Source organism: Mycolicibacter heraklionensis, assembly GCF_001021505.1.
Classification (GTDB): domain Bacteria; phylum Actinomycetota; class Actinomycetes; order Mycobacteriales; family Mycobacteriaceae; genus Mycobacterium; species Mycobacterium heraklionense.
This window is the reverse complement of the sequence record NZ_LDPO01000014.1, coordinates 1-55,453: the sequence shown is the minus strand read 5'-3', so window position 1 is coordinate 55,453 and position 55,453 is coordinate 1. Positions and strand designations below refer to the sequence as shown.

Annotated in this window: 58 protein-coding genes and 2 pseudogenes (1 of these 60 cut by a window edge); 26 read left to right on the top strand and 34 right to left on the bottom strand. The window is 67.8% G+C overall.

Annotated features, from left to right (window positions below):
- The 3 genes from ABW16_RS16160 to ABW16_RS16150 all read left to right on the top strand — a co-directional run.
- A protein-coding gene (locus ABW16_RS16160) for an isocitrate lyase/PEP mutase family protein (protein WP_047320213.1) crosses the window boundary here: on the top strand, nt 1–730 show its 3' portion. 32 nt of this gene lie to the left of the window's left edge; the window shows 730 of its 762 coding nt (coding positions 33–762); the start codon falls outside the window, past its left edge; its stop codon occupies nt 728–730.
- Between the two features lie 55 nt (nt 731–785).
- On the top strand, nt 786–1,640 hold the full coding sequence (locus tag ABW16_RS16155) for an SDR family oxidoreductase (RefSeq protein ID WP_047320212.1): 855 nt from the start codon (nt 786–788) through the stop codon (nt 1,638–1,640).
- 99 nt (nt 1,641–1,739) lie between these two features.
- Nucleotides 1,740–2,144, top strand: a complete 405-nt coding sequence (locus ABW16_RS16150; protein WP_047320211.1) for a hypothetical protein — start codon at nt 1,740–1,742, stop codon at nt 2,142–2,144.
- A 6-nt stretch (nt 2,145–2,150) separates the two neighbouring features.
- Here ABW16_RS16150 and ABW16_RS16145 read toward each other — a convergent pair whose 3' ends face one another.
- The 3 genes from ABW16_RS16145 to purT are packed head-to-tail and all read right to left on the bottom strand — an operon-like array spanning nt 2,151 to nt 5,078.
- Entirely contained in the window at nt 2,151–3,380 is a 1,230-nt protein-coding gene (locus tag ABW16_RS16145; RefSeq protein WP_047320210.1) for an O-succinylhomoserine sulfhydrylase, read from the bottom strand.
- Nucleotides 3,377–3,781: a rhodanese-like domain-containing protein gene (locus ABW16_RS16140; RefSeq protein WP_047320209.1), complete on the bottom strand. Its 405-nt coding sequence runs from the start codon at nt 3,779–3,781 to the stop codon at nt 3,377–3,379. Before ABW16_RS16140 ends, ABW16_RS16145 begins: the two co-directional genes overlap by 4 nt.
- A 43-nt stretch (nt 3,782–3,824) precedes the next feature.
- On the bottom strand, nt 3,825–5,078 hold the full coding sequence (purT, locus tag ABW16_RS16135) for a formate-dependent phosphoribosylglycinamide formyltransferase (protein ID WP_047320208.1): 1,254 nt from the start codon (nt 5,076–5,078) through the stop codon (nt 3,825–3,827).
- A 79-nt stretch (nt 5,079–5,157) separates the two neighbouring features.
- Here purT and ABW16_RS16130 point away from each other — a divergent pair, with 79 nt between their 5' ends.
- Together ABW16_RS16130 and ABW16_RS16125 are read left to right on the top strand one after the other, a co-directional pair.
- Nucleotides 5,158–6,756 (top strand): Na+/H+ antiporter, encoded by a 1,599-nt coding sequence (locus ABW16_RS16130; RefSeq protein ID WP_047320207.1) that lies wholly within the window; start codon nt 5,158–5,160, stop codon nt 6,754–6,756.
- 36 nt (nt 6,757–6,792) lie between these two features.
- The gene (locus ABW16_RS16125; protein WP_047320206.1) at nt 6,793–7,152 is read left to right on the top strand and encodes a DoxX family protein; all 360 of its coding nucleotides are present in this window, start codon (nt 6,793–6,795) and stop codon (nt 7,150–7,152) included.
- Here ABW16_RS16125 and ABW16_RS16120 read toward each other — a convergent pair.
- A complete protein-coding gene (locus ABW16_RS16120; RefSeq protein WP_047320205.1) occupies nt 7,149–7,805 on the bottom strand; it encodes a PaaI family thioesterase in 657 nt (218 codons plus the stop codon). The genes ABW16_RS16125 and ABW16_RS16120 overlap by 4 nt on opposite strands.
- Entirely contained in the window at nt 7,802–9,103 is a 1,302-nt protein-coding gene (locus ABW16_RS16115) for an adenylosuccinate synthase (RefSeq protein ID WP_047320204.1), read from the bottom strand. The genes ABW16_RS16120 and ABW16_RS16115 overlap by 4 nt, the downstream gene beginning before the upstream one ends.
- 112 nt (nt 9,104–9,215) lie before the next feature.
- Between ABW16_RS16115 and ABW16_RS16110 the strand changes: the two genes are divergently transcribed.
- From ABW16_RS16110 to ABW16_RS16100, 3 genes are read left to right on the top strand one after another with little or no spacing between them, the layout of a single operon-like run.
- Complete coding sequence (locus tag ABW16_RS16110) at nt 9,216–9,884, top strand: hypothetical protein (RefSeq protein WP_047320277.1); 669 nt, start codon at nt 9,216–9,218, stop codon at nt 9,882–9,884.
- Nucleotides 9,885–9,894: 10 nt separating this feature from the next.
- The gene (locus ABW16_RS16105; protein WP_047320203.1) at nt 9,895–10,680 is read left to right on the top strand and encodes a site-2 protease family protein; all 786 of its coding nucleotides are present in this window, start codon (nt 9,895–9,897) and stop codon (nt 10,678–10,680) included.
- Nucleotides 10,681–10,725: 45 nt separating this feature from the next.
- Nucleotides 10,726–11,613: a cation diffusion facilitator family transporter gene (locus ABW16_RS16100; protein WP_047320202.1), complete on the top strand. Its 888-nt coding sequence runs from the start codon at nt 10,726–10,728 to the stop codon at nt 11,611–11,613.
- Nucleotides 11,614–11,634: 21 nt separating this feature from the next.
- Here ABW16_RS16100 and ABW16_RS16095 read toward each other — a convergent pair whose 3' ends face one another.
- Complete coding sequence (locus tag ABW16_RS16095) at nt 11,635–12,051, bottom strand: DUF3151 domain-containing protein (protein ID WP_200900675.1); 417 nt, start codon at nt 12,049–12,051, stop codon at nt 11,635–11,637.
- 118 nt (nt 12,052–12,169) lie between these two features.
- Between ABW16_RS16095 and ABW16_RS16090 the strand changes: the two genes are divergently transcribed.
- Entirely contained in the window at nt 12,170–13,006 is an 837-nt protein-coding gene (locus tag ABW16_RS16090; RefSeq protein ID WP_047320200.1) for an Rv0361 family membrane protein, read from the top strand.
- Between the two features lie 478 nt (nt 13,007–13,484).
- On the opposite strand, the pseudogene ABW16_RS16085 reads toward ABW16_RS16090, so the two are convergent.
- Both ABW16_RS16085 and fbaA read right to left on the bottom strand, forming a co-directional pair.
- Nucleotides 13,485–14,511, bottom strand: a pseudogene (locus tag ABW16_RS16085) (IS110 family RNA-guided transposase).
- 97 nt (nt 14,512–14,608) lie between these two features.
- Nucleotides 14,609–15,640: a class II fructose-bisphosphate aldolase gene (gene fbaA / locus ABW16_RS16080; protein ID WP_047320199.1), complete on the bottom strand. Its 1,032-nt coding sequence runs from the start codon at nt 15,638–15,640 to the stop codon at nt 14,609–14,611.
- Between the two features lie 86 nt (nt 15,641–15,726).
- Between fbaA and ABW16_RS16075 the strand changes: the two genes are divergently transcribed.
- Entirely contained in the window at nt 15,727–16,413 is a 687-nt protein-coding gene (locus tag ABW16_RS16075; protein WP_047320198.1) for a DedA family protein, read from the top strand.
- A gap of 20 nt (nt 16,414–16,433) precedes the next feature.
- On the opposite strand, the gene ABW16_RS16070 is transcribed toward ABW16_RS16075, so the two are convergent.
- The 10 genes from ABW16_RS16070 to clpB all read right to left on the bottom strand — a co-directional run bounded on the left by ABW16_RS16070 (nt 16,434) and on the right by clpB (nt 27,925).
- Nucleotides 16,434–17,552 carry a glycoside hydrolase family 76 protein gene (locus ABW16_RS16070; RefSeq protein WP_047320197.1) on the bottom strand — a complete coding sequence of 373 codons (1,119 nt, stop codon included), beginning with the start codon at nt 17,550–17,552 and terminating at the stop codon, nt 16,434–16,436.
- 106 nt (nt 17,553–17,658) lie between these two features.
- Complete coding sequence (locus ABW16_RS16065; RefSeq protein ID WP_047320196.1) at nt 17,659–18,489, bottom strand: hypothetical protein; 831 nt, start codon at nt 18,487–18,489, stop codon at nt 17,659–17,661.
- 181 nt (nt 18,490–18,670) lie between these two features.
- On the bottom strand, nt 18,671–19,384 hold the full coding sequence (locus ABW16_RS16060) for a TrmH family RNA methyltransferase (RefSeq protein WP_082134159.1): 714 nt from the start codon (nt 19,382–19,384) through the stop codon (nt 18,671–18,673).
- Nucleotides 19,381–20,274: a hypothetical protein gene (locus ABW16_RS16055; protein ID WP_047320195.1), complete on the bottom strand. Its 894-nt coding sequence runs from the start codon at nt 20,272–20,274 to the stop codon at nt 19,381–19,383. The genes ABW16_RS16060 and ABW16_RS16055 overlap by 4 nt, the downstream gene beginning before the upstream one ends.
- A gap of 17 nt (nt 20,275–20,291) precedes the next feature.
- Nucleotides 20,292–20,840, bottom strand: coding sequence for an orotate phosphoribosyltransferase (gene pyrE, locus ABW16_RS16050; RefSeq protein WP_047320194.1), 549 nt, complete (start codon nt 20,838–20,840; stop codon nt 20,292–20,294).
- Nucleotides 20,827–21,603 (bottom strand): SDR family NAD(P)-dependent oxidoreductase, encoded by a 777-nt coding sequence (locus ABW16_RS16045; protein ID WP_047320193.1) that lies wholly within the window; start codon nt 21,601–21,603, stop codon nt 20,827–20,829. Before ABW16_RS16045 ends, pyrE begins: the two co-directional genes overlap by 14 nt.
- 45 nt (nt 21,604–21,648) lie before the next feature.
- The gene (ttfA, locus tag ABW16_RS16040) at nt 21,649–22,533 is read right to left on the bottom strand and encodes a trehalose monomycolate transport factor TtfA (protein WP_047320192.1); all 885 of its coding nucleotides are present in this window, start codon (nt 22,531–22,533) and stop codon (nt 21,649–21,651) included.
- Nucleotides 22,534–22,619: 86 nt separating this feature from the next.
- Nucleotides 22,620–23,837, bottom strand: coding sequence for a PecA family PE domain-processing aspartic protease (locus tag ABW16_RS16035; RefSeq protein ID WP_047320191.1), 1,218 nt, complete (start codon nt 23,835–23,837; stop codon nt 22,620–22,622).
- Between the two features lie 142 nt (nt 23,838–23,979).
- Complete coding sequence (locus ABW16_RS16030; protein ID WP_047320190.1) at nt 23,980–25,221, bottom strand: PecA family PE domain-processing aspartic protease; 1,242 nt, start codon at nt 25,219–25,221, stop codon at nt 23,980–23,982.
- A gap of 157 nt (nt 25,222–25,378) precedes the next feature.
- Nucleotides 25,379–27,925, bottom strand: a complete 2,547-nt coding sequence (clpB, locus tag ABW16_RS16025) for an ATP-dependent chaperone ClpB (RefSeq protein WP_047320189.1) — start codon at nt 27,923–27,925, stop codon at nt 25,379–25,381.
- 294 nt (nt 27,926–28,219) lie between these two features.
- Here clpB and ABW16_RS16020 point away from each other — a divergent pair, with 294 nt between their 5' ends.
- Nucleotides 28,220–28,840, top strand: coding sequence for a TetR/AcrR family transcriptional regulator (locus tag ABW16_RS16020; protein WP_047320188.1), 621 nt, complete (start codon nt 28,220–28,222; stop codon nt 28,838–28,840).
- Here the strand turns inward: ABW16_RS16020 and ABW16_RS16015 are convergent.
- Entirely contained in the window at nt 28,829–29,305 is a 477-nt protein-coding gene (locus tag ABW16_RS16015; RefSeq protein WP_233424791.1) for a hypothetical protein, read from the bottom strand. The genes ABW16_RS16020 and ABW16_RS16015 overlap by 12 nt on opposite strands.
- 109 nt (nt 29,306–29,414) lie before the next feature.
- Here ABW16_RS16015 and ABW16_RS16010 point away from each other — a divergent pair, with 109 nt between their 5' ends.
- Genes ABW16_RS16010 through ABW16_RS16000 form a run of 3 tightly spaced genes read left to right on the top strand, consistent with a single transcriptional unit; the run spans nt 29,415 to nt 32,192 of the window.
- Nucleotides 29,415–30,083: a GAP family protein gene (locus ABW16_RS16010; RefSeq protein WP_047320187.1), complete on the top strand. Its 669-nt coding sequence runs from the start codon at nt 29,415–29,417 to the stop codon at nt 30,081–30,083.
- Between the two features lie 36 nt (nt 30,084–30,119).
- Nucleotides 30,120–31,286 (top strand): FAD-binding oxidoreductase, encoded by a 1,167-nt coding sequence (locus ABW16_RS16005; protein ID WP_047320186.1) that lies wholly within the window; start codon nt 30,120–30,122, stop codon nt 31,284–31,286.
- 3 nt (nt 31,287–31,289) lie between these two features.
- Nucleotides 31,290–32,192, top strand: a complete 903-nt coding sequence (locus ABW16_RS16000) for an aldose 1-epimerase (protein WP_047320185.1) — start codon at nt 31,290–31,292, stop codon at nt 32,190–32,192.
- A 67-nt stretch (nt 32,193–32,259) separates the two neighbouring features.
- Here ABW16_RS16000 and ABW16_RS15995 read toward each other — a convergent pair whose 3' ends face one another.
- Genes ABW16_RS15995 through dnaK form a run of 4 tightly spaced genes read right to left on the bottom strand, consistent with a single transcriptional unit; the run spans nt 32,260 to nt 36,310 of the window.
- The gene (locus ABW16_RS15995) at nt 32,260–32,631 is read right to left on the bottom strand and encodes a heat shock protein transcriptional repressor HspR (protein WP_046284505.1); all 372 of its coding nucleotides are present in this window, start codon (nt 32,629–32,631) and stop codon (nt 32,260–32,262) included.
- Entirely contained in the window at nt 32,628–33,824 is a 1,197-nt protein-coding gene (gene dnaJ, locus ABW16_RS15990) for a molecular chaperone DnaJ (protein ID WP_047320184.1), read from the bottom strand. Before dnaJ ends, ABW16_RS15995 begins: the two co-directional genes overlap by 4 nt.
- A gap of 21 nt (nt 33,825–33,845) precedes the next feature.
- The gene (gene grpE / locus ABW16_RS15985) at nt 33,846–34,463 is read right to left on the bottom strand and encodes a nucleotide exchange factor GrpE (RefSeq protein WP_200900674.1); all 618 of its coding nucleotides are present in this window, start codon (nt 34,461–34,463) and stop codon (nt 33,846–33,848) included.
- Nucleotides 34,460–36,310, bottom strand: a complete 1,851-nt coding sequence (dnaK, locus tag ABW16_RS15980) for a molecular chaperone DnaK (RefSeq protein ID WP_047320183.1) — start codon at nt 36,308–36,310, stop codon at nt 34,460–34,462. Before dnaK ends, grpE begins: the two co-directional genes overlap by 4 nt.
- A 271-nt stretch (nt 36,311–36,581) precedes the next feature.
- On the opposite strand from dnaK, the gene ABW16_RS15975 reads away from it, so the two are divergent.
- Together ABW16_RS15975 and ABW16_RS15970 are read left to right on the top strand one after the other, a co-directional pair.
- Nucleotides 36,582–37,874 (top strand): cytochrome P450, encoded by a 1,293-nt coding sequence (locus tag ABW16_RS15975; RefSeq protein ID WP_233424790.1) that lies wholly within the window; start codon nt 36,582–36,584, stop codon nt 37,872–37,874.
- A gap of 16 nt (nt 37,875–37,890) precedes the next feature.
- Nucleotides 37,891–38,493: a TetR/AcrR family transcriptional regulator gene (locus ABW16_RS15970; RefSeq protein ID WP_047320181.1), complete on the top strand. Its 603-nt coding sequence runs from the start codon at nt 37,891–37,893 to the stop codon at nt 38,491–38,493.
- A 46-nt stretch (nt 38,494–38,539) separates the two neighbouring features.
- Here ABW16_RS15970 and ABW16_RS15965 read toward each other — a convergent pair whose 3' ends face one another.
- The 3 genes from ABW16_RS15965 to ABW16_RS15955 are packed head-to-tail and all read right to left on the bottom strand — an operon-like array spanning nt 38,540 to nt 40,715.
- Nucleotides 38,540–39,712: an FAD-dependent oxidoreductase gene (locus ABW16_RS15965; protein WP_047320180.1), complete on the bottom strand. Its 1,173-nt coding sequence runs from the start codon at nt 39,710–39,712 to the stop codon at nt 38,540–38,542.
- Nucleotides 39,709–40,137: an MmcQ/YjbR family DNA-binding protein gene (locus ABW16_RS15960; RefSeq protein ID WP_047320179.1), complete on the bottom strand. Its 429-nt coding sequence runs from the start codon at nt 40,135–40,137 to the stop codon at nt 39,709–39,711. Before ABW16_RS15960 ends, ABW16_RS15965 begins: the two co-directional genes overlap by 4 nt.
- 14 nt (nt 40,138–40,151) lie before the next feature.
- Entirely contained in the window at nt 40,152–40,715 is a 564-nt protein-coding gene (locus ABW16_RS15955) for a TetR/AcrR family transcriptional regulator (protein ID WP_047320178.1), read from the bottom strand.
- A 92-nt stretch (nt 40,716–40,807) separates the two neighbouring features.
- On the opposite strand from ABW16_RS15955, the gene ABW16_RS15950 reads away from it, so the two are divergent.
- On the top strand, nt 40,808–41,251 hold the full coding sequence (locus tag ABW16_RS15950) for a DoxX family protein (RefSeq protein ID WP_047320177.1): 444 nt from the start codon (nt 40,808–40,810) through the stop codon (nt 41,249–41,251).
- Nucleotides 41,252–41,261: 10 nt separating this feature from the next.
- On the opposite strand, the gene ABW16_RS15945 is transcribed toward ABW16_RS15950, so the two are convergent.
- Complete coding sequence (locus ABW16_RS15945) at nt 41,262–41,645, bottom strand: type II toxin-antitoxin system VapC family toxin (protein WP_047320176.1); 384 nt, start codon at nt 41,643–41,645, stop codon at nt 41,262–41,264.
- The gene (locus ABW16_RS15940; protein ID WP_047320175.1) at nt 41,642–41,872 is read right to left on the bottom strand and encodes a type II toxin-antitoxin system Phd/YefM family antitoxin; all 231 of its coding nucleotides are present in this window, start codon (nt 41,870–41,872) and stop codon (nt 41,642–41,644) included. Before ABW16_RS15940 ends, ABW16_RS15945 begins: the two co-directional genes overlap by 4 nt.
- Nucleotides 41,873–42,092: 220 nt before the next feature.
- Here ABW16_RS15940 and ABW16_RS15935 point away from each other — a divergent pair, with 220 nt between their 5' ends.
- From ABW16_RS15935 to ABW16_RS15925, 3 genes are all read left to right on the top strand, one after another.
- Nucleotides 42,093–43,574, top strand: coding sequence for an amino acid permease (locus ABW16_RS15935; RefSeq protein WP_047320174.1), 1,482 nt, complete (start codon nt 42,093–42,095; stop codon nt 43,572–43,574).
- Nucleotides 43,575–43,588: 14 nt separating this feature from the next.
- Nucleotides 43,589–43,771, top strand: coding sequence for a hypothetical protein (locus ABW16_RS15930; RefSeq protein ID WP_047320173.1), 183 nt, complete (start codon nt 43,589–43,591; stop codon nt 43,769–43,771).
- 130 nt (nt 43,772–43,901) lie between these two features.
- The gene (locus ABW16_RS15925; RefSeq protein WP_047320172.1) at nt 43,902–44,462 is read left to right on the top strand and encodes a hypothetical protein; all 561 of its coding nucleotides are present in this window, start codon (nt 43,902–43,904) and stop codon (nt 44,460–44,462) included.
- A gap of 235 nt (nt 44,463–44,697) precedes the next feature.
- On the opposite strand, the gene ABW16_RS15920 is transcribed toward ABW16_RS15925, so the two are convergent.
- Nucleotides 44,698–45,153, bottom strand: coding sequence for a hypothetical protein (locus tag ABW16_RS15920; RefSeq protein ID WP_047320171.1), 456 nt, complete (start codon nt 45,151–45,153; stop codon nt 44,698–44,700).
- A 20-nt stretch (nt 45,154–45,173) separates the two neighbouring features.
- Here ABW16_RS15920 and ABW16_RS15915 point away from each other — a divergent pair, with 20 nt between their 5' ends.
- The 4 genes from ABW16_RS15915 (at nt 45,174) to ABW16_RS15900 (ending at nt 50,592) form a co-directional block, all read left to right on the top strand.
- Nucleotides 45,174–45,545 carry a DUF3054 domain-containing protein gene (locus tag ABW16_RS15915; RefSeq protein ID WP_047320170.1) on the top strand — a complete coding sequence of 124 codons (372 nt, stop codon included), beginning with the start codon at nt 45,174–45,176 and terminating at the stop codon, nt 45,543–45,545.
- Nucleotides 45,546–45,605: 60 nt separating this feature from the next.
- Complete coding sequence (locus tag ABW16_RS15910; RefSeq protein WP_052956943.1) at nt 45,606–46,157, top strand: hypothetical protein; 552 nt, start codon at nt 45,606–45,608, stop codon at nt 46,155–46,157.
- A gap of 234 nt (nt 46,158–46,391) precedes the next feature.
- A complete protein-coding gene (locus ABW16_RS15905) occupies nt 46,392–49,223 on the top strand; it encodes a (Fe-S)-binding protein (protein ID WP_047320272.1) in 2,832 nt (943 codons plus the stop codon).
- A 64-nt stretch (nt 49,224–49,287) separates the two neighbouring features.
- On the top strand, nt 49,288–50,592 hold the full coding sequence (locus ABW16_RS15900) for a pyridoxal phosphate-dependent aminotransferase (protein ID WP_047320169.1): 1,305 nt from the start codon (nt 49,288–49,290) through the stop codon (nt 50,590–50,592).
- Nucleotides 50,593–50,634: 42 nt separating this feature from the next.
- Here ABW16_RS15900 and ABW16_RS15895 read toward each other — a convergent pair whose 3' ends face one another.
- Both ABW16_RS15895 and ABW16_RS15890 read right to left on the bottom strand, forming a co-directional pair.
- Nucleotides 50,635–51,084, bottom strand: a complete 450-nt coding sequence (locus tag ABW16_RS15895) for a DUF1707 domain-containing protein (RefSeq protein ID WP_047320168.1) — start codon at nt 51,082–51,084, stop codon at nt 50,635–50,637.
- A 9-nt stretch (nt 51,085–51,093) separates the two neighbouring features.
- On the bottom strand, nt 51,094–52,539 hold the full coding sequence (locus ABW16_RS15890) for a carotenoid oxygenase family protein (protein WP_047320167.1): 1,446 nt from the start codon (nt 52,537–52,539) through the stop codon (nt 51,094–51,096).
- 56 nt (nt 52,540–52,595) lie between these two features.
- Here ABW16_RS15890 and ABW16_RS15885 point away from each other — a divergent pair, with 56 nt between their 5' ends.
- Entirely contained in the window at nt 52,596–53,231 is a 636-nt protein-coding gene (locus ABW16_RS15885) for a TetR/AcrR family transcriptional regulator (protein WP_200900673.1), read from the top strand.
- Between the two features lie 7 nt (nt 53,232–53,238).
- Here the strand turns inward: ABW16_RS15885 and rfbA are convergent, their stop codons facing one another.
- Genes rfbA through ABW16_RS15870 form a run of 3 tightly spaced genes read right to left on the bottom strand, consistent with a single transcriptional unit; the run spans nt 53,239 to nt 55,282 of the window.
- Entirely contained in the window at nt 53,239–54,105 is an 867-nt protein-coding gene (rfbA, locus tag ABW16_RS15880) for a glucose-1-phosphate thymidylyltransferase RfbA (RefSeq protein WP_047320165.1), read from the bottom strand.
- A 30-nt stretch (nt 54,106–54,135) separates the two neighbouring features.
- Nucleotides 54,136–54,498 (bottom strand): nuclear transport factor 2 family protein, encoded by a 363-nt coding sequence (locus ABW16_RS15875; protein ID WP_047320164.1) that lies wholly within the window; start codon nt 54,496–54,498, stop codon nt 54,136–54,138.
- Nucleotides 54,499–54,520: 22 nt separating this feature from the next.
- Complete coding sequence (locus ABW16_RS15870) at nt 54,521–55,282, bottom strand: maleylpyruvate isomerase family mycothiol-dependent enzyme (protein ID WP_047320163.1); 762 nt, start codon at nt 55,280–55,282, stop codon at nt 54,521–54,523.
- 34 nt (nt 55,283–55,316) lie between these two features.
- On the opposite strand from ABW16_RS15870, the pseudogene ABW16_RS24520 reads away from it, so the two are divergent.
- Nucleotides 55,317–55,453 (top strand): annotated as a pseudogene (locus tag ABW16_RS24520) (ATP-binding protein); the annotation flags it as partial.

Here is a 55,453-nt window from a genome sequence, read left to right as displayed (position 1 = left end):
GGCGGCATTCCTGGCGCTGCACCAAGCGGGTAATCCGGTGATCCTGCCAACCGTGTGGGATGCGTGGTCGGCCAAGCTGGCCGTGGGCGCCGGATTCGCCGCGCTGACCATCGGCAGCAAGCCGGTTGCCGAATCGATGGGCAAGACCGACGGCGAAGGTATGTCGTTCGCCGAAGTCCTGGAACGGGCACGCCAGATCACCGCCGCCGTCGATGTGCCGGTGTCGCTCGACATCGAGTCCGGCTACGCCGAGTCGCCCGCCCGCCTGGTCGAAGGCCTGCTGGATGCCGGGGTGGTCGGGTGCAACATCGAAGACTCGGTGCACAGCGAAGGCAAGCGACTGCGGTCGTCATCCGAGCACGCCGAGTATGTGGCCGCGCTGCGGGCGGCCGCTGACGCCGCAGGACCGCATCTGGTGATCAACGCCCGCACGGACCTGTTCCTTCGCAAGGACGGTGACGACACCGACCGCGTCGACCGCGCGATCGCCCGGCTGACCGAATGCGCTCACGCGGGAGCGGACGTGCTCTACCCGGTCGGTTTCCATGACGCAGCGACCCTGCGCGTCCTGGCGTCCGCGCTGCCGAAACCGGTCAATGCCCTGGCCGCACCCGATACCGCCGACCCTGCCTCGTTCGGTCCGCTCGGCATCGCTCGGATCAGCTTCGGACCGCTATTCCAGGCCGCCCTGGGCAAGCACGCCGGCGAGCTCCTGGCTCGCTGGGCCTGAGCGCAGCCTTCCCATACCGTCGACACCGAATTTGACACCTGTTAAGTTCGTCGTCGTGGACAACATTCGCGGTAAGACCATCGCCATCACCGGCGCCGCCCGTGGTATCGGGCTGGCCACTGCCACCGCCCTGCTGGCGCGTGGCGCTCGGGTCGTCATCGGCGACCGTGACGTCGCCATTCTGGACAAGGCGGTCAAGCAGCTGAGTTCGAGCGGTCAGGTCTCCGGCCACCCGCTGGACGTCACCGACCGCGAATCGTTCTCGATGTTCTTGGACAAGGCCCGCGCCGACGGCGAAGGCCACATCGACGTGCTGATCAACAATGCCGGCGTCATGCCAGTCGGGCCGTTCCTCGACCAGACGCCGGAGACCATCCGCTCGGCGACCGAGGTCAACTTCTACGGCGTGCTCAACGGCTGCCAGCTGGTGCTTCCCGAGATGGTCAAGCGACGCAGCGGCCACATCATCAACATCGCCTCGATGGCCGGGATCGTGGCGGTGCCGGGCCAAGTGCTGTACGCCGGAACGAAATTCGCCGTCGTCGGCCTGAGCACCGCGATGTCCGATGAGTTCGCTCCGCAGGGCGTGTCGGTCTCCGCCGTGCTACCGACCTTCACCAACACCGAATTGATCTCGGGCACATCGCCGTCGGCGGCACAGAAGCCGGTAGAGCCCGAAGACATCGCCGCCGGGGTCATCAAGGTGCTCGACAAGCCCAAGACCCTGGTTTCCGTACCCGGTTTCGGGCGTCGCGCGGCGATCCTGGCAACCCTGCTGCCGGATCGGGGCCGTCGCTGGCTGAACAAGAAGACGCACAACGACACCGTGTTCCTGCAGCTGGACACCGCGGCCCGCAAGGCCTACGAGGACCGGGCGCAGCACGCCACCGGCGTCGTCGAAAGCGACTGAGCCCCAGGGGGATCACTCCCAGCGGACTCCCAGCCAACCCGCAGCGCGACTCAGTAGCGTCACCCGTAGGGGAATCCCGGGTCGAAGGGGTGCGCCGAAATGAAGATGGGTCTGACGTCGCTGGGCGTCGCGGTCTGTTGCATTACCGCGATCATGGCACCGACACCGCTGGCTTATGCCGACCGGTCGGACCCGCACAAGCCCGATTTGACCCAGAACTGGTGTCCCGGTGGGCAATGGGGATTCGGGCGGCTGCGGGTGTGCGACGGCGAGCACTATCCCGACGGGTCGTACTGGCACCAGTGGATGGGCGGCAACGGCTGGGTGGGTCCGACCTGGAACTACGACTGCGTAGGCGACAGCGGTAACAACGTCATGCCGGCTCCGCCACCGCCCGGCGGCTGCGAAGGGGCGATTCCCCCAGACGCACCGGCGCCACCCGACCAACCTCCACCACCTGGCCAGCCGGCACCACCCGACCAGCCGGCACCACCGGCACCCTGAGTCTGTTTACCCCAGTGCCTGATCCAGGTCGGCGATCAGATCGTCGGTGCCCTCCAGCCCGACGGAGATCCGCACCACCCCGTCGCCGAGCCCGATCGCGGCACGCCCGTCGGGTCCCATCGCCCGGTGGGTGGTGGTGGCCGGGTGGGTGATCAGTGACTTGGCGTCGCCCAGGTTGTTGGAGATGTCGATCAGCGTCAGCTTGCCCAGCAGCTCGAATGCCCGCTGCTTGGCGGCACTTTGGGGTGCATCGAGCTCGAAGGTGATGACGGTGCCGCCGCCGGACATCTGCCGGCGGGCCAAATCGTATTGCGGATGCGACGCCAAGAAGGGGTAGCGCACCCAGCGCACCGCCGGATGCCGCTCCAGGAACTCCGCGATCTTCAGCGCTGCGGAGTTTGCGTAGTCAACCCGAATTGCCAGTGTTTCAAGGCCTTTCAGCAGGATCCACGCGTTGAAGGCACTCAGCGCCGGTCCGGTGTGCCGCATCAGGGTCTGTACCGGGCCGTCGATGTATTCCCGGTCGCCCAGGATCGCCCCGCCCAGGACCCGGCCCTGCCCGTCGAGGTGCTTGGTGCCGGAGTACACCACCACATCCACCCCGAGCGGTAGACCCTGCTGCAGCAGCGGGGTCGCGAACACGTTGTCCAGCACCACTTTCGCGCCGGCAGCGTGGGCCAGCTCGGTGACCGCGGCGATGTCGACCAGTGACTGCATCGGGTTGGACGGTGTCTCGAAGAACACCGCGTTGGTGGGTACCGAGAGCGCCTGCTCCCACTGCGCCATGTCCTCGCCGTCGACGAAGACGGTTTCCACGCCCCAGCGGGGCAGGATCTCGTTGCAGATCACGAAGCAGGACCCGAACAGGCTGCGCGCGGCCACCAGACGGTCGCCGGCTTTCAACAGCGCGCCGAGTGCCACGAACACCGCCGCCATGCCGCTGGCGGTGGCGAACGCCGCCGGGGCCCCCTCGATCAGGCGCAGCCGTTCCTCGAACATCGACACCGTCGGGTTGCCGTAGCGCGAGTAGACGAACCGGTCGACCTCGCCGGTGAACGCCTGCTCCGCGGCGGCCGCGGACTCGTAGACGTATCCGGAGCTCAGGAACAGCGCCTCGGCGGTCTCCTCGAACTGCGTGCGCAGCAGACCACCTCGGACCCCGATGGTGGCCGCGCTGACACCGTCCGGCAGCGGTTTCGGGATGCGGACGGAGCGGGTCGGTTCCGGCCGACTCATGACTGCTTCCAGGGCAGGCCGACGGCTCGCCAGCCGGTGCCACCCCGGTGAGCGTGCTCGTCAAGCTGGCCCTCGAAGCCGTCCAACACGTTGTAGGACGGGGTCAATCCCAGCGCGGTACCGGCTTCGGCGGCCCCAATGGAGCGGTTGCCCGAGCGGCACAGGAAGATCGCAGGCCCGCTGCCGACGCGCGCGGCCAGTTCGCGGGAGAAGTCCAGGTTGGGGGTCCCGTCGGAGTGAACCCACTCGATGCAGACCACGTCGCGGCCCAGACCGGACACGTCAGGCAGCCCGACGAAGCGCCATTCGGCGTCGGTGCGCACGTCGATGAGCGTCGCCGCCGGGTCATCGCGCAGTATCGCCCAGGCCTGCTCGGGTGTGATATCTCCTGCGTAGCTCACCTGCGGAAGTCTCGCACCTGAACCAGTTTGACGCCACGGGGGGTCACGGCCAGAGCTTGCCCAGAACGGTCGCCACCTGCGCCGCGCGGTCGCGGGCGACCGTGATGTCTGGCCCGGTGGCCAGCGCCAAGCCCAGCCGCCGACGGGGGTGCCCCTCGTGGTGCCCGAACACCACGACATCACTTTCGGTCACGCTGAGTGCATCGGCGACCACCGCCACACTGTCCGGCGTGGTCTCGGCCGCGGTGCCGACGCGGCGGCGCGAGTAGATCAGCCGGGCGGCGCCGGGCGAGACCATGATGGTGTCGGTCGCCAGCCCGAGGATCCCCCGCGCCTGCAGCTCGAAACCGGAAAGCCGCTGCGTACGCAACGTCAGCAGGGTGGCGTCGTACGGGCGCACGTTGACCCCGGCGAAATACACCTCATCGCCGTATACCAGCAGATCCACCCCGAACAGGCCGCGTCCACCGAGAGCGCGGGCGACCCGCGCGGCAATCGACTTGGCCGCATCCAGCGCCACCGGGCTCATCGGGTGCGGTTGCCAGAATTCCACCGTCAGTTGGCCGTTCGGCTCCTCGACGCTGCGGTGGCCGATCGGTACGCAGAAGTCCAGCGCCGGCCCGTCCGGACCGTCGCGGTGGACGGCCAGCAGGGTGACCTCGCTGTCGAACTCGACCACCGTCTCGGCCAGCACCCGCGGCGGCGTCTCCGAGGTGCTGGCGGCCACCGCGCGCTGCCAGGCGGGTTCGATGTCGCTGTCGCGGACCATCACCGAACGGCCCTCGCCGAGCGAGCCGCCCACCGGTTTGACCGACATCGGGTAGCCGGCCCGCTCGGCCACCGCGCGCAGTTCCTCGACCGAGCCGGCAAACCAGAACGGCGCGGTGGGCAGTCCCAAGTCGTCGGAGGCCAGCCGCCGCATTCCCTCGGCGTCGGCGGCCAACCGGGCACCGCGGATGCCGGGCACCAATTCGGTGAATCCGGTGTCGACGGCGGCGGTCAACGCGTCGGTCGCCACCACCTCGGAGGCGACCACCACGAATTTCGGCTGCAACCATCTGATGGCCGCCGCCAGCTCGTCGTTGTCGCCGAGGTCCACCACCACCGAGCGATCAACAACGCCGTGCAACGGGGAGTCGGCGTAGCGGTCGACGGCGATCACCTCGGCGCCCAGGCGCTGCAGCGCCGTCACCAGCTCGCGACTGAGATCACCGGACCCGAGCAACGCGACCCTGGTACGGCTGGGACCGTCGGTGGGCAACCGCTCGGTCGCCAACTCACCCGCCTCGCCGTTCACCGCCCACCCTCCCCGCGCCACGGCAAATGTTGCATGCTGCTCCAGGATAGGGGTGAAAGCGGACGGAGGTGCAGCGACGGTGAACGCCGCACTGTTGGGTCCCCTGGTGGCCGCGGTGCTGGTCGCGGCCATCGCGCGGCATCGCAAACTGTCCGCGCCGCTGGTATTGGTGATCACCGGCCTGCTGGTCGGGCTGATCCCCGCGGTGCCGGAGATCGTCCTGCGGCCAGACCTGGTGCTGTTCGTGATCCTGCCGCCGCTGCTGTGGTCGGCCGGGTTGGAAAGCTCCGTGATCAGCATGCGCCGCAACAAGCGCCCCATCATCCTGCTGGCCGTCGGGCTGCCGCTGGCCACCACGGTCGCCGTCGGCGTGGTCGCCTACTACACCGTGCCGGAGCTGACCCTGGCCGCGGCGCTGACGCTGGGCGCGATCGTGGCGCCGCCGGATGCGGTGTCGGCGACCGCCATCGGTCGCCGCGTCGGATTGCCGCGCCGGATCATGACGCTGCTGGGCGGCGAGAGTTTGCTCAACGACGCGACGGCGCTGACCGTCTACAAGGTGGCGCTGGCCGCGGCCATCGGTGTGGCGACCGGCTGGGGCATGGGTCTGCTGACCTTCGCGCTGGCCGCCGTGGGCGGCGTGGCGGTCGGGGTGGCGTTCGGCGCCGTGATCGTGGTGATCCGGGCCCGGCTGACCGACCCGGTGGTGGAGAGCGCGGTCGGTCTGCTGGCCCCGTTCGTCATCTACCTGGCGGCCGAAGAGATCCACGGCTCCGGGGTGCTCGCGGTGGTGGTTGCCGCATTGATCCTCGGACAGCGCTTCACCCGCGCCCACTACGCCACCCGACTGCAGGACCAGGCCGTCTGGCGCGCGGTGCAACTGGTGCTGGAGTCGTTGGCGTTTCTGCTGATCGGACTGCAACTGCCGGCGGTGGTGCAGAACCTGCATGGGGTGCGCTTCTCGACCCTGACCGTTGCGTCGCTGGCGGTGTTCGGGACGCTGCTGGTGGTGCGGGCGGTGTGGGTGGTGACGTTCGCCTACGGGCCCCGGATGCTCTCGGCGAAGGTCCGGCAGCGTGAACCCGCACCGACCCCGGGCCAGGTGTTCGTGCTGGCCTGGGCCGGCATGCGTGGCGTGGTGTCGCTGGCGGCCGCGTTCGGTGTGCCACTGACGACGCTGTCCGGGCAACCGTTCCCGGGCCGTCCGCAGCTGGTGTTCCTGACCTTCGTGGTGGTGGTGGGCACCCTGCTGCTGCACGGGCTGACGCTGCCCTGGGTGATCCGCCGGCTGGGCGTTCCCGTCGACCAGGACCATGCCGATGCGATCGCCGCGGCCGCCGCGCAGGACAAAGCGGCCCTGGCCGCGGCCGAGCGCCTGGACGAAGTGCTCGCCTCGACGGAACCGTCACCGGCCAGCGAACGCGCCGCCGACGCGTTGCGCGGCTTGAACACCCGGCGGCGCAACGCGGCCCGGGAACGGCTGCGCCGCTTCGACCCCGACCACGACGACAGCGACGAGACCGCCGCCGCGGCGTTTCGCCGGCTCCGGCTGGAGATGCTGGCCGCCGAGCGGGTGGCGCTGATCAATGAACGCGACCTCGGCCGGATCGACGATCAGGTGCTGCGCGCTGTGCTGCACCGGCTGGATCTGGAAGAGGCGACCCTGAACCTGGATTAGGTGGCGGCTCTAGCCCATCCGAATAGAGTCGGTCCCATGAGTGTGCTGACGTCACCGAAGACCTACACGGGCCTGGCTGCCTTCCAAGCCGCCGACGCGGTGCTGTGCGCCATCCCCGCGCCGTTCATCACCACCGCGCTCGACACCGTCGGATGCCCGCAAGAGGTCAGGCCGGTGCTGCCGATCGTCAAAGCCGCTTCAGCGGTCGGCCTGCTGTCGGTGCACCGGTTTCCGGGACTGGCACGGCTGACCACCGCGGCGTTGACGTTGTATTTCGTTCTCGCGGTCGGCGCGCATGTCCGAGTCCGCGACAGCATCGCCAACACCGTGCCGGCCGCGTCGTTTCTGGCCCTGTTCGCGGCGATGACGCTGCGGGGGCCGCGCGCAGCTGACTAGGGCTGCCCCGGCAGCAGCCGCACCATCAGCCCCTGCGCCTCGGCCAGCACGGTCCCATCGGTGTCGGTGAGCTCGGCCCCGATGAACGCCTTGCGCCCCTCGGCCTTGTCGATCCGCCCGTGCACCAGCAGCGGGGTGTCGATCGGGGTGACTTTGCGGTAGTCGACGTGCAGGAACGCCGTCCGGCTGATCGGGCGGTTCGCGGCGTGCACCACCATCCCGAACATCCAGTCGAACAGCAGCGGCAGCACGCCGCCGTGCACCGCGTTGTTGCCGCCCACATGGAACCGGCTGAACGAACCCTCCATCGAGACACCGTCGGGCTCGAAGCGGCTGATCCGCCACGGCGGCATCAGCAGGCTGCCCATGCCCGGCAGCGACGGTGCCCGCCCGGCCGGGGCGACTCCCGCCGGCGCCGGGTACTTCTCCAATAAACCGACCAGCGCTTCGACGCGGTCGGCGGCGTCGTCCCAGGTGGCGTCGTCGGGGTCGGTCGACACTGACAGGTCCTGCAGGCGCCGCATGGTGGTGACGAACCGCGCGAAGCCCGGACTCGGGTCGACGAGCGCGTAGTCGGGGAATCCACCGTGGTTGGCGTAGTCGGGATCGCTGGCCGTGTCGTCGGCGCCGTCCGGGGACTGTCCACCGCTCACGCGGCGCCGCCCCTCACCACATCGCGTCGCACGATGGTCTGCTCTCGCCCGGGGCCGACCCCGATGCACGAGACCTGCGCGCCGGCGATCTCCTCGAGCCGTGACACGTAGTCGCGGGCGTTGGCGGGCAGCTCCTCGAACGTGCGGGCACCGGAGATGTCCTCCCACCAACCCGGCAGTTCCTCGTAGACCGGCTCGGCACGAGCGAATTCTTCCTGGGTCATCGGCAGCTCGTCGGTGCGTTTGCCGTCGACGGTGTAGCCGACGCAGACCGGCACGGTCTCCAGGCTGGAGAGCACATCGAGCTTGGTCAGGAAGTAGTCGGTGATGCCGTTGACCCGGGTGGCATAGCGGGCGATCACCGCGTCGAACCAGCCGCAGCGGCGCCGGCGGCCGGTGGTCACCCCGACCTCACCGCCGGTTTTGGACAGGTATTCGCCGTTGGCGTCGAACAGTTCGGTGGGGAACGGACCCGAGCCGACCCGGGTGGTGTAGGCCTTCAGGATGCCCAGCACCGTGGTGATGCGGGTCGGTCCGACACCGGAGCCGACGGCCGCACCGCCCGCGGTCGGGTTGCTCGACGTCACGTACGGGTAGGTGCCGTGGTCGACGTCGAGGAGGGTGCCCTGCGAGCCTTCCAGCAGCACGTTCTCACCGCGGTCCAGCGCGGCGCCCAACAGCAGGCTGGTGTCGGCGATGCGGTGCTTGAAGCCCTCGGCCTGCTCCAGCAGGTCTTCGAGAACCTGCTGCGGCTCCAGCGCCTTGCGGTTGTAGATCTTGACCAGCACCTGGTTCTTGAAGTCCAGGGCGGCCTCGATCTTCTGGGCCAGCGACTCGTGGTCGAGCACATCGGCGACCCGGATCCCGATTCGGGCGATCTTGTCCTGGTAGCAGGGGCCGATCCCGCGGCCGGTGGTGCCGATCTTCTTGCTGCCCATGTAGCGCTCCGTCACCTTGTCGATGGCGACGTGATAGGGCATCAGCAGGTGCGCGTCGGCGGAGATCAGCAGCCGTGAGGTGTCGACGTCACGGCGTTCCAGTCCGGCCAGCTCCTCGAGCAGCACTCCCGGGTCGACCACCACACCGTTGCCGATGACGTTGGTGACGTGCGGCGACAGGATCCCGGAGGGGATCAGGTGCAGTGCGAAGTTCTCCCCGGTGGGCAGCACCACGGTGTGGCCGGCGTTGTTGCCGCCCTGGTAGCGCACCACCCACTGGACTCGTTCACCGAGTAGGTCGGTCGCTTTCCCTTTGCCCTCGTCGCCCCATTGGGCGCCGATGACGACGATTGCCGGCATGGATTTCTCGCTAACTGTCTTGGCTTACTGTGGTCCAGCCGGGGACTGAGCCTATCTGAAGCGATTCACAAGGAGCGTGTTGAACGCCACTAACGGCACGGACAGCCTGAAGATGCCGCCTGAAACCGTCGTCTTGCTGTTTGCCGGACGGCCGCTGCCGCGCCCCTTGCGCGGGCTGCCAACGGTTCAGGTCGACGAAGATGCGGGAGGCACCGATGCCTTGAACGCCTTGGACGCCGCCATCGACCGCTACCGCCGGTTGGTGGTGGTAGGAGCCGACGCGGACCTGGCGCGGATATTAACCCGGCTGATGCGCACCGACCGGCTCGATGTCGAGGTGGGTTACGCACCGCGACGGCGCACGCCCGCCACTGGGGCCTACCGGCTGCCGGCCGGATGGCGGGCAGCGCGGCGGGCACGGCGGGGCGTCGCCCACCCGGTGCCGCTGGTGCGCGACGACGCCGGCACCGCCCTGGTGGGTGTCGGCCGGTGGCTGCCGGTGGACGGCGCCGCAGTGCTGCACGGCGAGGGAATCGTCGACGACGCCACCCTCTTCGACGGGGATGTGGCCGCCGTGCTGATCGAGCCGACCGCCACCGCACCGGGTGTGCGCGCCGGTGTCCCGGACCGGCGCGGCCGGGTACGGCGCTGGGTGACGGGTCGAGCGGCACAGCTGGGCACCACCGGCGCACTGGTGGTGCGCGACGGCAGCTACGGCAGCCGCACGGTGAAGCGGTCCACCTTTTATCGGCACATCGAAGACTGGTTGCTTGTCAGATAGGTTCACGGGCGTGAACGTGCGTCCCCTGCGCGGCCAGGCGGTACGGCCCAGCCCGGTCTTCCTGGCACTAGTGGCCCTGACTGCCCTGGGCGGCGCGCTGGCCTGGCGGGCAGGCGAAGAGATCCGGCCGCTCGCCTACGCCGGGGTGTTCGTGTTCGTGATCGCCGGCTGGCTCGTCTCGCTGTGCCTGCACGAGTTCGGCCACGCCTACACCGCCTGGCGGTTCGGTGACCACGGGGTGGAGATGCGCGGCTATCTGACCCTCAACCCACTGCGCTACACCCATCCGGGGCTGTCCCTGGTGCTGCCGATGCTGTTCATCCTGCTGGGCGGCATCGGGCTGCCGGGCGGGGCGGTCTACGTGCAGACGTCGTTCATGACGCCACGACGACGCACCCTGGTCAGCCTGGCGGGTCCGGCGGCCAACCTGGTGCTGGCCGTGCTGCTGCTGGGCGCCACGCGAACCCTCTACGATCCCGCGCACCCGGTGTTCTGGTCCGGGGTGGCGTTCCTGGGCTTCCTGGAGTTGACCGCGGTGGTGCTGAACCTGCTGCCGATACCGGGGCTCGACGGCTACGGCGCACTGGAGCCGCACCTGAGTCCGGCGACCCGCCGCGCCGTGGCGCCGTTCCAGCAGTGGGGTCTGCTGGTGCTGCTGATGCTGCTGCTGGCATCGCCCGCACTGAACCACAAGTTCTTCTCGCTGGTGTTGTGGTTCTTCGACCTGTTCGACGTGCCGCGCCTGCTGGTGTCGTGGGGTTTGAGCCTGACGCAGTTCTGGAGCGCCTGGTTCTAAAGTTCCAAGCCGCCGCGCGGACCGGTCCGCATATATTCAGCTCCCATGGGCGCCGGTCACGATCACCGTCACACCGACACCCGGCTTTCCCGGATGGTCGTCGGCGCCGCGATCCTGACGGCGTTCTTCGCCATCGAACTGACCACCGCCATCACCATCAACTCGATGGCGCTGCTGGCCGATGCCGGCCATCTGCTGACCGACCTGGCCGCGCTGTTCATGGGGGTGGTGGCGGTGATGCTGGCCCGGCGCGGCAGCACCTCACCGTCGCGCACCTATGGCTGGCACCGCGCCGAGGTGTTCACCGCGGTGGCCAACGCCGTGCTGCTGATCGGGGTGGCGACGTTCATCCTCACCGAGGCGATCCGCCGCATCGGCACCGCGCCGGACGTGCCCGGTGTGCCGATGATCGTGGTCGCCGTCGCCGGGATCACCGTCAACATCGGCGTCGCCTTGCTGTTGCGGTCCCACTCTGCCGAGAGTCTCGCGGTCCGGGGCGCGTACATGGAGGTGATCGCCGACACCGTCGGCAGCGTGGGCGTGCTGATCGCCGGTGTGGTCACGATCACCACCGGATGGCCGTACGCCGACGTGGTGGTCGCGGTCTTCGTCGCGCTGTGGGTGCTGCCGCGCGCGTTCGCGCTGGCCGGGGCGGCCCTGCGGATCCTGTCGGAGGCCTCACCGAGCCACATCGACGTCGCCGAACTCCGCGCGGCGCTCGCCGCCGTCGACGGCGTCACCGACGTGCATGACCTGCACGTCTGGACGTTGGCTCCGGGCCAGGACATGGCCACCGCCCACCTGGGCACCAGCGCCGACGCCGGCCGCGTGCTGGCCGACGCGCGGGCCGTGTTGGCCGCCCGCGGGCTGACCCACGCCACCGTGCAGGTGGAACCTGCCGGACAGGGTGGTCGCTGCCCACTCGGGTGCTGATGACTTAGGGCTCGCCCTGGGTCAGCTCAACCCCAGCGCAGAGCGCGCGCCGGGGTCGCAGTCGTCGAGCAGAGCCAGACAGCGCACCTGCTCGTCGGTCTCCCCAATGGTGTCGGCGGCTCGCGCCAGCGCGGCCACACACCGCAAGAAGCCACGGTTGGGCTCATGCGCGTATGGCACCGGGCCGTAGCCCTTCCACCCGTTGCGGCGCAGCTGGTCCAGGCCCCGGTGGTAACCGGTGCGCGCGTAGGCGTAGGCGGTGACCGCTTTGTCCTCGGCCAATGCCGCTTCGGCCAGCGCCGCCCATGCCACCGAGGCAGCCGGATGTGCGGCCGCGACAGTCGTGGGGTCCTGGTTGGCCCGCAGGCCGGCCTCGGCGTCGGGGTCGCCGGGCAGCAGGATCGGATCGGGGCGCAGGAGATCACCGGTGTGAATCACATCGTTCATTCTGCCGTGCCGTCCATGGCCAGCCACTCCAGCAGGCCGGCGCCTTGCTCAGTAAACTGGCGCCAGCCGATCCGAATCAGCCGGGCGGACATTGGAGGATCAGCCACTCATGCCGAACCCACCGGAACCGGACAACACCGAGCCGACCGAAGGCGGCGCCGCTCCCACCGAGCAGCCCGACGGCGACGAGCAGGTCACCGAGGCGCAGCCCGTCACCTCGGGCGAGGACGAGACCGCGACGGCCGTCCTGGCGGAGACGCCGGCAGAAGCCGACGCCGTCACCGAGGTGATCACCACCGAGGCCACGCCCAAGGAACCCGGACCCGACGGATCACCGGAACGCCGCTTTACCGCACCCGGATTCGACGCCGGGCACACCGAGGTCATCCCGTCGGTGGGCGACGCGGACACCGAACTGATCGCCCAACAAGGCGATGACTCGGGAAAGGCGATACCGCAACAGATCCCGGCTCGGGTCGGCGGCAAACTGCCGTCCACCGTCTCACGCAGCTGGGGCTGGGTGATGGCGGTGATCCTGATCATTCTGGCGCTCGCGGTGATCGCGGTGCTGGGCACGCTGTGGCTGACTCGCGACACTCGGCAGGCCGCCTCGCAGGAAGAACATGTGCGTGCCACGATCCAGAACTTCGACATCGCCATGCAGAACGGTGATCTGGCCGCATTGCGCAGCCTCACCTGCGGCGACATCCGCGACCGCTACGTCAACTACGACCAGAAGGCCTGGGACGACACCTATCGGCGGATCGCGGCGGCCAAGCAGTACCCGGTTGTCGCCAGCATCGATGAGGTCGTCGTCAACGACGGTCAGGCCGAAGCCAACGTGACCGCCTTCATGGCCTACGAGCCGCGGGTGCGCTCAACTCGCAGCTTCGACCTACAGTTCCGCGACGACCAGTGGAAGATCTGCCAGTCGCACGGCAGCTAGCAAGGTTCGTTGACTCTGCGCCTACGGCGGGGCTTACTCGAACTTCCCCGCCGTGGACGCAGAGTCATCCCTGAAGGGGTGGGGTCCGGTCAAGGGGTTGGTGTGCTGCGGTTTGTTCGGTTTCGGGATATGTGCGGGCAGCGCTGAATAAGGGGTGGGGTCAAGACGCAGCGCCCGCAGCGTAGCGAGGACGAACGGTCTTGACGGCGACCCGTTTCAGCGCAGAATCGGCGCAGAGCCGAGAACGGCAAGCTCGGTATTGCGGTTGTGGGTGATGCGGCTCTCCAGTGTGATGCCGGATTAGGCATAGGCAGGGCCCGGGTTGTTCCGGGCTGCCGGTCATCCCTTCGCCCAGGCCATCAGGCAGGGCATGGAGCGGTGCGGCGTGCGATACGCGGGGTCAATCAACGCCACGGCCATGCCCCAGGCGGGGAGGCCAGACTCTGCGGCGACCACGCACATACCGCACCCGGATTTCTCACGCTGCGTCCTTGGCCAGGGCCCGGACATGTCCGTCGCGCAGGCCATAGAAGACCAGGGTGAGCAGCTTGCGGGCCGCGGCGACTTTGGCGATATTCCTGCCGCGCCGGGCCGCGATCCGGTCTTTGTCGACTCCGATCTTTGCCGTGGTCTTGTGCTGGATCGCCTCGACGGCCGCCCAGCGCACCAGCCTGGATCCCTGCTTGGTGATGTGCCCGCGATGCACCACGGTGTCGGACTCGTAGTGCCGCGGTGTCAGCCCAGCCCACGAACACAGCTGCGCTGGGCCAGGGAAGCGGTGCACGTCGCCGATCTCGGCCACGAACACGGCCGCCAGGACCGGTCCCACACCCGGCAGTTGTTGGATCGCGCGGTAACCGGCGTGGTGTTGCAACTCTGTGGCGATGCGCTCGGACAGGGCGGCCTGCTCGATATCGAGGATGTCGATCAGGCGTAGCAGTGAGGCCACCCGCTGGGCATACACGCCAGATAGCGGGGTGCGTTCCAGGCGCTTGCGGGCAGCGGTGCCGAACAGATCCGTTGCCACGATCAACACCCCGGCCTTGGCCAAGACCGCATGCACCTGTGCTTTAAGCCCCGATCGCAGGGCCACCAGCTTCGCGCGGTAGCGGACCAGTTCACGCAATTCCCGTGTTGCCGGCGGGGCGATCCAGGCCTCCGGTAACCGGTTCATCCGCAGCAGATCCGCCAGATCGCCCGCGTCACGCACGTCGTTCTTGACTCGTCGGTACCGGAACCCTTTGACACCTAACGGATGCGCCAGATGAACATTGGCACCCGAGGCCTGCAGGAGATCGACCGCCCAGTACCAGCCGTAGGTAGCTTCGAGCACCACCTCCGGATTCGGCCCGGCACGCTCGATCTCCAACGCCAACGCCACCGGATCGTTGACGATCCGTATCGCCGACAGCTGCTCCCCGGTATCGGTTTGACGGACGATCACCGAACGCTGTCGATGCAGGTCGGTCAATCCCGACGAACTGTTTTCCGGCATACTCGCTCATTAGGGGCCTCCCAACACGTGATTGGTAGTGACACCCCCAGCATCCGCCGGGAACGTCACGAGGAGCGGAGGCCCCGCCCCTTCATCGCATCAACGACTCAGGCCAGGGTCTTGCCGGCGCTGTGGAGGTCGTTGCAGGCTTCGATGACCCGCTCGGTCATGGCGGCCTCGGCCTTCTTGAGGTAGCTGCGCGGGTCGTAGGTCTTCTTGTTGCCGACCTCGCCGTCGACCTTCAAGACACCGTCGTAGTTGGTGAACATGTGCGCGGCAATCGGACGGGTGAATGCGTACTGGGTGTCGGTGTCGACGTTCATCTTCACCACCCCGTAGCGCAGCGCCTCCTCGATCTCGGACTTCAGCGAACCCGAGCCGCCGTGGAAGACGAAGTCGAACGGCTTGGAGCCCTCAGCGAGGCCGAGCTTGGCCGACGCCACCTTCTGGCCCTGCGCCAGGATGTCGGGGCGCAGCTTGACGTTGCCCGGCTTGTAGACGCCGTGCACGTTGCCGAAGGTGGCGGCCAGCAGGTACTGGCCCTTGTCACCCGCACCCAGGGCGGCGACGGTCTTCTCGAAGTCTTCGGGTGAGGTGTAGAGCTTTTCGTTGATCTCGGCTTCCACGCCGTCCTCTTCACCGCCCACCACGCCGATCTCCACCTCGAGAATGATCTTCGCGGCCACGGCCTTGGCCAGCAGCTCCTCGGCGATGGTCAGGTTCTCGTCGATCGGCACCGCCGAGCCGTCCCACATGTGCGACTGGAACAGTGGGTTCTCGCCCGCCTTGACCCGTTCCGCCGAGATCGCCAGCAGCGGCCGCACGAACCCGTCCAGCTTGTCCTTCGGGCAGTGGTCGGTGTGCAGTGCCACGTTGATCGGGTACTTGGCGGCGATCACGTGGGTGAACTCGGCCAGCGCCACCGCACCCGTCACCATGTCCTTGACACCCAGCCCGGATCCGAATTCGGCGCCGCCGGTGGAGAACTGGATGATGCCGTCGCTGCCGGCGTCGGCGAAGCCCTTGATCGCCGCGTTGATGGTCTCCGACGACGTGCAGTTGATCGCCGGGAACGCGTACGAGTTCTCCTTGGCGCGGCCCAGCATCTCGGCGTAGACCTCGGGGGTGGCGATGGGCATGGAACTCTCTCCTCCTGGCTGAACGAAAGTGACATCGAGTATCGCAGGGACGGTTTCACTCGCAGCCCCCGGTATGTTGGTGCGTCATGAGCACCACCGCGGTCGCGATGCCGCAGCTACTGGACCCGATGTACTGGCTGGGCGCCGGGGGCATCTTCCACGGCGCGGTGCTGCCGGCCATCCTGGTCGTGGTCTTCATCGAGACCGGCCTGCTGTTTCCGCTGCTGCCGGGTGAATCACTGCTGTTCACCGGTGGTCTGCTGGCCGCCAAGGGACTGGCCCCCGACATCTGGATACTGGCGCCGGCAGTGGCGGTCGTGGCGGTGCTGGGCGATCAGTGCGGCTACTTCATCGGCCGACGGATCGGCCCGGCGCTGTTCAAGAAGGAAGACTCCCGCTTCTTCAAGAAGCACTACGTCACCGAGTCGCACGCCTTCTTCGAGAAGTACGGGCCGTGGGCGATCATCCTGGCCCGGTTCGCGCCGTTCGTCCGGACGTTCGTGCCCCCAGTCGCCGGCGTGTCCTACATGCGCTACCCGGTGTATCTGGCGTTCGACATCGTCGGCGGTGTGCTCTGGGGAGGCGGGGTGACCACGCTGGGCTACTTCCTGGGCAACGTGCCGTTCGTCCACGAGAACCTGGAAAAGATCATCCTGGTGATCCTGTTCGTGTCGATGATTCCGGCGTTCATCGCCGCGGCGAAGGCCTACCGCAGCCGCCGCACTCCGTCGGCCGACACTGACTCTGCGCTCACGGCGCAGAACTCCGAGTAGGCCGCGCCCTCAGCGCAGAGTCACCGAGCCGGCGCGCGGGCCGCGACGTTGTGCGCGGCCTCCATCAGCATCCAGCCGCCCAGCTGCACCGACAGGTCGCGTTCGGGGATCTCGGATTCGCGTACCGCACCAGCGATGGAGGTGGCCACCGCGCCGTCGGCCCGGGGCACCTCGGCGATCTGGTCCCAGAACGCCCCGAACAACGGCAGCCCGTCCACCGATTGCCGGTAATCCCACGCCGACTTCGCCGACGACAGCACCAGCTTGCCGGCGGTGTCGCGTGCCTCGGCGTCGGCGGCGGACTCCCCCGGCAACGCGGTGGCGACCAGTGCCAGGTAGCGGGCGGTGATGCCGGCGAACAGCCCGCCGTCGCCACCCCCGGCGCCCTTGATCACCCCGCCCGGGGCCATCCGCTTGCTCACCGCAGCCACCAGCCGGTGCACGCGGGCGGAGTGCCGTTCCGCGCCGGTGCGCGCCGCCAGTTCGGTCTCCAGCCCGAGCACCACGCCCTGGCAGTAGGTGTACTCAGCGCGCACCAGCGAACCCTCCCTGATGCCGTCGAACACCAGGCCGGTGTCCGGGTCGATCAGGGTGGCGTCGATCCAGTCACCCATCTGCTGGGCACGCTCCAGCCACCCGGGCTCGCGGGCCAGAAAGATCCCGGCCGGACCGTTGGCGGGGGCGTTGAAGAAAGGGGCGGTGAACTGCTCGTCCTTGCGCCACGGAATGCCGCCGCCGGCTTCGGGCATCCACGAGTCGGTCAGCTCACGAGTCAGGGTGGCCAGGGCGCGGTGCCGGTCGATACCGGTGACGCCGGCCGCGCGTTGGATCGCGAGCGCCAGCCAGGCCATGTCGTCGTAGTAGGCGTTGGTCCAGCGACCCACGTTGCGCAGCCGGTGGGTGCGGATCTGCCGTTTGATCCGGGTCACCCGCTCGGGTTGCGGGTCACGCAGCTGGGCGTCGACCAGGCAGTCCAGCAGGTGCGCCTGCCACCAGTAGTGCCAGTGCGGAGCGCGCCGGATCGGCGGCCAGGCGACGACGCCCAGCTGGGTGCCCGGCAGGTGCCAGAGCGACTTGAGGTGTCTCGTGGTGACGGCGGCCTCGGCGCTTTCGGCGCGATTCGCCCAGAGCAGATCCATAGCCGTTGATCCTGCCCTATCGGGTGAGCTGGGAGGTGGACGTCCTTCCCGCGACGGTGTCGCCGCGGGAAGGACGTCGATCGCCCCCGAACTGGGCCGCTGCCGCTTAGCCTAAGAAGCTCAGCAGACTCAGCAGGAAGTCCGTCCCGTCCATGCCCTGCAGGCTGCCCACAATGTCCTGGATCTGGCCGTTCAACGAGTCCACCGCAGGCTGCGTGAATTCTTCCCAGGATCCGGTGACCAGACTGTCCATCAGGGTGGAGTCGGTCAGGTCGAAATCGCCGGCCAGAACCTGCGCGGCGATGCCGACCGGCGCAACCAGGGCGAACAGGAATTCGTTGAGGTAGCCGCTGACGAGGCTCGACTCCAGGCCGAACAGCTCGTTGAGCGGCGCGAATGCCTCCTCTGGAGCGCCGAGCATCGAGTACACCCAGCCGAGGTCGAAGTCGGCGATGGGGGCGTAGAAGTAATCCGGGTGGTCCGGGTAGACCGACGCAAGCCAAGCCGCCGGATCCCAGTCGGCGTCCAGCATCGAGCTGAACATCGTGTACTCATTGCCCAGCCAGTCGTCGACGCCCGAGACCCCGATGGGCGAGATCCACGGTTCGAGCATGCTGCCCCACGAGACGACGAGTTCGCCGTTGGTCTTCAGCCATTCGCTGGCCGCGGTGACATATTGCTGGACGCCCTCGAAAGAGTCGAAGTCGAAGTTGCCGCCGATCAGCAGCGGAAGCCCAAACGCCTGAAGCACCTGGACAAGGTCGGTCGAACCGAGGGCATCCCAGATCTCGTCCTGGCTGGCCAACAGTTCTATGGATGTGACGGCATGGGTCGTCAGTTGCGGTGGCTCCGAGAACACTCCCGGGCCGGCCGCGATCATGCTCGCGCTCGCCAACGTCACGCCGAGTGTGGTCAGCGGACGAATACCTTGGGCCATTGCGAAAACCTCCCCAGAAAGCGTGCCTCGCTCCCCACGACCATGAGTCGATGCTGAGCGCCTACTGGGAAAAAACTAGTGAAGTGCTTACCTTTCCCGATACAGGGAAATCCCTTGTATTTCGCTGGAAAACCCTGGGTCAGCCCCCGAATGGAGCCTGGCTCGGGGTATCAACAAGGTCTCACCAGGCGCGGCTGAGATCCCCGTGTTGCGCGATCCAGGCATGCATCACGATCCCGGCGGCCACCCCGACATTGATGCTGCGGGTCGAGCCGAACTGGGCGATGGACACCGTCAGGTCCGCGCCGGCACGAGCCTCGTCGCTGATACCGGGTCCCTCGCTGCCGAACACCAGCAGGCAGTCGACGGGCAACGCGGTCTGCTCCAGGCGCACCGCCCCGGCCACGTTGTCCACCGCGACGACGGTGAGTCCCTGCTGGGCGGCGAACTCCAGGAGATCCGCGGCGGTCTCGTGATGCAGCAGCCGCTGGTAGCGGTCGGTGACCATGGCGCCGCGGCGATTCCAACGCCGGCGCCCGACGATGTGCACGGTGTGCACGGCGAACGCATTGGCGGTGCGCACCACCGAGCCGATGTTGGCGTCGTGGCCGAAGTTCTCGATCGCGATGTGCAGCCGATGCCGCCGGCGGTCGATGTCGGCGATGATCGCCTCGCGGGTCCAGTAGCGGTAGGCGTCGACGACGTTGCGACGGTCACCCTCGCGCAGCAGCTCCGGGTCGTAGCGGGAGTCGGTAGGCAGTGGCCCCGGCCAGGGTCCGACGCCGTTGGCCGACGAGAACCACTCGGTGGGGCCCGGCGGTTCAGCGAGGCTCGACGGAGGAGAGGCGAGGCTGGGACCGCCGCATGAATCGGGATCGTCCGAAGACTCGGTCACGGGGTGGTCCACACGGCGGCGTGCGTGCCCACCACCGACACCGAGGGGTAGAGCAGTGCGGAGTTGATCTCCCCATGCGTGCACAGCGAGGTCGGCACATGCACCGAGTTCAGCGATGCCTCCGGCAGGATCAGCACCGACGACCCAGCCGCCAGGCAGTCCGCGCCCAGCCCCGGCATCGGCGTGGACGGCCCGGCGATCAGCATCAGCGGTCCGCCGCGCGCTTTCGCGTCGTCGCGGTATTGCCCGGCCACCGCGTCGGCCGACAGGTTGAGCACCATATAGCCGGCGCCGGTGAACGCTTTCGGGTCTCCGAGGGCCGTCGGCGCCAGCGGAACGCCGTCGGCCCGGTAGGCCGCCACCCCCTGGGCGGTGAGCGCCAGGCCGGTGTCTCCCGGGTTGACCGGCGCCAGCCCCACCGGGAATGCCGCGGCGTAGGCCACCGTGGTGTCTTTGATCCGGTCGGCGGGCGAGTAGACGTAGACCCCGCGCACGGCGCTGCGCTCCTTGAGCGGGCCCAAGCACACGGTCCCGTTCAACTGGTCGGGCTCCTTGGCCGACAGCGGCGTCGGCGTCAACTCCCCCAGTGCCTTGCAGCTACCCAGGCCGGTGGCCTCGATCGGGTGCGCGGGGGTGCCGTACACCCCGAACCGCAGATCGCCGGCCGCGGCGTGTGGCGTGTCGGTGTTGGCGACTTGGGCCTTGACGTCGATCAGGGCGTAATCAACTTCCCACCGCAGGTTGGACAGCGTCATCTCCCAGCCCAGGACGGTGAGCGCCGAACCGATCTGGGTGCCCTGGGCACCGTAGGGGCCGGTAGCGGCGGAGCCCGAACAGGCCGCAGCACAGGCGACGGCCAACGCCGATATCAGCGCGATCAGACTCCGCACAACCGTCCTCGGGGACTTCAGTCCAGGCCCAGCTCGGCCAGTCCGAGCACACTGCGGTACGGCACGCCCTCGGCCTCGATGGCCTCGGCCGCTCCGGTGGCACGGTCGACGACGGTGGCCACTCCGACGACCTGCCCACCGGCCTCACGCACCGCGCGCACCGCGGTCAGCGCCGACCCACCGGTGGTGCTGGTGTCCTCCACCACCAGAACCGGTTGGCCTGCGACGTCGAACCCTTCGATAAGCCGTTGCATGCCATGGGCTTTCACCGACTTGCGCACCACGAATGCGTCGATCGGGCGCCCCGGAGCATGCATGACGGCGGTCGCCACCGGATCCGCGCCCAGGGTCAGGCCGCCCACCGCGACATAGTCCCAGTCGTCGGTGAGTTCGCGGACCAACCGCCCGATCAGGGCGCCGGCGCGATGGTGCAGCGTGGAACGGCGAAGGTCGACGTAGTAGTCGGCTTCGGCCCCTGACGACAGTGTCACACGGCCGTGCACCACCGAGAGCTTGCGCACCAGCGCGGCGAGCTCATCGCGTTCGTCCTTGTTAAGTGCGGCCACGGCCCCTCCCGAACGTGTTGGTCAGCGTCCGCGACAGCCCGCGCGGGATCATCCTGCTGACGCCTACCAATGCCTTGTACTGCAGGCCCGGAACGCTGACCACCTCGCCGCGGGCGACGTCGGCCAGGCTTGCCGCGACCACGTCGTCGACCTCCATCCACAGGAACGACGGCAAGGTGGCCATGTCGATTCCGGCGCGCTCGTGGAATTCGGTGTGTACATATCCCGGGCAGACCACGTGGATGCCGACGCCGGTGCCGTGCAGGCCGCCGGCCAGTCCTTCGGTGAACGACACCACCCAGGCCTTGGACGCCGAGTAGGTCGAGCCGCGCCCGGACAGCAGCCCGGCGACGCTGGCAATGTTGATGACGGTGCCGGCGCCCGCCTCGATCATTGCGGGCAGCGCGGCTCGGGTCAGCTGCATCACGGCGGTGACGTTGACGTCGAGTTGCGACTGCAACAGGGCGGGGTCGGCGGTCCAGAACTCACCGGATGTGCCGAACCCGGCGTTGTTGACCAGCACGCGCACCCCGGCGCGCAGGCGCTCGGCTACGTGCGCGCGGCCGTCGGCGGTGGCCAGGTCGGCGGGCAGCACCTCGACGGCAACACCGTGGCTGCCGCGCAGTTCGGTTGCCAGCGCCTCCAGGCGTTCGACGTCGCGGGAGACCAGGACCAGGTCATATCCGTCGGCGGCGTAGCGGCGGGCATAGCCGGCGCCCAACCCGGAGGTGGGCCCGGTGACCACGGCAACGGGGCGGGACATGCCCGTCAGCCTAACGAAGCCGCTGGTGTCAGCCGTCGTCGGATGTCAGCGCTGGTGGTGCGCGGTCTGCCGGCCGTTTCGCCCGCCGGGGGCGTGCAGCACGTCCGAGGACCCCTCCCGGCTCGCCCGGCGGCGCGGCAGCGGTTCAGCCGCCGAGCCGGCATTTCCGGGTGCCGGCGCGGCCGCTCGCGGCGCCGACGGAAGCTGCTCGGCCTCGCTGTCGTCCGGCGACTCCGCAGCGCCCGACGAGCCCAGCGGACGGCTGGGTTGGCCGTTGCGACGGCCCGTTCCGGCGGTAGCGGCTTCGGCGGGCTGGCGCCGCGGGCTCGGCGGCAGCACCCGCAGCAGGTCGTTGAATTGGCGGACGCTGCGCAGGCCCTCGTCCCACTGGGCGCGGGTGCTGGTGATGGGCATGCTCACCAGGGTCCAGTTCGCCTCGTTCCACATGATTTCCGCGCAGTCCGGGGCGGTGTGGGCGAACGTGACCATCCGCCGGTCGCAGGCCCGGCGCGCCGCGTCGAGGTTGGTGGAGTACACCATCCGGGGACCGATCGCCCCGAGCAGCCAGATGTCGTTCTCCCGAGGCTCCTTGAGGCCCTTGAGCCGCACGTCGACGACGACGTTGGTGCTGACCTTGCGGTGCAGGGCGATGACCGTCGCCACTTCGTCCAGGTCGAAGATGTAGACGGCTTCGCCACGGATCTGGCCGAGCACGACGTTACGCACCGGCGCCTCGCCCACCGTCGACATCACGCCGCGGGTCCAGCGGCGCAGGATCTCGGCGGATTCCGGTTCGAAGTCGAATCCGTGCGAACGGGCCCAGGACTTACGGCGCCGGCTGCGGCCGCGTCGCTGGTCGATGTCCACGTACAGCAATACGCCCGCGCCGACGAAGCACAGCGCGGACAGCGTGAACCAAAGCGGGACCATTGCGCCTAGCGTATCTGTTGTTGGCCCGGAAGCGAGAACGCTCGTCGGTCACAACCGTGTATCAGCCCTATTCCGACTGGTCAACGTCACGCGTCGATGGTATTCGGGGCGGTGCCGCCGAAGATGGTCTGCCCGGTGGTGTAGGAGATGTAGATCGGCTGCTGGGCGAATGGGATGTTGCCGGTGTTCATGGTGTCGCCGGAAGTCACGGTCGGGGAATTGAAGTTCCCATTCAAGTTGTGCACGGTGTACTCGTACAGCAGGTTGTTGGTGCCGTGCTGGTAGACCTGGATGACCGTCCCGTCCGGTAGACCGCCGTTGCTCTCCGGCACGACACCGTTGAGCACCGACGACGGCATGGTGCCGTAGACACCACCCGAGTCGACCACCGCGGATACCGCCTGGGGCGTCGAGCCGTTGATGCTGAGGTCAAGTGTGGTCCATGGTGCCCCGTCGACCGCGGTTCCACCGGCCAACGGGTCAGCACCGAAGATCAGTTGGTTGTTGGCCTGGTCGATCAACACCCCCTTACCGAGATCCCCCGGGAGATCAGCGGTCGGGATGCTGTCGGGTGTCGGCCCGACCGCGTTGGGCCCGATCCCCAGCACGCCAACGACGTTGGCCGGGCCCAGGTAGTCCTGGATGGACCACGGGCCGAAGATGTTGAAGTCTGCCGGGAACGCGAAGAGCACGGCGTCGACGCTGGTGTCGGCGGTGACGGTCTCCCCGGCGGCGTCGGTGAAGGTGACCGTGGTGGGCAACTCCACATAGAAGTAGTCCAGCGAGCCGCCGAACTGGCCGATGTTGAAACCGGTGGGCAGGCCGGTGATGCCGGTCCACGGGATGTCCCAGATGGGCATGACCAGCCCGGCCGCCCCGGTGTCCACCAGGACAGGTGCCGCGTCACCGCCACCCACCGACACGTTGACCACCGGTTCGGTGACGGCATTGACCTCCATCGGAACGGTGAATGTGTCCGGGATGGAGGCATCCGGGCTGGACGCGACGGCGCTGCCGGCCGTGGTCGCGTCGGCGGCACCACCGAAGATCCACTGCTCGAGGTCATTGATCGGGGTGTAGACCAGACTCTGGTACCAGCCGTCAAAGAGGCCGTCCAGCGAGGCCAGCGCCGAACCCGGGTCCGTGTCGGCGGCAATACCGGGATCGACCGCGCTGAGGACGTCGATGATGGGCTGGAACAGGTCGTCGAAGTCAGCGCGAGCCGTCGGCGCGGGAGTTCCCCACGCGAGAAACGCCCCGACCGCCGCGGTGACACCAATTACCCGGCGTCGACGAGCTGCCATCTCCGTAACCTCCCGCATGAAGTCACGGACACCCGATGAGCCGTAACCAACCGCGGTCAGCTAACCCACTCAAGGCCGTAGAACACCAGGGGATTTACCCAAGAAACCGCCAAAAATTGCTTGGCTCCCGGCCGCTACGTCGTCACAGTTCGATGAGTGTGCCCCCGACAATCGTCTGCCCACCGCCGGGGCTGTACTTGATGTAGACCGGTTCCTGGGCGAACAGCCAGTTGCCGGTGTTCATGCTGGTGCCACTGGTCACGACCGGGCTGCGAACAACGCCGTCAAGCGGGTTCGTCGAGTACGGGGTGGAGCCGACGGTGTACTGGTACAGGAGGTGCCCGCTGGGGGTGTAGACCTGGACGTGGGTGCCGGTCGGCAGAGATCCGTTGACCGGCGTGACACCCGAGCCCGTCAGCGCCGATGACGGCATGGTGCCGAAGACCCCACCAGAGTCGATGACCGCGTCCACCCTCGTAGGTGTCGAGCCCTCGATACTCACATACAGGGTGGACCACGGCGCCCCGCTGATCACAGTCCCACCCTCGTACGGGTTGTCTCCGAAGATCAGCTGGCGGTTGGCCTGGTCGATCAGCACGCCGTTGCCCAGAGTGCCCGGCAGGTCGGCGGTCGGAATGTGGTCGGGAGTGGGCCCGAGTGCGTTCGGACCGATCCCCAAGATCCCGGTGGAGGAGCCGGCCAGATAGTCCTCAATGGACCACGAGCCGAAGATGTTGAAGTCCGCCGGGAACGCGAACAGCACGGCGTCGACAGTGGTGTCGGCGGTGAGGGTGTCCCCGTCCACACCGGTGAAGGTCACGGTGGTGGGCAGCTCTACATAGAAGTAGTTCAGCGAACCACCGAACTGACCGATATTGAAGCCGGTGGGCAGGCCGGTGATACCAAAGGGGTTGATGTTCCAGATCGGCACGACCAGACCGGCCGCGCCGGTGTCGACCAGGACATCAACCGACGAGCCGCCGCCCACCGAGACGCTGATCACCGGTTGAGTGGTGAGATTGACATCCATCGGGACGGTGAAGCTGGACGGCAGGTCGGCGACCGGGGTGTCCGGACCGTACGCAGCGGCGCTGCCGGGGAGGCTGTCACCGAACGCCCACGGCGCGATGCTGTGGAGCGGGGTGTAAATGAGGTCCTGGTACCAGCCGTCGAACAGGGTGTCCAACGAGGCCAGCGCAGAACCGGGGTCAGTGTCGGCGGCGGCGCCCGGGTCGACCCAGCTGATCGCGTCGAGGATGGGCTGGAACAGGTCGTCCCAGTCAGCCTGAGCAGCCGGCGCGGCGACCAGTGGAGCCGTACCCAGCGTCAGGAGCGCCCCCACGGCACTGACTGCACCAACCAGGCGCTTGTGCCGACGCGACATACGAACCCCCTAAGTTAACGACGATATGAGAAAATATCAGTCTCTCTCAGTGGTTTGTAGGTTAACTGATCGGCTTCCACACCGCATCCGCAAAGGAGCGCGGCCAACGGCACGGCCCCCCGGAACTGCTCCGGGGGGCCGTGCCGTGAGGGGAATCTCAGCCCAGGACCAGCGACTCGCCGTCCGCGCTGATGTTGACCGGCACGACGTCGCCGTCGTGCACCTCGCCGGCCAGCAGCATCTTGGCCAACTGGTCGCCGATGGCCTGTTGGATCAGCCGGCGCAGAGGACGTGCCCCGTAGACCGGGTCGAATCCGCGCTGGGCCAGCCACTTCTTGGCCTCCAACGACACCTCGACGGTCAGCCGCCGCTGGGCCAGCCGCTTATCCAACTGCTGCAGCTGGATGTCGACGATCTGCACCAGTTCCTCGGGGTTGAGGCCCTCGAAGATCAACACATCGTCGAGCCGGTTGATGAACTCCGGCTTGAACGCCGCCCGCACCGCGGCCATCACCTGCTCCTCGGTGCCACCGGATCCCAGGTTGGAGGTCAGGATCAAGATGGTGTTGCGGAAGTCCACCGTGCGGCCCTGGCCGTCGGTGAGCCGGCCCTCGTCGAGAACCTGCAGCAGCACGTCGAACACGTCCGGGTGGGCCTTTTCGACCTCGTCGAACAGCACCACCGTGTAGGGCCGGCGGCGAACCGCCTCGGTCAGCTGACCGCCCTGGTCGTAGCCGATGTACCCGGGGGGCGCACCGACCAGGCGAGCCACCGAGTGCTTCTCGCCGTACTCGCTCATGTCGATGCGGACCATGGCCCGTTCGTCGTCGAACAGGAAGTCGGCCAGCGCCTTGGCCAGCTCGGTCTTGCCGACGCCGGTGGGGCCCAGGAACAGGAACGAGCCCGTCGGCCGGTTGGGGTCGGCGACCCCGGCCCGGCTGCGCCGCACCGCATCCGACACCGCCTGCACCGGCTTGCGCTGTCCGACGACGCGCTTGCCGAGTTCGTCTTCCATCCGCAGCAGCTTGGCGGTCTCGCCTTCCAGCAGCCGGCCGGCCGGGATGCCGGTCCAGGCGCTCACCACGTCGGCGATGTCGTCGGGGCCGACCTCTTCCTTGAGCATGACGTCCTCGCGCGCCTGCGCGTTGGGCAGCGCTTCCTCGAGCTTCTTCTCCACCTCGGGAATGCGGCCGTAGCGCAGCTCGGCGGCCTTGGCCAGGTCACCATCGCGTTCGGCGCGGTCGGACTCGCCGCGCAGCGTCTCCAGCTGTTCCTTGAGTTCGCGGACGATGTCGATGGCGTTCTTCTCGTTCTGCCACCTGGTCGTGAGCTCCGCCAGCTTCTCCTTGTGGTCGGCCAGCTCGGCACGCAGCTTGACCAGCCGGTCTTGGGATGCCGCATCCTCTTCTTTGCTCAGCGCCATCTCTTCGATTTCCAGCCGGCGCACGAGTCGCTCGACCTCGTCGATCTCCACCGGCCGCGAGTCGATCTCCATCCGCAGCCGCGACGCGGCCTCGTCGACCAGGTCAATCGCCTTGTCCGGCAGGAACCTTGCGGTGATGTAGCGGTCGGACAGGGTGGCCGCGGCGACCAGCGCCGAGTCGGTGATGCGCACACCGTGGTGCACTTCGTAGCGGTCCTTGAGTCCGCGCAGGATGCCGATGGTGTCCTCGGCGGACGGTTCGCCGACGTAGACCTGCTGGAAACGACGCTCCAGGGCGGCGTCCTTCTCGATGTACTTGCGGTATTCCTCCAGCGTGGTGGCTCCGACCAGACGCAGCTCGCCACGGGCGAGCATCGGCTTGATCATGTTGCCGGCGTCCATCGCGCCCTCGCCGGTGGCACCGGCGCCGACGATGGTGTGCAGCTCGTCGATGAACGTGATGATCTGCCCGGCGGAGTCCTTGATCTCGTCCAGGACGGCCTTGAGGCGTTCCTCGAACTCGCCGCGGTACTTGGCGCCGGCGACCATCGAGCCCATGTCCAGGCTGACGACGGTCTTGTCGCGCAGGCTGTCCGGGACGTCGCCGGCGACGATGCGCTGGGCGAGGCCTTCGACGATCGCGGTCTTGCCGACGCCGGGCTCACCGATGAGCACCGGGTTGTTCTTGGTGCGTCGGCTCAAAACCTGTACCACCCGGCGGATCTCGGTGTCACGGCCGATCACCGGGTCCAGCTTGCCCTCGCGGGCCCGCGCGGTCAGGTCGGTGGAGTACTTCTCCAACGCCTGGTAGCTGGCCTCCGGGTCGGGACTGGTGACCCGGGCGCTGCCGCGCACCTTGACGAACGCTTCCCGCAACGCCTGCGGGGAAGCGCCGTGGCCGGTCAGCAGCTTGGCGACATCGGAGTCGCCGGTGGCCAGGCCCACCATCAGGTGCTCGGTGGAGACGTACTCGTCGTCGAGTTCGGTCGCCAGCTGCTGCGCGACGGTGATCGCAGCCAGCGAGTCCCGGGACAGTTGCGGTTGCGCGTTGGAGCTGGTGACCTGCGGCGCCAGATCGATCAGGCGCTGCGCTTCGTTTCGGATCGTGGCCGGGTTCACACCGACCGCCTCCAGCAGCGGCGCGGCGATCCCGTCATTCTGTGTCAGCAAGGCCTGCAGCAGATGTGCGGGCCGGATTTCCGGGTTGCCGGCGGCGGTAGCCATCTGCAAAGCCGCGGTCAGCGCTGCCTGCGTCTTGGTGGTCGGGTTGAACGAGTCCACGACACCTCCATTCGGGGTCAGAGCGGGCCTAGAGGGGACCCGCCAAAAATGCTTGTCGTGATGTTCAACGCCGTCAAGGTTGAGTCTGTTCCGCTCAGGTCTGACCAGTTTCTTCCGCGACCACTCCGCCCGACTTGATCAGCCTAGACGCAATGCGCGACGCGCATCCTGGACCAATCGGGGCAGCCGGGAGGCGCCCTCACCCGCCTTCCGACTAACTGGAATCACCCGATTCCCACATGAAAGCAGCAGGGTGAACGTATCCTCAAGCGTTCCCACGATTCGGAGGTGCACATGGGCGGCGAAAGGGCGCCGCGGGTATGGCGCGGCCAGACCCACGATGCCCGCTCCCAGGCACGTCGGGCTCAGCTGATCCAGGCCGGGGTGGAACTGCTGGGCACCGGGGGCACCGCCGGCGTCACCATGCGGGCGGCGTGCCGCGACGCCGGGCTCAGCCTTCGCTACTTCTATGAGAGCTTCGCCGATACCGACGAGCTGATCCTGGCCGTGTACGACCAGTGCAACGCCGAACTGCTTGCCCGCATGGCCGGTGTCGCAGGCAAAGCGGCTCCGGTCACCGTGGCACTCGACCGTGCCGCAGCCTATTTCGAGGAGGACCCCCGTCGGCTGCGGATCCTGCTGCGCGAGCCGCAGTCCAGCAGCCTGCTCGCCGACCACCGCGCCGAGGTCCTGCCCGGCCTGCTGGGCTCGCTGGTCGGGCCGTCCGGCAACAGCGATTCGCCTCCCGTCACCGCCGCGCGAGCCATGAGCGCCAGCGCGCTGGCTGGAGCGCTCACTGCGCTGATTCTCGACTGGGCCGACGGCCGACTACACGTCAGCCGTGCCGAACTGGTGGCGTTCGCGGCCGGCCTGGTGCGGGCCGAGCTGAGCGGGGTAAGCCCGTCACAGAGTTGACTTCTCGCACGACCGGGCGCCGGGCCGCGGACGCGTCCACAGATACAGGGCGGTCCAGGCGCCGTAGCCCAGCGCCATTCCCGCGTACATGACAGCGGGATCGGTCTGGCCGTGCACGCTGAGGTAGAGCACCACACCGGCGACCAATGCCGGCAACACAGCCGCGGCACGCCGCAGCGCGAACGCAACCGCCACGAGCACGATCGACACGATCAGCAGGGCGGGACTGATCCGGTGCAGCGCGTCGAGCAGAGTGGCGAGCCAGCCCGGCGATCCACCGGTGCCGTGCCCGGCGTGTCCGACACCGGCCGCGGCCGAGGCTCCGGCGCCAAGCGCCACCAGAACCGCCGGCAGGCAGCAGGCCAGCGTGCAGGTCAGCGCGGCAACCACTCCCACTGCCCCGGATCGGCGTCCGAAGAGCTTCAGCCCGCGGGGCCGGTCGCGACATTCTGACGTGGGTGACATGTCCGCCTTCCGTAAGTACCGAATGCAAACCTATACCCCGTACGGGTATCCAGCAAGGGCTGTGCTCGTGGCGCCCGGCCGGTGCCGCCCGGTCCGATACGGTGCTGCTATGACGAGCCTGGCTTCGGTGTGGACCGCGTTGATACCGCTCGCGCTGGTGGTGGCGCTCTCCCCGATCACCGTCATCCCGGCCGTGCTGGTGCTGCACACCGCGCGCCCACGGGAAACCGGGCTGGCCTTCCTGCTCGGTTGGCTACTAGGCCTGGCGGCGCTCACCGCCGCCTTCGTCGCGGTGTCCGGCCTGCTGGGCGGTTTGCACACGACGCCGCCGACCTGGGCGTCGTGGTTGCGGATCGTCGTCGGCACGGCGCTGATCGGCTTCGGCATCTACCGGTGGGCGACCCGGCACGGACACGGCGAGATGCCGCGCTGGATGCGCTCATTCACCTCGATGTCCCCGCGGCGCGCTGGTCTGACGGCCGCGGCGCTGGCCGTCATCCGGCCGGAGGTGTCGTTCATGTGCGCGGCCGCCGGCCTGGCCATCGGCAGCGCTGGACTGGGCCTGGCGGACAGTTGGCCGGCGGCCGTATTCTTCGTCGTGCTCGCCGGATCCTCAGTCCTGATCCCGATTCTGGGCTACCTGGCCGCCAGCGACCGGCTTGATCCGGCGCTGGACCGGGTCAAGGACTGGATGGAGCAGCAGCACGCCGCGCTGGTCGCCGTGATCCTGGTCCTCATTGGTGCGATGGTGGTCTACAACGGGATTCACGCGCTATAGCCGGCGCCGCAGCCGACCCGCACTAAGATCGCGGCCGTGGGCCTGGACGACCGTGACGCGCTGCGCGTGCTGCATGACGCGTTTACCGCGGCGTCCGACGGCTCCGGCGTTGTCGCTCAGTTCTTCACCCGTTGGTTCGGCACCGACCCGTCGGTCCGTGATCTCTTCCCGGCCGACCTCGCCGCGCAGCGGGCCGCGTTTGCGCACGCCATGAGTTGGGTGCTCGGCGAATTCATCGCCCAACGGGCACAGGAACCCGTGGCGTTCTTGGCTCAATTGGGCCGCGATCACCGCAAGTACGGTGTGACGCAACGCCATTACAACGTCGTGGGCCAAGTGCTTCGCACCGCCCTGCGCGATGAGTTGGCCGACCGGTGGACCGCGGCCGTCGACGACGCCGCCCGCGAGGCGCTGAATCTGATCATCGGGGTGATGGGCGGGGCGGCCGATGCCGAAGAGGGCCCGGCGTGGTGGGACGGCACCGTCGTCGAGCACCTGCGGGTCTCCCGCGATATCGCCGTCGTCCGGATCCAGCTGGATCAGCCGCTGCCCTATCACCCGGGCCAGTACGTCAAAGTCGAGGTGCCGCAGTGCCCGCGGTCATGGCGCTACCTGAGCCCGAGCATGCCCGCCGACGACACCGGCGCCATCGAATTTCACGTTCGCGTGGTCCCCGCCGGCCTGGTCAGCACCGCGATCGTCAACGAGACCCGGCCCGGTGACCGGTGGCGACTGTCCAGCCCGCACGGCGGACTGCATGTCGATCGCGATGCCGGTGACGTGCTGATGGTGGCCGGCAGTACCGGCTTGGCGCCGCTACGGGCGATCATCATGGACCTGGCCCGGTGGGCCGTGAATCCGCGGGTGCACCTGTTCTTCGGTGGCCGCTATCCCTGCGAGCTTTACGACCTGCCCGTCCTGTGGCAGATCGCGGCGCACAACCCGTGGCTGTCGGTGACCCCGGTGTCGGAGTATGCGCGCGACCCGGACTGGGCCGCCGACTATCCCGATGTCACCCCGCCGCGGGGCTTGCATCTGCGGCAGACCGGACGACTGCCGGATGTGGTCAGCCGCTACGGCAGCTGGGGTGATCGCCAGATTCTGGTCTGCGGCGGTCCGGAGATGACGCGGGCCATGGTCGCCGCGCTTGTCGCCAAAGGCGCTCCGCCACAACGTATTCAACACGACCCCTTGTCGGAGTGAGAAGTGACTGACCTCGACGCCTGCGTACTGTCCGATCCGTCGTCGCCGCTGACGGCGACGTTCGTTCCGAACGCCGGCATGATCGGGACGTCGCTGTGCGACGACGGCGTAGAACTGCTCGGCCAGCGCCGGGGCGTGACCGCCTATGTTGCCGAGCACAAGACCATGGGCATCCCGCTGCTCTACCCGTGGGCGAATCGCTTGAGCGGCAACGACTACCGGGTAGACGCGACGGAGGTAACGCTCACCCCGGGAATCGGTGGGGTGCACGCCGACGAATACGGCGCCCCGATCCATGGCACTCTGGCTGGCGATACCGGTTGGCGTGTGAGCGAGCGGTCGACGGCGGCGTTGACGGCGGAACTCGACTTCGGATCCCGGCCGGACCTGCTGGCGTCATTCCCGTTCCCACACCGGCTGGAGTTGGCGGTCACGCTCGCGGACCGCACCCTGACGGTGCGCACCACGGTCACCGCCACCAGCGACACGGCGGTGCCACTGTGCTTCGGCTTCCACCCCTACCTCCAGCTTCCCGGCGTGCCCCGGACGGACTGGCTCATCGAGACCCCGCCGATGCGGTCCCGGATCGTCGGCGCGCACGGTCTGCCGACCGGCGCTCTGAAGCCTCACCCGGCATCGACAGAATTGTTGGGCGACACGGTGTTCGACCACGGATTCGACGAGGTGGCGCCTGGAGCGGTGTTCGCACTCTCCGGCGGCGGCCGACGCATCGAGGTGCGCTTCGACCAGGGGTATCCGGCGGCGCAGATCTACGCGCCGGCCACTGAAGACGTGGTCTGCTTCGAGCCGATGGCCGCGCCCACCGACGCACTGCGCCAAGGCGGCTACCCGGTGGCGCGTCCCGGTGAGCCCGGCGTGGCCCAGTTCTCGATCCACGTCGGTTGACTCTGCGCCTACGGCGCAAAAGTGCGAGTGGAGCGAGCCGTGGACGCAGAGTCAACGAGACAAACGGTTAGCGACGCGGCTGCCAGACCACCACGGCGGTGCTCTTGGGCACCACCGCGATCTCGCGACGCTGGTTGGCGCGCAACATCTCCAACTCCGCCGTCATCTCCTTGACCCGCGACTGCAGCGCCTCGACCTGGTTGGTCAGCTCGATGATCCGCTTGATGCCCGCGAGGTTGACGCCCTCGTCATGGGAAAGCCGCTGCACCTCGCGCAGCATGTCAACGTCTCGTTCGGAGTAGCGACGTCCGCCACCGGAGCTGCGCTGCGGACTGACCAAACCGATCCGGTCATAGGTCCGCAGCGTCTGGGCATGCATCCCGGCCAGCTCGGCTGCGACTGAGATCAGGAAGGTGCGGGCGTTGTCCGATTTGCTCATGAGCGGTTACCCGCCCATCCGGCCCGCGGGTCGAACCCGCTGGCCTGCTCCGCTGCCGCGTACGCCTCGAGCGCCTCTTGCGCCGGACCCTCCAGATTCGGTGGGACCGCGACCTTGACGGTGACCAGCAGGTCGCCGCTGCCGCCGCCGCGCTTGGGCACACCGCGCCCGCGCACCCGCAGAATCCGGCCGTCGGCGGTTCCCTTCGGCACCCGCACACCGACCTTGCCGTCCAGCGTCGGCACCGAAAGCGTGGTGCCCAAGGCGAGTTCGGAGAAGCTCACCGGGATGGTCACCGTCAGGTCGTCACCGTCACGCCCGAAAACCTTGTCCGGGCGCACTCGCACCGTCACGTACAGGTCACCAGAGGGTGCACCGCGCAGACCGGCCTCACCCTGGCCGGCCAGCCGAATCCGTTGGCCGTCTTCGACTCCCGGCGGAATCCGCACATTGATGGTGCGGGTGCGGGCCGCCCGTCCGGTTCCCTTGCACTCCGAACACGGGTGCTCGATGATCGACCCGCTGCCACGGCAGTCGGTACACGGCTCCGAGAACCCGAAGGCGCCCTGATTGCTGCTGATCACCCCGGAGCCGTTGCAGGAGACGCACACCCGGGGACTGGTGCCCGGCCGGGCGCCGCTGCCGTGACAGTTGGTGCACGGCGCAGCACTGGTCAGCCGCAGCGGCATCTCCACGCCCTTGGTGGCCTCCAGGAAGCTCAGCTCGGAGTCGGTCTCCAGGTCGTTGCCGCGACGCGGCCGGCTGGGCCGCTGCTGCGCACCGCGCCCGAACAGGCCGCCGAAGAGGTCACCGATGTTGGCCCCGCCGGTCTGCCCGGCCGCGCCGAACAGGTCGTTGAGGTTGAATTCGGTGCCGTCGCCGCCGGTGGAGAACCGGTCGAAGTTTCCGCCGCCGAACCCGCCGCCGCCGTTGAAGCGCCGCCCGAAGCCGCCGCCGGCGAACAACCGCCGGGTCTCGTCGTACTCCTTGCGCTTGGCCTCATCGGACAACACGCTGTAGGCCTCGGACACCGCCTTGAAGCGGTCCGCGGCCGCCGGGTTGTTCGGGTTGCGGTCCGGATGCAGTTCGGAGGCCAACTTGCGGTAGGCGCTCTTGATCTCTTTCTCGCTGGCGTCGGAGGAGACGCCCAGCTCCTTGTAGAAGTCCTTTTCGACCCATTCACGCTGAGCCACGCCGCGTCACCTCCTTACCTGTCAATTCTCTTCAGCAGTGTCGCCGCCGACAACCGCCTCGTCGGCCTCGGCGTCCGGGATGGTGTCGACCACCCCGACCATCGCGTGCCGCAGCACCTGGTCACCGAGCTTGTAGCCCTGGCGCAGGACGGTGCCGATCACCGAGTGGGTCCCGTCGCCCTCATGCTGGACCGCCTCGTGCAGCGACGGGTCGAACTCGTCGCCCTCGGCGCCGAACGACGACAGTCCCATCCCGGTGAGCGCACCGGTCAGCTTGTCCGCCACCGCTTTCAGCGGACCCGATTCCAGGTCGCCGTGGCTGCGGGCGCGGTCCAGATCGTCGAGGATCCCGAGCAGTTCGGTCACCACGGCGGCCTTGGCCCGGTCTGCGACACCTTGCTGGTCGCGCAGCGCCCGCTTGCGGTAGTTGGCGAAGTCCGCCTGTACCCGCTGCAGGTCGGCGGTCAGCTCGGCGACCTGGTCGGCCTGGGCGTCGGCGGCCGGCTCCTCCGGTGCCGGCCCACTAGGGGCCGGCCCGGAGGAACCCTCCCGCACCTCACCGGTTTCCGGGTCGATGCGCCGCTTGTCGGTGACGGTGATGGTCTCCGGAGACGGTTCGCGCGAATGTTCTTCGCTCACTTGGTGTCTCCGTCGTCGACCACCTCTGCGTCCACGACGTCGTCATCGCCACCGGAGGGGCCGCCGGCCTCACTGGCGGCCTGCTCGGCCTGGGTGGCCTCGTAGATCGCCTGACCCAGCGCTTGCGACTCGACGCCGAGCTTCTCCATCGCGGACTTGATGGCGCCGATGTCGGTGCCCTCCAACGCCTTCTTCGCGTCGCCGATCGCGGCGTCCACCTTGGCGAGGGTGTCCTCGGGGACCTTCGAGCCACCTTCGGCCTCGCGCTGCTCCTTGACGAACTTCTCCGTCTGGTAGACCAGCGACTCGGCCTGGTTGCGCACGTCGGCCTCTTCCCGACGCTTGCGGTCCTCCTCGGCGTGCGCCTCGGCGTCCTTGATCATCCGGTCGATCTCCTCCTGGGACAGGCCGGAGCCCTCCTGGATCTTGATCGTGTTCTCCTTGCCGGTGCCCTTGTCCTTGGCGGTGACGTGCACGATGCCGTTGGCGTCGATGTCGAAGGTGACCTCGATCTGCGGGACACCGCGCGGGGCCGGCGGGATACCGGTCAGCTCGAAGGAGCCGAGCAGCTTGTTGTGCGAAGCGATCTCACGCTCACCCTGGAAGACCTGGATCTGCACCGACGGCTGGTTGTCGTCGGCGGTGGTGAAGGTCTCGCTGCGCTTGGTCGGGATGGTGGTGTTGCGCTCGATCAGCTTGGTCATCACGCCGCCCTTGGTCTCGATACCAAGCGACAGCGGGGTGACGTCAAGCAGCAGAACGTCTTTCACCTCACCCTTGAGCACACCGGCCTGCAGCGCGGCGCCCACCGCGACGACCTCGTCCGGGTTGACGCCCTTGTTGGGCTCCTGGCCACCGGTCAGCTCCTTGACGAGCTCGGTGACCGCGGGCATCCGGGTGGAACCACCCACCAGCACCACGTGGTCGATCTCCGACACCGAGATACCGGCGTCCTTGATCACCGACTGGAACGGCTTGCGGGTGCGGTCCAGCAGATCCTGGGTGATCTTCTGGAACTCCGACCGAGTCAGCTGCTCGTCGAGGAACAGCGGGTTCTTGTCGGCGTCGACGGTGATGTAGGGCAGGTTGATGGAGGTGCTCTGCGAGCTCGACAGCTCGATCTTGGCCTTCTCGGCTGCCTCACGCAGCCGCTGCATCGCCATCTTGTCCTTGGTCAGGTCGATGCCCGAGGTGCCCTTGAACTTGTCGACCAGCCAGTCGACGACACGGTCGTCCCAGTCGTCGCCACCGAGGTGGTTGTCACCGGAGGTGGCCCGGACCTCGACCACGCCCTCGCCGATCTCCAGCAGGGAGACGTCGAAGGTGCCACCACCGAGGTCGAACACCAGGATGGTCTGTTCCTTGTGGCCCTTGTCCAGGCCGTAGGCCAGCGCGGCCGCGGTCGGCTCGTTGACGATGCGCAGCACGTTCAGGCCGGCGATCTGGCCGGCTTCCTTGGTGGCCTGCCGCTGGGCGTCGTTGAAGTAGGCCGGCACGGTGATCACCGCGTCGGTGATGTCCTCGCCGAGGTAGGCCTCCGCGTCACGCTTGAGCTTCATCAGCACGCGGGCGCTGATCTCCTGCGCGGTGTAGTCCTTGCCGTCGATCTCGACTTTCCAGTCCGAGCCGATGTGGCGCTTGACCGAGCGGATGGTGCGGTCGACGTTGGTGACCGCCTGGTTCTTGGCGGGCTGGCCGACCAGCACTTCGCCGTTGCGGGCGAACGCGACGACCGATGGGGTGGTGCGCGAGCCCTCCGAGTTGGCTACGACGACGGGGTCGCCGCCCTCCAGCACTGCGACGCACGAGTTGGTGGTCCCGAGGTCGATTCCGACCGCACGAGCCATTGTGGTTCCTCCCTGGTAGACGATATCCCTAGTCTGAGCGGACTGCGCTCAAGGATGCTCCTTGGGCGGCTTGGCTGTCAACCCAGACTTGAGTGCTTCTGACTCAACTTGTCGAAGTGGTCAACGGGCTGGGTTCCGGGTTTGTTCCCGGCCCTACCCCGAGCTGCGGAGACCCGGAACGATGAGGCAACCCGCACGCGCGCATCAACATCGGCTGATACTGTAATATCGATTAAGTATCACCGTATCTAGTTTGGAAATCGGGGTTCTGATGCGCGTTTCTTCGATCGCCTACGCCGCGGAGTACTGGCTTGCGCCCGAGCGGTTCTTCGCCCGCACGACCCGACTCGGTGACCGTTTCCTGTTCAACCTGCCTGGCGCCGTCGATGCGTTCTGCGTCACACATCCCGACGACGTCAGACAGGTGTTCAAAGCGAGCGACTCGGTGCTGCAGCTGACACCGGCGATGGACCGCTTCGTGCCACACCATGCGATCTTCGGCGAGTACACCCTGATCAGCATGGAAGGCAGCCGGCACACCACCAACCGGCGCTATGTCAGCCCGCCCTTCCACGGCAAGGCGCTGAAGACCTACGAAGAAGCCATGGTGCGCCTGACCGAGAAAGCACTTGCGACGTGGCCAAAGGGTGAGGAGATCAGCTTCCGGGATCGCTCCGGCCCCGTCGCGCTCGATATCGTCGCCGAAGTGATGTTCGGTGTGACCGACCCGCAGCGCTCCCATCGTGTGCACAAGGCGGCGATCGCGTGGCTCGACTCGATCCGCACCACACGGCTTGCCATCCAAACCGCTTGGGCCACAGTCCGCGGCGGTAAGTGGACCGGAAACTACGACTCGATCACGAACGCCCGGTTGGCGGTCGAGGCTCTGGTGCAGGAGGAGATCGACGAGCGCCGACGCACCGGCAACGATGCGCGTGACGACGTATTGGGCATCTTGCTCGGTGTCCGTGACGACGACGGCAATCCGATGCCGGACATCATGGTGCGCGAACAGGTCGCAAGTTTGCTGATCGCCGGCTACGAGACCACAAGCCAAGCGCTGTCCTGGCTCGGCAACGAGATCACCCGCGTACCCGAGCTGCTCGAGGCACTGACCGAGTCCGCGCAAGGCGACGATCCGGCGTGGATCGACGCCACAATCTATGAAGTGCTGCGGATGCATCCGCCGGTGATGTTCAACGCGCGCTACGTCGTCGAGCCGTTCGCATTCGACGACGGAGTGGAACTGGAACCCGGTCGAATCATCATGCCGTTCACCTACGCTGTGCACCGCCGTGAGGACCTCTACCCCGAGCCGGACAAGTTCCTGCCTGAGCGCTTCCTCGGCACTCGCCCCAAAGCCTCCGAGTGGATCCCCTTCGGGGGCGGTAGTCGCTACTGCCTGGGCGCACCCTTCGCACTGTTCGAACTCCGGGTAATCCTGCGAACAATCCTGCGCCACGCCCGCTTCCGCGTCGCGACCAAACCGGTCGAACCCCCAGTGCGCATGAATGTTTCGCTGGTGCCAAAGCACGGCGGGCGCGTTGTCCTCGACCCCGCATGACTCCTATCATGGGCTGGTGCCGAACGGGTCCACAGACGAACTGGGCGAGCGGATCCTTCAAGCGGCGCTGACGTGCTTCCAGGAGGTCGGGGTCCGGCGCACCTCGATAGACGACATCGCCCGCGCGGCGAGAGTGGGCCGGATAACGGTCTTCCGGCGCTTCGAAAGCAAGGAGCGCTTGGCGCACCTCGTTCTGCTACGGGTCTTGGAGCAGACGGCCGAGAAGGTCCGGCTTGCGTTCATCGGCACCCAGGACCTCGAAAGCCGGCTCACCGAAGCCATTTTCACATCCGTGAAAGAGATCCGCGACCATCCTCTCTTCGTGAAACTGATGAAGACGGAGCCCGACTTGTTTGTGGGCACGGTCACGACCGAGGAGATGAGTGCGATCGCGCTCATGCGGAACTCAGTGACCGGCTGGCTGGGCTCCAGCGGAGGCGGACCGCTGAGCGATGAGGACGCGGCCATGGTCGCGGAATCAACCGTGCGCCTGGGTGTGTCGCTGATCCTCGCACCCGGTGGCCCCATTCCCCTGCACGACGACGGGGGTATGCGCGCGTTCATCGCGCGCTATCTCGTTCCGGGGATCGCACGGCTCGCCACCGGGCCGTGTGATTGAGGGTGTTTATATGGCGTAGCCGCTTGGGAGATCATTCTCTCGCAGGTCAGCTCCGGCCGGCATCGCTCGCGCCCGCCGGCAGCACAAACGCCGACCGCGCGGCGACGGTTGCCAGCTGCCTCATCAGCAGTGATTCCGGAATGAGTCCGGTGGCGCGGCTGACGGCGGCGCTGAGGAAGTCGGGTCGTACGTTGACGGCCTTGCCGAACCACGCCGACTCCCGAACCAGCGGTGCCACCCGCGGCCGACGGAAGGCGACGAACCGGGCGAACGCGGTGGGCAGGTCGGGCGCCCGGTCGACGAACTCGGCCAAGATCGCGGCGTCTTCCAGGCCCTGGCAGCCGCCCTGCCCAAGATGCGGACGCATGGGATGGGCCGCGTCGCCGACCAGCACGATCGGTCCGCGCGCCCAGTGACGAGCGGGTCCGCGGTCGTAGAGGTCGTCGCGCAACACGTCAGCGTGCGAGGTCGCACCGAGAATGCTCGGGATGGGATCACACCAATCGGCGAACTTACCCCGCAGGTAGGCCAGCTCCCCCTCGCGCGCTCGCTGCCCCTCGGCGACCCGCTCGGTGGCAAACCAGTAGGTCAGGCCCGGCCCCATCGGCACATGCCCGGTTTCGACTCCGGGCCCCATGGTTTCCCCCGCCAGGTCCGGATCCAGGGCATAGGCAGCGACGCCTCGCCACGCGGTGTAGCCGACGTAGCGTCGCCGCAGCGGGCCGTTGAGATGGCGGGCCAGAACCGAATGGGTGCCGTCGGCGCCGACGACGGCATCGAAAGCCCGGACCGAGCCGTCCGAGAGTCGCAGCGCGACAACGTCTCCCGCCATCGTCACGTCGACGGCGGCGAGCCCGTAGTGGAGGCTGCCCGCCGCCAACGCGTCGGCCAGGATGTCACGCAGTACCGAGCGCTGCACCACCACGAGCGGTTCACCAAGGGCTCGGACCATCCGTTCGGCAGCCGGGCGGCGCAGCCACGACCCGTCGTGCCAGCGTGCCGCACCGGCGGTGATCCGGCCGCCCGCCGCGCGGACCGCATCGCCGAGACCGAGATGGTCCAGGGCGGCCAGGGCATTGGGCCAGATGCTGATCCCAGCGCCCGACGAGGTGTCGGTCCGTTGTTCGACGACGGTGACCTCGTGACCGCGGCGCTGCAGCCCGACCGCGGTCGCCAGCCCGGCGATGCCGGCCCCGACCACGCCGATCCGCTTGCTCATCGGGCCGGACCGTCGGCGCCGTGGGCAGCCAGCCAGGCCGCTCGCCGTCTGTTGGAAGCTCGAGAAAGCCAGGCGTCCTGGACTATCTCGGCCAGTTCACTGTTGCTGATCGCGTGCAGGTCAGCCTCCCGGACGAGAACGGACGGATGACCGTTGAAATGGTCAGTGGTGAAAAACGGTGTCGTGGGGTCTTGGATGAGGGCCTGTTTGTCGGCGTCGGACTCGACCCAGATCACGATGACATCCGGATAGGGTTCACCCGTGACGGGATCCTTGGCGTCGGGCCGCGGGGTACGGAAGAACACGAACGACTTGCCGCCCACCTGGTAGATCGGATTGCCTTTCGGCCCTTCGATTCTGGTGACGTGGGGCATCGACGCGGCGACCTCATGCACGTCTGTGACTCGCGCGGGTCGATCGGCCATAACCGCAACCGTAGTCACCCGTCGAACAGCAGGCGCGCGATCCGCTCGACCGTGGCCATCGGATCGGCGGCTTTCACGCCTGCGTTTACCGCGTCATTGAGCCACAGCGTCGAAAAGCCGTGCACCAACGACCAGGCGGCCAGCTCGGCGCCGGCCGGATCGGCACGCGCAGCCGCGTCCTGAAGCGTCGCCACACCACGGGAAAGTTCGGCTGCCGCAGCGGCTTCCGCGGCGACCAGCTCGGCAGCGGAGGGATCCAGCAGCGACTTGTCGAACATCACCTCGTAGTGGCCCGGATGGTCAAGCGCGAACCGCACATAGGCCAAAGCGGCGTCGACGAACCGGCCCCGGGCTGCGGTGAGCGCGGCACTCAGCAGCTGAAAACCCTCGGTGGCCAGCGCGGTGAACAGCCCCCGCCGATCGGTGAAGTGATGCGCCGGGGCGGCATGCGAGACTCCGGCCGCGCGGGCCAGTTCGCGCAGCGATACCCGGTCGGCACCCTGCTCGGCCACCAGGCGCGCGGCTTCGGCCAGGATCACGGCGCGCAGATCGCCATGGTGGTAGGTCGAACGGGCCATGGCGCCACCCTACAAGACAATCTTGACAGCGACTAGATATCGGTCTTACGCTCGGCGTCATAACTTGTCACTGTCTAGATCTGGAGGTGGTCATGGCTCCCCTGGTCACACTGTTGGTGGGCAGCTTTGCCGCGCGGCTCGTCGGCTGGTTGGGCGTCGACTACGTGGACAGCTGGGCTCGCGCGATCGCCGTCGGCCTGGCAGCAATGTTCTTCGTCACGGGTGCGGCGCATTTCGCGCCACCGCTGCGCAGCCAGCTGATCGCGATCGTTCCCCCGGCACTGCCGGCGCCGGGACTGCTGGTCAGCATCACCGGCGTACTGGAGCTGCTGGGCGCCGTGGGCCTGTCGCTTCCCGCCACCCGCGTCGCCGCGGCGGTCTGCCTGCTGCTGTTGATGCTGGCGATGTTCCCGGCCAACATCTACGCCGCCCGGATGCCTGATCCGCCCAAGTCGATGACGACCCGACTGCCGGTACGCACCGCCGAGGAGATTCTCTATCTGGCCGCCGCGGCGGCGGTCGCAGTCGCTGGGTAGATCGGTCGCGTCAGCGCGTCGCGTCGACGGCGTCGGGCAGGGCGCTGAGGAGCTTCTCGTCGGCCGTGAGCAGGGTCAGCCGCTCCGCGGTGGCCTGGGCGACCAGGATCGCGTCGAACGGATCCCGGTGTGGCAGAACGGTGTGGCCCGATGCCAGGGCATGACGGCGGGTGACCGGCAGGTCACGCAATCCGGACCGTTCGATCGCGTCGTCCAGGTCAGCGGGCAGGGCGAGCTTGCCGAGGTTCGCCTTGATGGACATCTCCCAGGCGCTCGCACCCGAGAAGAAGACGACCTCGCCGGCAGTGATCCGCTCTCGTGCCCGCTCTCCCAGCCGGGGGCTGCCGTCGAGCAGCCACAGCACCACGTGGGTGTCCAGCAGCAGACCGGTCATTCGGTTCCGAACAGGGCGTTGATCGCCGGGTCAACGTCGTCGAAGTGTTCGTCGTCGTAGCCGAGTCGTCCGGCGGCCACCCCGAAGGCGATGTCGACGCGCGGGTGCGGGACCAGATCGGCGACCGGTTTGCCGGCCCGAGCAATCGTGATCGTCTCGCCGTTCTCGACCCGAGCCAGCAGGCTCGACAGGTGTGTCTTCGCGTCATGGATGTTCACGGTTGACACGCCAGCCAGAGTACCGGCCTTAGTCCAGTCGGACTAAGGCCGCGGCGGAACGAGACACCGCAGGAAATCTCTACAACCAGGGCATCATCGGGTTCTTCGCCTTCGAGAACACCGTCGACGACGTCGGCAACCGGTTCAACTCGCTGTAGCGAAACCGCAGGGCCCGAGCGCCATGGGTTTTGGTCCTGACCAGCAACCCCGGTGCGTTACCCTCGCAGCGATGTCACTTTCCCCCGCCCCGCATCCGATTTCCCCGGCTGCGCTGGCCCGCGAGGACGCGGGCTACCACAAGGACCTGGCCCCCCGGCAGCTGCAGATGATTGCGCTCGGAGGTGCCATCGGCACCGGGCTGTTCCTGGGCGCCGGCGGCCGGCTGGCCTCGGCCGGGCCGGGCCTGTTCATCGTCTACGCGGTCTGTGGCGCCTTTGCCTTCCTTATCCTGCGTGCGCTCGGCGAGCTGGTGCTGCACCGGCCGTCGTCGGGATCGTTCGTCTCGTACGCGCGTGAATTCTTCGGGGAGAAGACCGCCTACGTCACCGGGTGGCTGTACTTCCTGAACTGGTCGATGACCGGCATCGTCGATACCACGGCTATCGCCAGCTACTTCCACTATTGGCACCTGTTCGAGGTGATCCCGCAGTGGACCCTGGCGTTGATCGCCCTGCTGGCGGTGCTGTCGATGAACCTGATCTCGGTGAAGCTCTTCGGTGAGCTGGAATTCTGGGCCGCGCTGATCAAGGTCATCGCGCTGCTGACGTTCCTGGTCGTCGGGACCATCTTCTTGGGCGGCCGCTACCAGGTCGACGGCCAGGAAACCGGCCTGCACCTTCTGTCCCAGAACGGCGGGTTCCTGCCGACTGGGCTGCTCCCGCTGGTGCTGGTGACCTCTGGGGTGGTGTTCTCCTACGCCGGGGTCGAACTGGTCGGCACCGCCGCCGGCGAAACCCAGGACCCCGAGAAGGTCATGCCGCGCGCGATCAACTCGGTGGTGGCCCGCATCGGGATCTTCTACGTGGGATCGGTGGTGCTGCTGGCGCTGCTGCTGCCCTACACCGCCTTCAAGGAGCACCAGAGCCCGTTCGTCACGTTCTTCTCCAAAGTCGGTTTCACCGGCGCCGGCAGCCTGATGAACCTGGTCGTGCTGACCGCCGCGTTCTCCAGCCTCAACGCCGGGCTGTACTCCACCGGACGGATCCTGCGCTCGATGGCGGTCAATGGCAGTGGTCCGGCGTTCACCGCCAAGATTTCGAAGAACGGCGTGCCCTACGGCGGCATCCTGCTGACCAGTGGAGTCGGCCTGCTGGGCGTCGTGCTCAACGCATTGCGCCCCGGGCAGGCCTTCGAGATCGTGCTCAATATCGCCGCGGTCGGGGTGATGGCGGCGTGGGCGACGATCGTGGCCTGCCAGCTGCGGTTGCTCCGGCTGGCCAATGCCGGCGTGCTGCGACGACCGTCGTTCCGAATGCCGCTGGCTCCCTACAGCGGGTACGCGACCTTGGTGTTCCTGGCCGGTGTGCTGGTGCTGATGCTGTTCGATCACCGCAGCGGCCCGTTCGTGTGGGGGGTGCTGATCATCGGCACGCCCGCACTGATCGTCGGCTGGTACCTGGTGCGCGGGCGGGTGCAGGCCGCGGCCGCGGTTTCCGAAACGCCCGCCGAGCAGACTCCGACTGTGACCGTGCAGCCGGATCCGGACGAGTAGAAGGCCCGAAACACATGGCCCGCAATCGTTACGCAGCCAAACCCCCGCTGTATGGAATGGTGCTGGTCTTCTGCGCCATCGCCATCGTGGCCGTCACCGCCTACCTGCACGCCGGCTGGTGGTCGGTGGCGGGTTATGCGCTCGCCGCGGTGACGGCCGTCGCCGGTGCGGCGTTGGCCTTCCGCGACTTTTCCTGACCGCAGGCTTGCCACTCGGCGTGCGCCCACTGCGAAAAGTCGGGCACCGAACTCGTACCGCGCGTCACTACAGCCACTGATGTCACTGGGTGCGTACGCTGGGCCGCAACACAGCGCAGCGGGGGAATGAGTGCGGGTACCAGACCAGGCGAAACGCAGGACGGCCGGAAAGCTGACACTGGCGGCCGCGCTGCTGCTGACGGGCTGTAGCACCACCGTCGATGGCCACCCGACCGCAGCTCCGGGCGGTGGGCCGCCGGAGCCGTCGTTCCGGCCGCCCCGCACCAGCACCGCACCGCCGAGCCCGCCGAGTCCGACCAAGTCGGCCGTCCCGAACCGGCCGGCCGAGGCCATCCCGCTGCCTCCCGACGACAACGGTTACGTCTTCATCGAGACGAAGTCCGGCCAAACCCGCTGTCAGATCTCCTCTCCACAGGTCGACTGCGAGGCGCAGTTCACCAACACCCCGCTCAAAGACGGCCAGCACGCCAACGGTGTCAGTGTCAGTGCCGACGGCACCGTGCAGTGGGTGGTGGGCAACCTGGGCGATATCCCGGTCGTCACCATCGACTACCTGACCTACCAAGCGCAAGGATGGACGATCAACGCCGATATCAACGGCACGCGGTTCACCAATGACCGCACCGGCCACGGCATGGTCGTCAGCATCGACAACGTCGATACCTTCTGATTTTTCGCCCAAGTCGGCTGTCAGCGCCTTCCGTTACGATCGGTGAAATGGCGCGCTTCGGATCTTCAGACGGTTCCGGCAAACCCGGCGAGGACCAAACTCGGTCCGTGCCCTACGGCCATCGCGGCCCGCAACCGCCCGGACCGCCCCCGGCTCCGTTCGGCCCCGCCAACCCGGCGCGGAACCCTGGAGAGCCCGGCTACCAGCCCGGGAACGCCCCGACCCAATACGCCGCCTACAACGCCTTCGACGAGCCGACCGACCCGCAGGTTGTGGATTTCGCTGCGTCGTCGGCCACTCCGTGGTTTCGCCGCCGGTCGGTGCTGATCGCCTGGTTCGGCCTCATCGCGGTGATGCTCGCGCTGGTGATCTGGGGAATCATCCAGCTGACCAGCCGCGGGCCCGGCGGCGGGAGCACCACCCCGGCGACCAGCTCGTCAAGCACCACCAGCACCACGGCCAGCACCAGCAGCACGACCAGCTCATCGAGTGCGTCCAGCACCACCGCACCGACGGCGGCCCCGCCCCGACAGGCCCCGCCGCAGCAGCCCCCGGCACAGCAGGCACCGGCACCCAGCGAGCCGCCGCACCGCCACCGACCGCATCTGCCGTCGGTGATCACCATCCCGCCGATCCCCAAGGTTCCGGAGCTGCCGACGGTGATCACGCTGCCGCCGCACCGGTAGCCCACCGGCCCGGTACTCTCGCCGCATGCAACCACCGCGGCGGTCGGCCTGGCTCGGCATCGATGTGGTGGCCGTTCTGATTTTCTGCGCCCTCGGCCGGCGTAGCCACGATGAGGGCATCACGCTCAGCGGCTTGGCGACCACGGCCTGGCCGTTTCTCAGCGGCACCGCGCTGGGCTGGCTGGTGTCGCGCGCCTGGCGCAGTCCCACCGCGCTCTGGCCCACCGGGGTGACGGTCTGGATTTCGACGGTGCTGGTCGGCATGCTTTTGCGCGAAGCGACCTCGGCCGGCGTGGCGAAGAGTTTCATCCTGGTGGCGTCGACGGTCACCGCCGTCTTCCTGCTCGGCTGGCGAGCTGTGGTCGAGCTTGTCGCGCGGCGGCGTTTGGACAGCTGACGGGTTTCGGCCAGTGTCGTCGCGGGTTTTCGTCAGGCGCGGCCCCTACCCTCGGTCCGTGTGAACCGATCGCCGGACGACCCGAACAACGAGCCGACCCAGATGGCCGGCTACGGCGACGGCGACAACGGCAACTATGGCGAGCCGGCCTACTACAGCGAGTACCGCGAGCCCACCGGACGCCAGCCCGAGTGGAACGAACCGCCGCCGACCCCGTGGTATCTGCGACCAGTCGCGCTGGTTTTCCTGGGCGTGCTGACCGCAATCCTGATCGCGCTGCTGGTGTGGGGCATGGTCCGGCTGGTGAACAAGGAACCGATCCCGACCGCGCCGGCGACCAGCTCAGTGACATCCACCACCACCGCCCCCGCGGAGGAGGCCCCCGTCCCGGCGCAGCCCCCTGCCGACGCCACCACCGACGAAAATCCACCGCCGGCGACGGAAACCGAGCCCCCCGCGTCCACCACCGAGGCACCAAGCACCACGGCGACCACCGAACCGCCCACCACCACCGAGCCGCCGACCACCACCGCAGCACCGAGCACCACCACTGCCCCCGCCACGCCTACGCGACGGCCGCCGGCGATCGTCATACCGCTGCCCGGACTGTGATTTCCCTAGGGCCCGAGCCACCACGAAAGCCCGTCTGAACAGTCGCGGGCCGATACAGTTAGGCCAGCCTTTGTCGCGCTGAACGGCCTCGGAGTGGCACTATGGGCGAGCACCGAGCAGGGCTTGAACTGGTGCTGCGCAAGATTGGCGTAAGTTACCCGTCAGTAACCCTAGCTAAGTTACTGATCGGTAACTTGTGGATGGGAGAGGCTCTCCGTGACCGAAAATACCCAGATGCTGATCAGGCTGGTGGTCGGCCTGTCCATGACAGCACTTGTTGGCATGTTGGCCGCCCGCCGGGTGTTCTGGCTCTTCCGACTGGTCATGTCCGGTCAGAAGGTCGGCGCCGAGCGGACGAACGACATCAAGTCCCGGATCGAGACCCAGATCCGTGAGGTCGCCGGCCAGGCCAAGCTGCTGAAGTGGAACATCCCCGGGATCGCGCACTTCTTCACCATGTGGGCGTTCTTCGTGCTGATCACGGTGTACATCGAGGCCTACGGCCAGATGTTCAACCCGCACTTCGCCATCCCGATCGTCGGCCGCTGGGACGTCCTGGGCTTCATGCAGGACTTCTTCATCACCGCGGTCACCCTGTCGATCTTCGTGTTCATGGTCATCCGGGTCCTGCGTAACCCGACTGAGCACGGCCGGTCGTCGCGGTTCTACGGCTCGCACAACGGCGGCGCCTGGCTGATCCTCGTGATGATCCTCAACGTGGTCTGGACCTTCCTGCTGCTGCGCGGCGCCGCGGTCAACACCGGCACCCTGCCCTACGGCAAGGGCGCCTACCTGTCGCACCTCATGGGCAAGCTCATGGCGCCGCTGGGGCTCGCTGTCAACGAGAACATCGAAACCGCCGCGCTGCTGCTGCACGTTGCGGTGGCGCTGGGCTTCCTGCTGATCGTGCTGAACTCCAAGCACCTGCACATCTTCTTGGCCCCGATCAACGTCACCTTCAAGCGACTGCCCAACGCCCTGGGCCCGCTGCTGCCGATCGAGTACCAGGGCGAGCCCCTGGACTTCGACAACCCGCCGGAAGACGCGGTGTTCGGCCGCGGCAAGATCGAGGACTTCACCTGGAAGGGCATGCTCGACTTCGCCACCTGTACCGAGTGTGGCCGCTGCCAGTCGCAGTGTCCCGCGTGGAACACCGGCAAGCCGCTGAGCCCCAAGCTCGTCATCATGGACTTGCGCGACCACTGGATGGCCAAGGCCCCCTACCTGCTTGGCGACAAGCCGATGCCGACCGGTGAGGTCGACCTGGCCGACGCCAAGCCGCTGCCCGGCCACCACGTGCCGGAGAAGGGCTTCGAGCGCATCGGCGGCTCCGGCCCGGCGCAGGCCGTCCGCCCGCTGGTGGGCACCGCCGAAGAAGGCGGCGTGATCGACCCCGACGTGCTGTGGTCGTGCACCAACTGCGGCGCCTGCGTCGAGCAGTGCCCGGTGGACATCGAGCACATCGACCACATCGTCGACATGCGCCGCTACCAGGTGCTGGTGGAGTCGGAGTTCCCCTCCGAGTTGGGTGTGCTGTTCAAGAACCTGGAGAACAAGGGCAACCCGTGGGGGCAGAACGCCAAGGAGCGCACCGCCTGGATCGACGAGCTCAACTTCGACATCCCGGTCTACGGTCAGGACGTCGACAGCTTCGACGGGTTCGAGTACCTGTTCTGGGTGGGCTGCGCTGGGGCCTATGAGGACCGCGCCAAGAAGACCACCAAGGCGACCGCCGAGCTGCTGGCCGCTGCCGGCGTGAAATTCCTGGTGCTGGGCACCGGGGAGACCTGCACCGGTGACCCCGCCCGGCGTGCCGGCAACGAGTTCCTGTTCCAGCAGTTGGCCTCGCAGAACGTCGAGATGCTCAACGAGGTGTTCGACGGCCTGGACAGGCCCGACCGCAAGATCATCGCCAGCTGCCCGCACTGCTTCAACACGATCTCCCGCGAATACCCGCAGCTGGGCAGCGAATACACCGTCCTGCACCACACCCAGGTGCTCAACCGACTGGTCCGGGACAAGAGACTGATTCCGGTCGCTCCGGTGTCACGGGAGGTCACCTACCACGACCCGTGCTTCCTGGGCCGCCACAACAAGGTCTACGAGCCGCCGCGTGAGCTGGTCGAGGCGTCGGGAGCCAACCTGGTCGAGATGCCCCGAAACAAGGACCGCTCGTTCTGCTGCGGCGCCGGCGGCGCCCGGATGTGGATGGAAGAGCACATCGGCAAGCGGGTGAACCACGACCGCGTCGACGAGGCGCTGGCCACCGGTGCCACCACCATCGCCACCGGCTGCCCGTTCTGCCGGGTGATGGTCAGCGACGGCGTCGACGACCGCATCGAAGCCTCCGGGCGTTCCGGCGTGGACGTGCGTGACATCGCCCAGCTGCTGCTGGAGTCCCTGGACATGTCCACGGTGACGTTGCCGGCCAAGGGCACCGCTGCCGAGGCCGCCGCCAAGGCCGGCCCGAAGAAGGTCGAGGAGAAGGCACCGGCACCGGCTGCCGTGGCCACCGCGACGGTGGAGAAGCCGGCTGCCGAGGCCAAGGCCGCGGCCCCGGTCAAGGGCCTGGGGATGGCCGGCGGCGCCAAGCGCCCGGGCGCCAAGAAGGCGGCCCCGGCCGCTGCTCCGGCCGCCGAGGCCCCCGCTGCCGCGCCGGCCGCACCCGCAGCCCCGGTCAAGGGGCTGGGGATCGCCGGCGGCGCCAAGCGCCCGGGCGCCAAGAAGGCAGCTCCGGCGGCGGCTGCGGCTCCGGAAGCGACCACCGCTGCCGAGCCCGCCGCACCGGCGGCGCCCGCAGCACCGGCGGCGCCGGCGGCACCCGTCAAGGGTCTGGGTATGGCCGCGGGCGCCCGTCGGCCCGGCGCCAAGAAGGCCGCTCCTGCTGCCCCGGCAGCTGCGGAAACGGTGGCGACGGCCGCTGAGCCGGCATCGACCGCCACCGAGCCCGAGGCGACTGCGGAGGCTGCCCCGATCGAGGCCCCCAAAGCGGAGGCCCCCAAGGAACAGCCGCCGGTGAAGGGGCTGGGCATCCAGCGCGGAGCGCGGCCGCCGGGCAAACGCTGAGATAACAGGTTGGGGCCGTATAGGTGCATATACGGCCCCAACTTGTTTCTCGGGCAAATTTTGATTGGACAGCTATGGGACCATTGTCGACGTGACCGCTCATTCGTTGCCGCATCAGATGCCCTGGCCTGCCACCGGCAGTCAGCCACGGCAGCGTACGTTCGCGCAGTCGACCAAGCTGCAGGACGTCCTGTACGAGATCCGCGGTCCGATCCACGCCCAGGCGGCCCGGATGGAGGCCGAGGGGCACCGGATCCTCAAGCTCAACATCGGCAACCCGGCACCGTTCGGGTTCGACGCGCCCGACGTGATCATGCGGGACATGATCCAGGCGCTGCCGTACGCGCAGGGCTACTCGGACTCCCAGGGCATCCTGCCGGCGCGCCGCGCGGTGGTCACCCGCTACGAACTGGTTGAGGGCTTCCCCCGCTTCGACGTCGACGACGTCTACCTCGGTAACGGCGTATCCGAGCTGATCTCGCTGGTGTTGCAGGCACTGTTGGACAACGGCGACCAGGTCTTGATCCCGGCCCCGGACTACCCGCTGTGGACGGCGTCGACGTCGTTGGCCGGTGGCACTCCGGTGCACTATCTGTGCGACGAAACCCAGGACTGGCAGCCGGACATCGCCGACATGGAGTCGAAGATCACCGAACGCACCAAGGCGCTGGTGGTGATCAACCCGAACAACCCGACCGGGGCGGTCTACAGCCGCGAGGTGCTCAGCCAGATCGCCGAATTGGCCCGCAAGCACCAACTGTTGCTGCTCGCCGACGAGATCTACGACAAGATCCTCTATGACGACGCCGAGCACACCAGCCTGGCCACCCTGGCGCCGGATCTGTTGTGTTTGACCTTCAATGGCCTGTCAAAGGCATACCGGGTGGCCGGCTACCGCTCCGGCTGGCTGGCGATCACCGGACCCAAGGAGCACGCGACCAGCTTCCTGGAGGGCATCAACCTGCTGGCCAACATGCGGCTGTGCCCGAATGTGCCTGCCCAGCATGCCATTCAGGTGGCGTTGGGCGGCCACCAGAGCATCGACGACCTGGTGCTGCCGGGTGGGCGGCTGCTCGAACAGCGGGACGTCGCCTGGAGCAAGCTCAACGAGATTCCGGGCGTCTCCTGCGTGAAGCCCCGAGGTGCGCTCTACGCGTTCCCCCGGCTGGACCCCGAGGTCTACCCGATCGACAACGACGAGCAACTGGTGCTGGACCTGTTGCTGCAGGAGAAGATCCTGGTCACCCAGGGCACCGGGTTCAACTGGCCGGCGCCGGACCACCTGCGCATCGTCACCCTGCCGTGGGCCCGCGACCTGTCCAGCGCCATCGAGCGCCTGGGCAACTTCCTGGTCAGCTACCGGCCCTAGTCCTTCGGCGAGCCTTCCCCGTCCACAGGGAATCTCACGACGTCACAGCGGCGTGTCGCGTCGCCATATTCCCACTCGACGGCTCGCACACGCCCCCACCGGGATCGCGTGCGCGACAATGCCGATGCCCCAGCCGAGGATGGGCCAGACCGGCCAGAAATACCACTGCCCCACGGACACCGCGGTCACCAGCCAGATCCCGACCATCAGCGCCGACACCGCCAGATAAGCGCCCAGGTGAATCCGCACGCCGCGCCGGGCGGCAGCGCTGCGCTGCGCACGACGACGCGGGTCTCGCCGGCTGATCTGCGCGACAGGCAGGTCGGCGGCCAGCTCACGGAGCGCTCCGGCGGTCTGCGCCGCAAATGCCCGGCCCAGTCGGGTCTCGTACTCCTCCATCGACAGGTAGCCCTGACTGAACGCCTGCCCGAGCTGGTCGGCGGTACGCTCTCGCTCCGGATCACCCACTCGTACAGCAGAATCCGTGGTCATGTCGCACCCCTATTGCCCGGTCGGCACCCAGTTGCCGTGAAATCCGGCGGGAACACGGTGCGGCAGGTGGATGGCCGCGAGGTCTTCCAACGTGGCCGCGTCCAGGATCGCCAGCTCGCTGGTGTCGGTCGTGCTGTCATAGACGAAGCCCATCAACACGCCGTCGTCTTCGGCCGCGTCCGCCGTGGTCGGATGGAAGACGAACTCACCCAACTGTTTTCCATCACCGAAAGACCGTGTCGCTGTCGACCCGCCGACAAGGTCGTGCTTGAGCAGGGTCGCGTCCGGCACCACACCGTTGCCGATACTCACCGAATAGCCGAACCGGTGCCGCTTGCCGACCAGTCGTTCGTCAACCCGGGGGAACTCCTGGCCACGGTCGTCCACCCGAGATTCGCGAACCTTGCCGTCGGCCAGGTCGACGGTCCACCGTTCCAGCGTGGGCAGCCCCTCGGCGGGGCCACGCATCTCGGTGTCGAACATCTTCGGATGCCGGACCACGTCGAGTACGACGGTGTCACCCTCGTCGTAGGCATTCATCGGATGGAACACGTAGCAGGGCTCTACCTCGAACCACCGGACGTCGTCGTTTCCTCCGTCACGCGGCATGACACCCACCCGCGCAGGGTATTTCGGGTTCCACCGATACGGCATGGTGCGCACGCTGCTCTTGGGCATCGGCAGCCGGGCCATAATCGGGTCCGGGATGCGCACCCGTCCGATCAGCGCCGACATGATCAGCCGTACCGGTAGCCGCAGGCCGGGCGGCGCCGCACCCTGGGCCACTTGGCGGGTATCGAACGTGACCGGCAGATCATAGAAAACGACGTGGTTCTCGGTGAGCGAGAAGTCGTGCATCATCGGCGAACCGGTGACTTCGATGTCAACGGTGCGCCGTGCCCGGCCGTCGGTGCCGATCACCGAGTACTGAACGCTGTTGCCACGGTTGAACGCGTACGAAACGGCATGCAGCTCACCGGTGTCGGGGTCACGTTTGGGGTGCGCGGTGTATCCGCCCGACAACGTGCCGTCGAAGTCGCAGGTGCCGACGGTGTCCAGCTCGTCGGTCAGCTCGTAGCAGGAGATGCCACCCTCGATCAGCGCGAGGGTACGCCCGGCGTGGCCGATCACGTTGGTGTTGGCGCCGATCCCGGACGGCCCGGTATGCCGACCGGGTGGCGGCGTCTCGCCGAGCGCGGCTGCGGTCTGCGGGCCGCGTACGTAGCGGTTGCGGTACCACTCGGCCTTGCCGTCGCGCAGGCGCAGTCCGTGGACCATGCCGTCACCGATGAACCAGTGATAGAACGCGGGATCGATTTCGCCGACCGGGTTGGGCCCGTTACGCAGGTAGCGCCCGTCCAGGTAGTCCGGGATGGTCCCGGTCACCGTCAGCTCGGTGAGGGTGTACTCCTGTGCGATCGGCGCGAATCCGCCCTGAAGGTAGGGGTTGGTCATCGGACGCCTCCTGTCCATAACAACGTTATGGACATGTATAACACTGTTATGACATCATGGCAAGGGTGAGCTCGAATCCGCGTGATCGGCTGATCGAGGCCGGTACCCGACTGCTGGACAGCGAAGGCCCCGAGGCATTGCAGGCTCGGAAAGTCGCCGCCGAGATCGGAGCCTCCACCATGGCCGTCTACACCCACTTCGGCGGGATGAACGGGCTGCTGGAGGCGATCGTTTCGGCAGCGTTCGAGCGTTTCGGCGCCGCGCTGGCATCCGCACCCCGGACGGACGATCCGATGGCCGACTTCTTCTCCATGGGCTACGCCTACCGGGAGTTCGCGTTGGCCAGCCCGCAGCGCTATCGGCTGATGTTCGGGCTCGCCGCGCCGCAGAAATTCCACGTACCCGAGACGCCGGTAGCGACGGCGACCTTCGACCAACTCGTCGCCGCCGTCGAGCGGATCATCGCCACCGGCCGGATCCGCCAGGACGACACCGTCGAATTGGCCGGGCGAATCTGGAGCATGATCCACGGTGTGGTGCTCCTGGAACTGGTCGGCACCTTCGAGCAGGACGGCCGCGCCCTTACCCACATCCTCGGCCCGATGACGGTCGACATGTTCGTGGGGATGGGCGACAGCCGGGAAAACGCCGAGCTGTCGCTGCGACGGGCGACCGACGCGGTTCGGGTGTGAGCACCCGTCACCGACGATCCAACAACCCCATCAGGTAGTCGCCGTAGCCGGACTTGCACAGCGCCGCGGCACGAGCGGCGAGTGCGTCGTCGTCGATGAACCCCATCCGCCAGGCCACCTCTTCGGGCACGCCGATCTTGAGGCCCTGACGGCGCTCGACGGTGCGGACGTAATCGCCGGCGTCCAGCAGCGAGTCGAAAGTCCCGGTGTCCAGCCACGCGGTGCCGCGGGCCAGCGTCTCGACCGTCAGCCGGCCCTGGTCGAGGTAGGTCTGGTTGATGTCGGTGATCTCGTACTCGCCGCGCGCGGAAGGCTTTAAGCCCCTGGCGATCTCGACGACGTCGTTGTCGTAGAAATACAGCCCGGGCACCGCGTAGTGCGACCTGGGCGCGGTCGGCTTCTCCACCACCGACACCGCTGACCCGTTCACGTCGAACTCGACCACACCGTAGGCCGACGGGTCCGCCATCCAGTACGCGAAAATGACCGCGCCGGAAAGAAACTGGTGTCGCCGCAGACTGGTTCCCAAGCCGGCACCGTAGAAGATGTTGTCCCCCAGCACCAGGGCGACAGAGTCGGTGCCGATGTGGTCGGCGCCGATCACGAACGCCCGTGCCAGTCCGTCGGGCTGCTCCTGGATGGCGTAGCTGATGTCGACCCCGAATGCGCCGCCGTCGCCCAGCAGTCGCTGGAAGGCGGGCGCGTCATGGCCGGTGGTGATCACCTGGATGTCCCGGATACCCGCCAGCATCAGGGTGCATAGCGGGTAGTAGACCAGCGGCTTGTCGTAGACCGGCAGCAGCTGCTTGCTGACGCCCATGGTGATCGGATGCAGGCGGGTACCGGAGCCACCGGCCAGGATGATCCCGCGCATGCCGCTTAGCCTAACCGCGGCGATCGCGTGCTAGTCGACCCGATCGGCTTCGGTGAGGTCCGTGGAGGCCAAGGCGTCGTCCAGATCGTCGTGGCGGAATACCGCGGTGACGCGGTCGTGCACCACCCGGAAGGCGACCGCCTGGGCTGCTGCCCCCGGTTCCGCGGGGGCCAGTTCGGCCACCACCACGCCGTCGTGCACATACATCCGGCCGAGTCCGCCGCTCACCGCTACCGACGCGGCCCACCGCCGCAAGGCCTGATGGCCCTGCCCCGCCCCGTCGGCGTCAGCCACCTCGATATCGTCGCTGGACAGCTGTTCCAGGGTGTCCAGATCACCGGCAGCCAGGGCGTCGTGCCAGGCGAGGACCGTTGCGATCTCCGATGTGCTCATGGTCGCCAAAACTACCGCCCGATCAGAAGGCGGTGTGGTCGACCCAGTTCTGCCACACCGCGGCATCGCCGAAGACCGCGATATCGGTGTCGGCCACCGGCACGCGGCGCATCACCGCCAGCAACAGGTCGCGGGCCGAACCGCGCAGGGCCACTGAGCCTTTGCCGTGCTCATGTGACCAGCTCACCGTGTCGGCACCGGCCGGACGGCTGATGGTCCACTCCCCTGCCGAGCCGAGGCCATCGTCGGTGGCATGCAGGTGCACGCTGTGGCCGTCGGCCAGCGGCAATGCGTGTCCGTTGCGCGCTACGAGTGCGGGAATCAGGTCCAGCAACTCACTGATCCCGTCGGCGGCCAACTCCGGTGACAGGCTGAAGTCACCGCCGAGCGCCAGCACGGCATCCGCGCGGTGCACGGTCGCCTCGTGCAACCGGCGGCGCACCCACCACGAGGCCGGACGAGGTCCCATGAACGTCCACGCCGGCGTGTCCGGCCCACTCTGCGCGACCGCATCCAACACCCGCTGAGCCCCGTCGTGCAGCCACTCGATGGCTGCGTCCGGCTCGGCGGGCGGCTTGCCGTCGATGACATCGCGCGGATCCAGCGGGCTGTCCATACGGTCGGCGATGATCTGTGCGGCCCAACGGTTTCCGCGCCCGAAGTGCCGAAACAGTTGAGTGAGGTTCCACTCCGGGCAGGTGGGGACCGCCAACTCGGGATTCCCGGTGCGGATCAGCTCCCCGAACGCGCGCGTCTCATCGAGCAGTGCTGCGGCGTAGTCCACGCCGTCAGGCTAGTGGATTGTGTGCCGGCTCAGAAGGGCCAGCCGTGGCACCGGATTGGGGCTGTCGATCGTTGACTCGCTGACCCGGGCGCACCACGGCTCCGTGACCGTCAGCTCTCCGCCGGGTCAGGGGTGCACGTTCCGGGTCTCGCTGCCGCGTCTTGCCGACAC

Bases quoted from the DNA above. Each gene is read 5' to 3' on its own strand.
- ABW16_RS16150 (WP_047320211.1), top strand. From the start codon at position 1,740: ATGAAGATGGGTCTGACGTCGCTGGGCGTCGCGGTCTGTTGCATTACC.
- ABW16_RS16145 (WP_047320210.1), bottom strand. From the start codon at position 3,380: ATGAGTCGGCCGGAACCGACCCGCTCCGTCCGCATCCCGAAACCGCTG.
- ABW16_RS16125 (WP_047320206.1), top strand. From the start codon at position 6,793: ATGAGTGTGCTGACGTCACCGAAGACCTACACGGGCCTGGCTGCCTTC.
- ABW16_RS16115 (WP_047320204.1), bottom strand. From the start codon at position 9,103: ATGCCGGCAATCGTCGTCATCGGCGCCCAATGGGGCGACGAGGGCAAA.
- ABW16_RS16110 (WP_047320277.1), top strand. From the start codon at position 9,216: ATGCCGCCTGAAACCGTCGTCTTGCTGTTTGCCGGACGGCCGCTGCCG.
- ABW16_RS16100 (WP_047320202.1), top strand. From the start codon at position 10,726: ATGGGCGCCGGTCACGATCACCGTCACACCGACACCCGGCTTTCCCGG.
- ABW16_RS16090 (WP_047320200.1), top strand. From the start codon at position 12,170: ATGCCGAACCCACCGGAACCGGACAACACCGAGCCGACCGAAGGCGGC.
- fbaA (WP_047320199.1), bottom strand. From the start codon at position 15,640: ATGCCCATCGCCACCCCCGAGGTCTACGCCGAGATGCTGGGCCGCGCC.
- ABW16_RS16075 (WP_047320198.1), top strand. From the start codon at position 15,727: ATGAGCACCACCGCGGTCGCGATGCCGCAGCTACTGGACCCGATGTAC.
- ABW16_RS16070 (WP_047320197.1), bottom strand. From the start codon at position 17,552: ATGGATCTGCTCTGGGCGAATCGCGCCGAAAGCGCCGAGGCCGCCGTC.
- ABW16_RS16065 (WP_047320196.1), bottom strand. From the start codon at position 18,489: ATGGCCCAAGGTATTCGTCCGCTGACCACACTCGGCGTGACGTTGGCG.
- ABW16_RS16045 (WP_047320193.1), bottom strand. From the start codon at position 21,603: ATGTCCCGCCCCGTTGCCGTGGTCACCGGGCCCACCTCCGGGTTGGGC.
- ttfA (WP_047320192.1), bottom strand. From the start codon at position 22,533: ATGGTCCCGCTTTGGTTCACGCTGTCCGCGCTGTGCTTCGTCGGCGCG.
- ABW16_RS16035 (WP_047320191.1), bottom strand. From the start codon at position 23,837: ATGGCAGCTCGTCGACGCCGGGTAATTGGTGTCACCGCGGCGGTCGGG.
- ABW16_RS16030 (WP_047320190.1), bottom strand. From the start codon at position 25,221: ATGTCGCGTCGGCACAAGCGCCTGGTTGGTGCAGTCAGTGCCGTGGGG.
- ABW16_RS16020 (WP_047320188.1), top strand. From the start codon at position 28,220: ATGGGCGGCGAAAGGGCGCCGCGGGTATGGCGCGGCCAGACCCACGAT.
- ABW16_RS16015 (WP_233424791.1), bottom strand. From the start codon at position 29,305: ATGTCACCCACGTCAGAATGTCGCGACCGGCCCCGCGGGCTGAAGCTC.
- ABW16_RS16010 (WP_047320187.1), top strand. From the start codon at position 29,415: ATGACGAGCCTGGCTTCGGTGTGGACCGCGTTGATACCGCTCGCGCTG.
- ABW16_RS15995 (WP_046284505.1), bottom strand. From the start codon at position 32,631: ATGAGCAAATCGGACAACGCCCGCACCTTCCTGATCTCAGTCGCAGCC.
- dnaK (WP_047320183.1), bottom strand. From the start codon at position 36,310: ATGGCTCGTGCGGTCGGAATCGACCTCGGGACCACCAACTCGTGCGTC.
- ABW16_RS15975 (WP_233424790.1), top strand. From the start codon at position 36,582: ATGCGCGTTTCTTCGATCGCCTACGCCGCGGAGTACTGGCTTGCGCCC.
- ABW16_RS15965 (WP_047320180.1), bottom strand. From the start codon at position 39,712: ATGAGCAAGCGGATCGGCGTGGTCGGGGCCGGCATCGCCGGGCTGGCG.
- ABW16_RS15960 (WP_047320179.1), bottom strand. From the start codon at position 40,137: ATGGCCGATCGACCCGCGCGAGTCACAGACGTGCATGAGGTCGCCGCG.
- ABW16_RS15955 (WP_047320178.1), bottom strand. From the start codon at position 40,715: ATGGCCCGTTCGACCTACCACCATGGCGATCTGCGCGCCGTGATCCTG.
- ABW16_RS15950 (WP_047320177.1), top strand. From the start codon at position 40,808: ATGGCTCCCCTGGTCACACTGTTGGTGGGCAGCTTTGCCGCGCGGCTC.
- ABW16_RS15945 (WP_047320176.1), bottom strand. From the start codon at position 41,645: ATGACCGGTCTGCTGCTGGACACCCACGTGGTGCTGTGGCTGCTCGAC.
- ABW16_RS15935 (WP_047320174.1), top strand. From the start codon at position 42,093: ATGTCACTTTCCCCCGCCCCGCATCCGATTTCCCCGGCTGCGCTGGCC.
- ABW16_RS15930 (WP_047320173.1), top strand. From the start codon at position 43,589: ATGGCCCGCAATCGTTACGCAGCCAAACCCCCGCTGTATGGAATGGTG.
- ABW16_RS15915 (WP_047320170.1), top strand. From the start codon at position 45,174: ATGCAACCACCGCGGCGGTCGGCCTGGCTCGGCATCGATGTGGTGGCC.
- ABW16_RS15905 (WP_047320272.1), top strand. From the start codon at position 46,392: ATGCTGATCAGGCTGGTGGTCGGCCTGTCCATGACAGCACTTGTTGGC.
- ABW16_RS15895 (WP_047320168.1), bottom strand. From the start codon at position 51,084: ATGACCACGGATTCTGCTGTACGAGTGGGTGATCCGGAGCGAGAGCGT.
- ABW16_RS15890 (WP_047320167.1), bottom strand. From the start codon at position 52,539: ATGACCAACCCCTACCTTCAGGGCGGATTCGCGCCGATCGCACAGGAG.
- ABW16_RS15885 (WP_200900673.1), top strand. From the start codon at position 52,596: ATGGCAAGGGTGAGCTCGAATCCGCGTGATCGGCTGATCGAGGCCGGT.
- rfbA (WP_047320165.1), bottom strand. From the start codon at position 54,105: ATGCGCGGGATCATCCTGGCCGGTGGCTCCGGTACCCGCCTGCATCCG.
- ABW16_RS15875 (WP_047320164.1), bottom strand. From the start codon at position 54,498: ATGAGCACATCGGAGATCGCAACGGTCCTCGCCTGGCACGACGCCCTG.